The organism is Ectorhizobium quercum (assembly GCF_026552795.1).
Classification (GTDB): Bacteria; Pseudomonadota; Alphaproteobacteria; order Rhizobiales; family Rhizobiaceae; genus Ectorhizobium; species Ectorhizobium quercum.
Window position 1 is genome coordinate 1 of sequence record NZ_JANFPI010000012.1, and the last position, 56,841, is coordinate 56,841.

General features: G+C 65.1%; 51 protein-coding genes (1 of these 51 only partly in view). 20 read left to right on the forward strand and 31 right to left on the reverse strand.

From position 1 onward, the window contains the following. The 7 genes from NOF55_RS22305 to NOF55_RS22335 form a co-directional block, all read right to left on the reverse strand. Window positions 1-1,030: methyl-accepting chemotaxis protein (locus NOF55_RS22305; RefSeq protein ID WP_306413342.1), on the reverse strand; the 1,030-nt coding region annotated here is incomplete at its 3' end. Window positions 1,031-1,438: 408 nt separating this feature from the next. Continuing rightward, window positions 1,439-2,791, reverse strand: coding sequence for an alpha/beta hydrolase family protein (locus NOF55_RS22310; protein ID WP_306413343.1), 1,353 nt, complete (start codon window positions 2,789-2,791; stop codon window positions 1,439-1,441). A gap of 39 nt (window positions 2,792-2,830) precedes the next feature. After that, complete coding sequence (locus tag NOF55_RS22315) at window positions 2,831-4,558, reverse strand: tannase/feruloyl esterase family alpha/beta hydrolase (RefSeq protein WP_306413344.1); 1,728 nt, start codon at window positions 4,556-4,558, stop codon at window positions 2,831-2,833. A gap of 55 nt (window positions 4,559-4,613) precedes the next feature. Next, window positions 4,614-6,047, reverse strand: coding sequence for a multicopper oxidase family protein (locus tag NOF55_RS22320; RefSeq protein WP_306413345.1), 1,434 nt, complete (start codon window positions 6,045-6,047; stop codon window positions 4,614-4,616). 65 nt (window positions 6,048-6,112) lie between these two features. Then, window positions 6,113-7,462, reverse strand: coding sequence for a carboxylesterase family protein (locus NOF55_RS22325; protein WP_306413346.1), 1,350 nt, complete (start codon window positions 7,460-7,462; stop codon window positions 6,113-6,115). Between the two features lie 14 nt (window positions 7,463-7,476). Continuing rightward, window positions 7,477-8,835, reverse strand: a complete 1,359-nt coding sequence (locus tag NOF55_RS22330) for a hypothetical protein (protein WP_306413347.1) — start codon at window positions 8,833-8,835, stop codon at window positions 7,477-7,479. Between the two features lie 80 nt (window positions 8,836-8,915). Next, window positions 8,916-9,260: an RcnB family protein gene (locus NOF55_RS22335; RefSeq protein WP_306413348.1), complete on the reverse strand. Its 345-nt coding sequence runs from the start codon at window positions 9,258-9,260 to the stop codon at window positions 8,916-8,918. A 128-nt stretch (window positions 9,261-9,388) separates the two neighbouring features. On the opposite strand from NOF55_RS22335, the gene NOF55_RS22340 reads away from it, so the two are divergent. Beyond that, a complete protein-coding gene (locus tag NOF55_RS22340) occupies window positions 9,389-10,057 on the forward strand; it encodes a TetR/AcrR family transcriptional regulator (RefSeq protein WP_306413349.1) in 669 nt (222 codons plus the stop codon). A gap of 71 nt (window positions 10,058-10,128) precedes the next feature. On the opposite strand, the gene NOF55_RS22345 is transcribed toward NOF55_RS22340, so the two are convergent. Beyond that, window positions 10,129-10,674 (reverse strand): DUF1269 domain-containing protein, encoded by a 546-nt coding sequence (locus NOF55_RS22345; protein ID WP_306413350.1) that lies wholly within the window; start codon window positions 10,672-10,674, stop codon window positions 10,129-10,131. Between the two features lie 148 nt (window positions 10,675-10,822). Further along, window positions 10,823-11,734, reverse strand: coding sequence for a LysR family transcriptional regulator (locus NOF55_RS22350; RefSeq protein WP_306413351.1), 912 nt, complete (start codon window positions 11,732-11,734; stop codon window positions 10,823-10,825). A gap of 103 nt (window positions 11,735-11,837) precedes the next feature. Between NOF55_RS22350 and NOF55_RS22355 the strand changes: the two genes are divergently transcribed. After that, entirely contained in the window at window positions 11,838-12,491 is a 654-nt protein-coding gene (locus NOF55_RS22355; RefSeq protein ID WP_306413352.1) for a glutathione S-transferase family protein, read from the forward strand. Between the two features lie 22 nt (window positions 12,492-12,513). Here the strand turns inward: NOF55_RS22355 and NOF55_RS22360 are convergent, their stop codons facing one another. From NOF55_RS22360 to NOF55_RS22380, 5 genes are all read right to left on the reverse strand, one after another. Beyond that, window positions 12,514-13,386 (reverse strand): sigma-70 family RNA polymerase sigma factor, encoded by an 873-nt coding sequence (locus tag NOF55_RS22360; protein WP_306413353.1) that lies wholly within the window; start codon window positions 13,384-13,386, stop codon window positions 12,514-12,516. A gap of 7 nt (window positions 13,387-13,393) precedes the next feature. After that, a complete protein-coding gene (locus NOF55_RS22365; RefSeq protein ID WP_306413354.1) occupies window positions 13,394-13,732 on the reverse strand; it encodes an antibiotic biosynthesis monooxygenase family protein in 339 nt (112 codons plus the stop codon). Window positions 13,733-13,819: 87 nt separating this feature from the next. Continuing rightward, window positions 13,820-14,815 (reverse strand): zinc-binding dehydrogenase, encoded by a 996-nt coding sequence (locus NOF55_RS22370; RefSeq protein WP_306413355.1) that lies wholly within the window; start codon window positions 14,813-14,815, stop codon window positions 13,820-13,822. A 41-nt stretch (window positions 14,816-14,856) separates the two neighbouring features. Then, a complete protein-coding gene (locus NOF55_RS22375) occupies window positions 14,857-15,891 on the reverse strand; it encodes an aldo/keto reductase (RefSeq protein WP_306413356.1) in 1,035 nt (344 codons plus the stop codon). A gap of 13 nt (window positions 15,892-15,904) precedes the next feature. Further along, window positions 15,905-17,086 carry an MFS transporter gene (locus NOF55_RS22380; protein WP_306413357.1) on the reverse strand — a complete coding sequence of 394 codons (1,182 nt, stop codon included), beginning with the start codon at window positions 17,084-17,086 and terminating at the stop codon, window positions 15,905-15,907. Window positions 17,087-17,192: 106 nt separating this feature from the next. Here NOF55_RS22380 and NOF55_RS22385 point away from each other — a divergent pair, with 106 nt between their 5' ends. After that, window positions 17,193-18,098: a LysR family transcriptional regulator gene (locus tag NOF55_RS22385; RefSeq protein ID WP_306413358.1), complete on the forward strand. Its 906-nt coding sequence runs from the start codon at window positions 17,193-17,195 to the stop codon at window positions 18,096-18,098. A 71-nt stretch (window positions 18,099-18,169) separates the two neighbouring features. Here NOF55_RS22385 and NOF55_RS22390 read toward each other — a convergent pair whose 3' ends face one another. Continuing rightward, window positions 18,170-19,540, reverse strand: a complete 1,371-nt coding sequence (locus NOF55_RS22390; protein WP_306413359.1) for a virulence factor family protein — start codon at window positions 19,538-19,540, stop codon at window positions 18,170-18,172. Continuing rightward, complete coding sequence (gene mprF / locus NOF55_RS22395; protein WP_306413360.1) at window positions 19,537-22,134, reverse strand: bifunctional lysylphosphatidylglycerol flippase/synthetase MprF; 2,598 nt, start codon at window positions 22,132-22,134, stop codon at window positions 19,537-19,539. The genes NOF55_RS22390 and mprF overlap by 4 nt, the downstream gene beginning before the upstream one ends. 391 nt (window positions 22,135-22,525) lie before the next feature. On the opposite strand from mprF, the gene NOF55_RS22400 reads away from it, so the two are divergent. Next, on the forward strand, window positions 22,526-23,431 hold the full coding sequence (locus NOF55_RS22400; RefSeq protein ID WP_306413361.1) for an ABC transporter permease: 906 nt from the start codon (window positions 22,526-22,528) through the stop codon (window positions 23,429-23,431). Between the two features lie 246 nt (window positions 23,432-23,677). Then, the gene (locus NOF55_RS22405; protein WP_306413362.1) at window positions 23,678-25,573 is read left to right on the forward strand and encodes a methyl-accepting chemotaxis protein; all 1,896 of its coding nucleotides are present in this window, start codon (window positions 23,678-23,680) and stop codon (window positions 25,571-25,573) included. Between the two features lie 74 nt (window positions 25,574-25,647). Here the strand turns inward: NOF55_RS22405 and NOF55_RS22410 are convergent, their stop codons facing one another. Together NOF55_RS22410 and NOF55_RS22415 are read right to left on the reverse strand one after the other, a co-directional pair. Then, complete coding sequence (locus NOF55_RS22410; RefSeq protein WP_306413363.1) at window positions 25,648-26,601, reverse strand: PLP-dependent cysteine synthase family protein; 954 nt, start codon at window positions 26,599-26,601, stop codon at window positions 25,648-25,650. Window positions 26,602-26,859: 258 nt separating this feature from the next. Further along, entirely contained in the window at window positions 26,860-28,224 is a 1,365-nt protein-coding gene (locus NOF55_RS22415) for an LLM class flavin-dependent oxidoreductase (protein WP_306413364.1), read from the reverse strand. Window positions 28,225-28,667: 443 nt separating this feature from the next. On the opposite strand from NOF55_RS22415, the gene ssuD reads away from it, so the two are divergent. The 3 genes from ssuD to NOF55_RS22430 all read left to right on the forward strand — a co-directional run bounded on the left by ssuD (window position 28,668) and on the right by NOF55_RS22430 (window position 32,209). Beyond that, the gene (ssuD, locus tag NOF55_RS22420) at window positions 28,668-29,837 is read left to right on the forward strand and encodes an FMNH2-dependent alkanesulfonate monooxygenase (protein ID WP_306413365.1); all 1,170 of its coding nucleotides are present in this window, start codon (window positions 28,668-28,670) and stop codon (window positions 29,835-29,837) included. Between the two features lie 65 nt (window positions 29,838-29,902). Then, on the forward strand, window positions 29,903-31,453 hold the full coding sequence (locus tag NOF55_RS22425) for an FAD/NAD(P)-binding protein (RefSeq protein WP_306413366.1): 1,551 nt from the start codon (window positions 29,903-29,905) through the stop codon (window positions 31,451-31,453). A 168-nt stretch (window positions 31,454-31,621) separates the two neighbouring features. Continuing rightward, complete coding sequence (locus NOF55_RS22430; RefSeq protein WP_306413367.1) at window positions 31,622-32,209, forward strand: SCO family protein; 588 nt, start codon at window positions 31,622-31,624, stop codon at window positions 32,207-32,209. 112 nt (window positions 32,210-32,321) lie between these two features. Here the strand turns inward: NOF55_RS22430 and NOF55_RS22435 are convergent, their stop codons facing one another. The 4 genes from NOF55_RS22435 to NOF55_RS22450 form a co-directional block, all read right to left on the reverse strand. Then, window positions 32,322-32,777, reverse strand: coding sequence for a tetratricopeptide repeat protein (locus NOF55_RS22435; protein ID WP_306413368.1), 456 nt, complete (start codon window positions 32,775-32,777; stop codon window positions 32,322-32,324). Window positions 32,778-32,779: 2 nt separating this feature from the next. Continuing rightward, window positions 32,780-33,559, reverse strand: a complete 780-nt coding sequence (locus tag NOF55_RS22440; RefSeq protein ID WP_306413369.1) for an ABC transporter ATP-binding protein — start codon at window positions 33,557-33,559, stop codon at window positions 32,780-32,782. A 30-nt stretch (window positions 33,560-33,589) separates the two neighbouring features. Beyond that, window positions 33,590-34,432 (reverse strand): ABC transporter permease, encoded by an 843-nt coding sequence (locus tag NOF55_RS22445; RefSeq protein ID WP_306413370.1) that lies wholly within the window; start codon window positions 34,430-34,432, stop codon window positions 33,590-33,592. 81 nt (window positions 34,433-34,513) lie between these two features. Further along, a complete protein-coding gene (locus NOF55_RS22450) occupies window positions 34,514-35,533 on the reverse strand; it encodes an ABC transporter substrate-binding protein (protein WP_306413413.1) in 1,020 nt (339 codons plus the stop codon). Between the two features lie 352 nt (window positions 35,534-35,885). On the opposite strand from NOF55_RS22450, the gene NOF55_RS22455 reads away from it, so the two are divergent. The 5 genes from NOF55_RS22455 to NOF55_RS22475 all read left to right on the forward strand — a co-directional run bounded on the left by NOF55_RS22455 (window position 35,886) and on the right by NOF55_RS22475 (window position 39,864). Further along, window positions 35,886-36,719, forward strand: coding sequence for a type 2 periplasmic-binding domain-containing protein (locus NOF55_RS22455; protein WP_306413371.1), 834 nt, complete (start codon window positions 35,886-35,888; stop codon window positions 36,717-36,719). Further along, window positions 36,716-37,801, forward strand: coding sequence for a cytochrome-c peroxidase (locus NOF55_RS22460; RefSeq protein WP_306413372.1), 1,086 nt, complete (start codon window positions 36,716-36,718; stop codon window positions 37,799-37,801). The genes NOF55_RS22455 and NOF55_RS22460 overlap by 4 nt, the downstream gene beginning before the upstream one ends. A gap of 71 nt (window positions 37,802-37,872) precedes the next feature. Next, window positions 37,873-38,571, forward strand: coding sequence for a CerR family C-terminal domain-containing protein (locus NOF55_RS22465; RefSeq protein ID WP_306413373.1), 699 nt, complete (start codon window positions 37,873-37,875; stop codon window positions 38,569-38,571). 31 nt (window positions 38,572-38,602) lie between these two features. Then, the gene (locus tag NOF55_RS22470) at window positions 38,603-39,211 is read left to right on the forward strand and encodes a hypothetical protein (protein WP_306413374.1); all 609 of its coding nucleotides are present in this window, start codon (window positions 38,603-38,605) and stop codon (window positions 39,209-39,211) included. A 101-nt stretch (window positions 39,212-39,312) separates the two neighbouring features. Next, a complete protein-coding gene (locus NOF55_RS22475; RefSeq protein ID WP_306413375.1) occupies window positions 39,313-39,864 on the forward strand; it encodes an acyloxyacyl hydrolase in 552 nt (183 codons plus the stop codon). Between the two features lie 93 nt (window positions 39,865-39,957). Here the strand turns inward: NOF55_RS22475 and NOF55_RS22480 are convergent, their stop codons facing one another. Next, complete coding sequence (locus tag NOF55_RS22480; RefSeq protein WP_306413376.1) at window positions 39,958-40,575, reverse strand: TetR/AcrR family transcriptional regulator; 618 nt, start codon at window positions 40,573-40,575, stop codon at window positions 39,958-39,960. Window positions 40,576-40,765: 190 nt separating this feature from the next. Between NOF55_RS22480 and gltS the strand changes: the two genes are divergently transcribed. Then, window positions 40,766-41,962, forward strand: a complete 1,197-nt coding sequence (gltS, locus tag NOF55_RS22485) for a sodium/glutamate symporter (protein WP_306413377.1) — start codon at window positions 40,766-40,768, stop codon at window positions 41,960-41,962. A gap of 224 nt (window positions 41,963-42,186) precedes the next feature. After that, window positions 42,187-43,095, forward strand: coding sequence for a helix-turn-helix domain-containing protein (locus NOF55_RS22490; protein ID WP_306413378.1), 909 nt, complete (start codon window positions 42,187-42,189; stop codon window positions 43,093-43,095). Between the two features lie 58 nt (window positions 43,096-43,153). Here the strand turns inward: NOF55_RS22490 and NOF55_RS22495 are convergent, their stop codons facing one another. Further along, on the reverse strand, window positions 43,154-45,214 hold the full coding sequence (locus NOF55_RS22495) for a TonB-dependent siderophore receptor (RefSeq protein WP_306413379.1): 2,061 nt from the start codon (window positions 45,212-45,214) through the stop codon (window positions 43,154-43,156). 288 nt (window positions 45,215-45,502) lie between these two features. Between NOF55_RS22495 and NOF55_RS22500 the strand changes: the two genes are divergently transcribed. Genes NOF55_RS22500 through NOF55_RS22520 form a run of 5 tightly spaced genes read left to right on the forward strand, consistent with a single transcriptional unit; the run spans window position 45,503 to window position 50,496 of the window. Beyond that, entirely contained in the window at window positions 45,503-46,501 is a 999-nt protein-coding gene (locus tag NOF55_RS22500; protein ID WP_370869043.1) for an iron-siderophore ABC transporter substrate-binding protein, read from the forward strand. A 26-nt stretch (window positions 46,502-46,527) separates the two neighbouring features. Further along, a complete protein-coding gene (locus NOF55_RS22505; protein ID WP_306413414.1) occupies window positions 46,528-47,529 on the forward strand; it encodes a FecCD family ABC transporter permease in 1,002 nt (333 codons plus the stop codon). Then, window positions 47,526-48,566, forward strand: coding sequence for a FecCD family ABC transporter permease (locus NOF55_RS22510; RefSeq protein ID WP_306413381.1), 1,041 nt, complete (start codon window positions 47,526-47,528; stop codon window positions 48,564-48,566). The genes NOF55_RS22505 and NOF55_RS22510 overlap by 4 nt, the downstream gene beginning before the upstream one ends. Continuing rightward, window positions 48,563-49,435: an ABC transporter ATP-binding protein gene (locus NOF55_RS22515; RefSeq protein WP_306413382.1), complete on the forward strand. Its 873-nt coding sequence runs from the start codon at window positions 48,563-48,565 to the stop codon at window positions 49,433-49,435. The genes NOF55_RS22510 and NOF55_RS22515 overlap by 4 nt, the downstream gene beginning before the upstream one ends. Further along, window positions 49,432-50,496 (forward strand): DUF2218 domain-containing protein, encoded by a 1,065-nt coding sequence (locus NOF55_RS22520; protein WP_306413383.1) that lies wholly within the window; start codon window positions 49,432-49,434, stop codon window positions 50,494-50,496. The genes NOF55_RS22515 and NOF55_RS22520 overlap by 4 nt, the downstream gene beginning before the upstream one ends. Window positions 50,497-50,517: 21 nt before the next feature. Here NOF55_RS22520 and NOF55_RS22525 read toward each other — a convergent pair whose 3' ends face one another. The 7 genes from NOF55_RS22525 to urtA form a co-directional block, all read right to left on the reverse strand. Next, on the reverse strand, window positions 50,518-50,859 hold the full coding sequence (locus NOF55_RS22525) for an FmdB family zinc ribbon protein (RefSeq protein WP_306413384.1): 342 nt from the start codon (window positions 50,857-50,859) through the stop codon (window positions 50,518-50,520). Between the two features lie 69 nt (window positions 50,860-50,928). Then, entirely contained in the window at window positions 50,929-52,161 is a 1,233-nt protein-coding gene (fmdA, locus tag NOF55_RS22530) for a formamidase (RefSeq protein ID WP_306413385.1), read from the reverse strand. Window positions 52,162-52,204: 43 nt separating this feature from the next. Beyond that, window positions 52,205-52,894 carry an urea ABC transporter ATP-binding subunit UrtE gene (gene urtE, locus NOF55_RS22535; RefSeq protein ID WP_306413386.1) on the reverse strand — a complete coding sequence of 230 codons (690 nt, stop codon included), beginning with the start codon at window positions 52,892-52,894 and terminating at the stop codon, window positions 52,205-52,207. 9 nt (window positions 52,895-52,903) lie between these two features. Further along, window positions 52,904-53,668, reverse strand: a complete 765-nt coding sequence (urtD, locus tag NOF55_RS22540) for an urea ABC transporter ATP-binding protein UrtD (RefSeq protein WP_306413387.1) — start codon at window positions 53,666-53,668, stop codon at window positions 52,904-52,906. 14 nt (window positions 53,669-53,682) lie between these two features. Next, on the reverse strand, window positions 53,683-54,810 hold the full coding sequence (gene urtC, locus NOF55_RS22545; RefSeq protein WP_306413388.1) for an urea ABC transporter permease subunit UrtC: 1,128 nt from the start codon (window positions 54,808-54,810) through the stop codon (window positions 53,683-53,685). Window positions 54,811-54,827: 17 nt separating this feature from the next. Then, window positions 54,828-55,754 carry an urea ABC transporter permease subunit UrtB gene (urtB, locus tag NOF55_RS22550; protein ID WP_306413389.1) on the reverse strand — a complete coding sequence of 309 codons (927 nt, stop codon included), beginning with the start codon at window positions 55,752-55,754 and terminating at the stop codon, window positions 54,828-54,830. Between the two features lie 77 nt (window positions 55,755-55,831). After that, window positions 55,832-56,841, reverse strand: the 3' portion of a protein-coding gene (urtA, locus tag NOF55_RS22555; RefSeq protein WP_306413390.1) for an urea ABC transporter substrate-binding protein. 250 nt of this gene lie beyond the right edge of the window; the window shows 1,010 of its 1,260 coding nt (coding positions 251-1,260); its start codon lies off the right edge, out of view; the stop codon is at window positions 55,832-55,834.

Genomic DNA, 56,841 nt, shown 5'->3' on the forward strand with positions numbered 1-56,841 from the left:
GCGCGGACTGCAACTTCTCCGCCGAAGCGTTGAAGTCGTTGCGCACGGCGTCGAGCGTAGCCGCAAACGGCTGGGCGATGCGGTAGGACACGTCGCCGTCGGACAGCTTCGAAAGGCCGGCGGCCAGGTTGTCGACGGCGAACCGGACCTCTTCGGCCTCCCGGGCCCTCTGCGCCTCGCGCTCGATGCGCTCCTTCTCCGACAGGCTGCGGTTGGCTTCGGCTTCCCGTTCCAGGCGGATGCGTTCCAGCGCATTGTCGCGGAACACGGAAACTGCCTGCGCCATCTCCCCGACCTCATCCTTGCGACCGAGACCCGCAATCTCGGCCTGCGTCTCGCCACCCGCAAGCGAAAGCATCCGACCACGAAGCCGCTCAATCGGACCCGTGATCCCGCGCGACACCATGAGCAGCGACGCCAGGATGCCGGCAAGGAACACGATTCCCAATGCAATCAGCGACATCAGGATCGTGCGGTCCGTGCGTGCGGTCAGCGTTTCAGATCCGTCGATCACGGCCTGCATGTTCTGCGCGTTCCAGACCCGCGAGCTTTCACGGTAAGTTTCTATGGCCGGTCCCACCTCCTGCACGGCGCGTCTGGCTTCCTCCAGGCGTCCGGCCTTGCCCAGTTCGAAGACGCGGTCGGCGCGCTCGGCGGCAGTCCGGGCGAGAGCGGTCAGCTCATCGACCTTCTGCGACATGGACGGGACAAGTGTCTTGGCCGTTTCCATCCGCCTGAAATAAGTGTCGACGTCGCCCGCGTAGCGCTTTTCGACGGCGCTCGTATCCAGCGACTGCTCGCGCATCTGAACGTATTCGTAGGAGGCCAGCCCAAATCCGATGATCGCGGAGTTGGCGCGGAAGGTTTCCACCGCCGCTGAGGCGTCGATGGCGATATAGTTGGAATAGTCGGTGTCGGCGGCCTTGAAGTTATTCGACATGAATGCGACGCCACCGATGCCGATCAGGCAGACGGGGACGATCACGGAGAGGATCTTGGTGCGAATTCGTGCGTTTTCGAGGAAAGACATGCGTGCCTCATATGAAGATATCGATCCGTGCCTTCTCCCCGTGTCGGAAAGCAACGGAACGTCGGAAGTCGGACATTCACGGTATGCGCCCACTCATTGGACGATGACGAAAGGGACATCCCTTTCTCGCGCTGCTCGTATTGCCTCCGGCCAGACGCTGCCGCCACGCTCCATTCGGCATGAATCCGTAACGTAATGCTGCGGTTTTTCTATCTGAAGGCAAGAAACGACCAGACCGCTTCGGGCGCTGGCAAGAAGACATGAAACGGTTAGCCTCGCGCTTCTTTCCTGCCCCCTTTTTGATCGGGAGTTAATCAAGGCAGCATACCCGGCTATGCTTAAAAGGTTACTAAGCCGCAGAACCTGCCCGGCGGGCGGTTGGCGCCTTCTTCGCAAACGTACCGTCGTTCAGAAGCGCCCGGGCGCGGCGAGCCATCGATCGATGTGGTCGTAGGTCGTCTTCAGCGTGTCGCCGAACGCGCCCTCGGTCTTCTCGCATTCCTTGCAGGTCGTGTAGAGATGGCCGGCGCCCTCGACGAAGGCGATGGACTTGTCGGCGCTTGCCGCGTTCTCGTAGATCATTTCCGCCGCCAGATATTCCCACCCAGCAGTCATGCCCATCGCCAGCAACGGCGCGGAGATCTTCTGCACGCTGCCGATCGGCGTCGTATAGCTCGATTGCCAGTCGACGCCGCGAATGCTGTCGGCATCGTAGGAAAAGTCCGGGCCGACGCGCACCGAATAGGTGCTGAGGAATGTCTTCACGGTCGTCCTCAGCGCGCCCTCCCGGAACGATCGCGTCATCAGCGCGGTATTTTGCGGCACGCGCACGCTGCGGACGATTTCGGTCGTCGAACTGCCGTCCTTGTGCAGCAGGGGCCGGGGCTTGCTCGTATGCGACAGAAGCGAAATGTCCTGCGCATAGAGCTTGTTGTTCGGCGCGCTGTAATTCGCCCCCGGCACGGTGAAGGGCTCGTCGTCGGCGAAGCGTCCATGCCCGGATTCTATAGCGGCAAGGCGTGCAAGGGCGGCGTCGATGAGGCGCGTATTGCGCTGTCCGACCGCTTTCTGGAAGGAGGCGACGAAGTCGCGGCTATAATGCGAGCCTTCGGCGTCGAAACCGTTCTTCGGATCGAACAGGTCGAAATCCGGATTGAAGGCCTGACCGCTCGCCTCGTCCACGACCGCCGGATCGAGGCTGAACAGCACCATGCCACCAAGGCCGTAATTGGCGTCGACCAGCATCAGCCCGTCGGCAGGGGTGAGACCCGCAACGCTGTCCGGGCATTTGAGGATCTTTTCCGGCCCCTGGCAGGCCTTCAGCCCGTTTTCGGCAATGTTCTGGTAGGCCGCCATCAGCGCGCCGCCGCCGCTGTGGCCGAGCAGCACGACCTTGCGCACATCGCCGCGATTGCGCAGGTAATCGACGCCGAGCTTCGCCTCGATCAGCATTTTATCGATACCGATATCGCTGCCGGAGCCGCTCTTGCCAGTCGAATTATTGGCGCACAGCACCCGGTAGCCGCGTTGCGAAAGCTCGGTGCAGGCGGAAAATTGCAGATAATCCCCGCCGGCATGCATGACGAAAACCGCAATCGCACTCTTGTCGCCCGGGTTCGCTGGTTCGTAAAGAACGGCGGGAACGCCGGTGCCCAGCTTCACGAAAGCCGTTTTCGGCGGAGCGGCCTGCGCCTGCGCGATTGCCGGCAGCGTCACGCCGAGGGCAAGGCTGAAAACCGCGGCAATCGTCTTGATCATCATGCAGGCACCCTTCGATGGGAATGGAGGTTCGTCGAGAGATCAGTCGTCGGTCGGCGTGTAGGGACCGAACAGGTCCGCTCCCGGCCAGTCGCGCAGCGGCACGACCCCGGCCGGACCGCCCTTTTCCCAGTTCGCCGCCTCGGTCACGTCGCCCGTGCCCGTGTACCGCGCGACGGCGGGCCAAGGATAGACCGGCCGGGTCATCGCAGGCAACGTCGAGGCGCGCGGCGGCCGGTTTCCACCGTGCTGCGGGGCCTCGCCCTTGCCGTCGAAATCGGGGGCACCGAAGCTGCTCGCCTCCGAAGCCGAGCGGGTGATGATCACGTCGGGCGCGCTGCCGCCTTCGACCCAGGCCATCATCGCCGACAGGAGATCGAGGTTCGCCGGACCTTCGCCATTGCCGCAATGTCCGACGCCCGGTAGCAGGTAGAGGCGTTCGAAACCCGCCACGGTGTCCGCGCCCAGATGGGCCTCCAGAGCCTTGTGATAGGCCAGCGTATTGGCCGGCGCGATATGCGGATCGGCCAGGCCGTGCCAGAGGATCAGCTTGCCGCCCTTTTCGGCGAAGGCGGAAAGATCTGCATTCGTCGCATCGAACAGCGGGTGGCGCGGGCGCAGGGCATCGAGCGTCGCCTCGGTGAATGCCAGGTCGGCCAGCGTGAAGGCATCGCCCTTGGGTTCGGGAAACGCCAGCGTGCGCAGCACCGGCAGCGCGGCCATTTCGCTCATCAGGCGGCCATCGGCGCTGTCGGCGACATAGACGCCCTGCCATTCCAGTTCCGAACCGTAAAGTGGCTGGCCGGCGGTCAGGAAGGCGCCGGTCTGCGGATCGCGCGGGCCTTCGTAGAATTTCCGCGCCACCTCGGCTTCAGCCCGGGTCAGGCAGGCGGAGGTGTCTGCCGCTTCTTCCGCGCAGACGATCTCCGACAGGTCGAAGCGGCAGGCGGCCGGATCGGCGATCAGCCCGTCCTCGGCCCCGTCGAGGGCATCGCAGGCGGAAACGACCGCGCGATGCAGGACCGGCAGTTTGTCCGAGGTCAGGATCACCCTGCCCTCCGCGTCCGTGTTCGAGACCGCCTGCCAGCCGTGATAAAGCGTGTTCTGCACCTGAAACAGCATGGCCGGAGCGCCGGCGATGATGCCGTCGAAATCCTCCGGGAAGCGCTGCGCCTCCATCAGCGCCTCGCGGCCTCCGTCGGAGCAGCCGTTGAAATAGGAATAGCGCTCCGTCTGTCCGTAGAAGGTGTGGATCAGCGCCCGCACGGCGGCGGCGGTCAGATGCTGGGCGCGGAAGGCGAAATCCTGCCGCTTCTGCGCGTCGAGGCCCCAGTCGGCCTCGCGACCATCATGGCCCATGTCGGTTGCGGCCATGACGAAGCCGCCGTCGCTCAGCACCCGGCAGCCGTCCGAGGCGCCGGAGCGCAGCGTGATCGAGCCGCACAGCCCGCCGCAGCCGACCTGAAGATAACGCTGCGTCCAGCTTTCGGTGGGCAGCAGCGCCTGAAAGTGGATGGCCGGCGCAAGCAACCCCTCGACCGAGCAGACGGGAATGCCGTCGCTGGTGGTCTCGCTTGCCGAGGTGACGGCGCTACCCTCCCCGCCGATCGCAGTCAGGTCGACACCGGAAAGCGCGGCGCAGGAGATGACGGGCGCGACCGCAGGCAGATCGGCGGGTCCGGCCGTCTGCGCAAGAAGCTGAACCGGCATGGCGAGCACGAGGGTCAATCCCGCGGCGAACCGTCGAAAGACGGAAATTCCGATGATCATGTGCAATCCTCCTGTGCGCGATCCTCGCCGCCAGATGGTCATGGAAGGCCCGGCCTCAGGCCTCCGAGAAGCAGATCGGCCCGTAAAGCCGCTCCAGCTCGGCCCGTTTGCGGGCTTCGTCCGGGTTCCTCGACACGACGAAATTCATCATCATCCCGTGGTCCTCGTGTTCGAGCTTGTGGCAATGCAACAGGTAGCGCCCTTCATAGACGTCGAAACGCACGAGAACATCCACCGTCTCGTGCGTGCGCACGTTCACCGTATCCTTCCAGCCGCGTTCCCACGGGCGGACGGCACGGACACCGCCGTTCGGCACCGTTCCCTCCAGCACCTGAAAATGCGCGCCGTGGACATGGATGGGGTGCGGCGCTCCGCGCGCGCTGGCGAAGCGCCACCGTTCCACGGCGCCGAAGGGCACGATGAAATCGATCCGGTTCATCTCGTAGACTTCGCCGTTGATCCGTTCGTTTTCCTGAAACACGAACGTCCGGTCGGGCTCGCCGGAATGGACGAGCGTCTCGATCTCCGAAAGATGGCCGGGGATTTCCCAGCCCGTTTCCGGCCCTTCAGTCACCTCGATTTCCAGCATGGGCCAGCCGGCGGCGTTGCAGTTCAGCCCGACCGTCGCACCCGGCTCGAAGCCGCGCAGGTCCATCAGCACGTCGACCCTCTCGCCGGGCGCCATCTCGATTTCGTCCACCGGCTGAGGTGTGTCGATCAGTCCGCCGTCATTGCCGATCACCGTCAGCGCGGCTTGCGAGCGCAACCGGAACACCCGCGCATTGGCGCCGTTGAGGATGCGCAGCCGGGCAAAACCGCGCGCAAGCGTCGTGCGCGGCCAGGCGACGCCGTTAACCATCGGCACCTCGCCCTCCGTCCCGGCGATGTCGGCGACGTAGCCGAACATCCCGCCGGCGGCGGACTGGGCGTCGCGGATGACGAGGAACAGCTCCTGATCGCCCGACGGCAGGCCGAGCGCCGCTTCCTCCTCGTCCTCGATCACGAAGAAACCGGCAAGGCCATACCAGGCCTGCGCCGCCGTCGTGCCGTGCGGATGGGGGTGATACCAGTTGAGCCCGGCGCGCTGCCGGATCGGGAAGGCATAGTCACGCCCTGACCCCGCCGCGATCTCGTCGTGCGGCTGGCCGTCCATGTCCTGAGGGGCGACCAGACCGTGCCAGTGGACCGTGGTGGGCTGGTCCATCAGGTTCTCGACGCGGCGGGCGAAAGCGTCCCCGTTGCGAAGCCGGATGGTCGGCCCCGGAATGCCGCCATTGTAGCCGAAACCCTCCTGCCCGCCGCTGAAGACGGCCCGCCCGGCCCGCAACGGCTCGTCCGCATCCAGAAGCCGCGCGCGCGGCAGCGGCGGCCGGACCTCGGGCGGTCCGGCAGCGGCCAGCGCCCGCGCACCTCCGGTCGCGGCAAGGCCGGCGAGCACCCCGCCGCCGCCCAGAAGGGCAAGCGCACCGCGCCGTGATATCCGAACCATTTCAAACCTCGTCTTTCGTATTTCGTCTGCCGACCCGCACCGCTGCGCACGCCGGCGGGCCGGACTTACCTGCTCTGCCTGAATATCCATTCGCGAATGGGTTCGATGGTGTAGGCGATGCGCCATGTGTTGCGGTGGCCGCTGGCGCCGGCGGCAGATTCGCCCTCGGGAATGACCGTGCCGGGGGCGAAGGTCACATAGTTGATCGGGCTGCCCTCGGCATCGATCTCGTCGAAGGCGGTGCGGAATTCTTCGGGCGTCCACCGCGCATCCCAGGTCGCGCGGCTGATCGTCGCCCCTTCCGCTTCGAGAACCTCGGTGATGGCGTTCTGGCCGGGAAAGGCCTTGGCGTCGTCCTGCGACACCAGAATCCACAGCTTGTTCTTCGCGATGGGCCGGACCAGTTCGGGACCCCATTGCCCGGCGACGAGGAAGGAGGCGGCGAAGAAATCGGGATATTTGATGTTCATGGCAATCGACATCATGCAGCCGCCCGACTGGCCAGTCGTGTAGAGCCGGTTCGTGTCGATGCTGTATTCGCCGGCCAGCGTCTTGATGAGGTTGATCGTGGCGTCGAGCGCGTCCGAAGTATGTGAATCGTCATCGGCGATGATCTCGGCGAATTGCGGCGCCAGCACGAAGGCTGGCCGCGCGGCCTGATCCTCCGGACTCGCCCACACGACCGCGCCGAGGCCCTGGAACAGGGTCGTGCGCGTCTGATCGCTCGTCGCGCCCGCGTCATGCATGAACAGCACCAGCGGATAGGAGGTGCCGGCATCGTAGTTCTTCGGCACGAAGAGATTGTAGCGCAGCAGCTTGCCCGTTTCCGGGTCGTTGAATTCGAGCTGCCGGAAATCGTCGACGATCAGGTTCTCGATCTTTGTCGTTTCGAAGGCGCTGTCGCTCGCCTCGACGACGTGGCCGTCCGCCAGCGTCACCGGGCCGGATTGCACGACGGTCGCGCTGGCGGGCGGATAGGTCGTATCGTAGGTGGGGATATCCCCCGCCTGACCCGGACCGCCACGGCCACCCCCACCGCCGGGACCGCCGCCGTTGCCGCCCTGCCCGCCGATCTTCTCGGCCAGTGCGGCGTTCGCATCCGCCGGCGAAAGGGCGACGATGACGAAGGCGCCCTCGTCCGCCCGGTCCGCCGGATCGGCGGAGGTGCTGGCGAAGACCTGTGTGACGGTCCGCCCCTCGACCGTAAAGCTGTCGGCGGAAAGACCCGTGCCATCGACCGGCGCGTCGTATTCCACCGCCACGGCCGTCAGCTTCGCGCCCTCCCCGAAGACCTCGGTGACGGCAGTGACGGATTTCGCATGGCCGTGCGCGTCATGAGCGAAGGCCGGCACGCCGACGGTCGCAAGCGCGGCGGCGCCCGAACCCATGATCAGAAAATCCCTGCGGGAGTGCATGGCATTGGTCTCCTTCAATTTCCGGCCTCTTTCATTCGGTTGATATGCTCGATGATGCCGGAGGCCGCAGCCTCCGCCGCGCCTTTGGCAAAGGGTGCGCTGCGCGCCTCGTAGGTGAAACGGTCGTAGCCTTGCGCGTCCGGCATGTACTTGGCCGCGCCATCGACCATCGTCGCGACAAGGGTCAGGGCAAACGGCGAGCTTTCCCTGATCCGCGCGCCGATGCTGGCGGAAAGCTCCGGCTGGACGCCGACCAGAACGACGTCACCAAGGCGCATGAGCACGATCGGAACCTCGACCGTGCCGCCCGGCTCGTAATCAAAGGATGTGACCGGCCCCTTGGGCGCATTGCGCGGCGAGAAGACCTGAGCGGCGACCTCAATGCTTTCCCGCCGGATTTCGAGCGCCGGCACCGGACCCGCCTCGATCCCTCCGGCCACCCGCACCGCCTCGCCGCCCAGCCTTTCGCCAAGCAGATCGACCAGCGTGAACCCGGCCTCGTGAATATCGCTCCGCCCGACGCTGCCGTCTTCAGCGACGACATGGCGGCTGGCCTGAAGATAGGGCGCCTGATCACCCGCCGCCCCGACCAGGAACAGCGCCACCGTATCGGCACCGAAATGCGCCTCGACATGACGCGCGGCCGCGCCGGCGAGATCGGCCGTGATCAGTCGGCCGCCCTCTGCGCGCTCGGAACCGTCCATGATCGAGGATTGCACGGCGAAGTTCATCAGGATCGCCAGCGGCCTGCCGTCGAGGCGGTCGATGCGCAGCACGCCGAGGGTAGGGTCGGAATATCCGGCGTCGTTGGCACCGAGCCACCAGCCGGACGGCGTTTCCACATCGCGGTTGACGTTTACCCGGCTGATGCCCTGCCCGAAGCCCAGCGTCGCCGGCTGCAAGACGGAAGCCGCCTGCGTCGCAGCCGTGTGGACCGCCGCATCGAACGCCTGTAGCGCGGCATCGTTGGAGGCGGTGTCGCTGCCGCCCGGCGCCTGCCCGGGCGCAAAGACATGCGGCGCGGAAAAGGTATGGCTGGCGCAGACGATGGCGTTGCCGGCTTCGACGCCCGCGACCTCGCCGAGGATCGCCTTGAAGCGGGCAATCACCGCATCGGAGATCGAGGTCAGGTCCACCACGGCAATCGCCAGACGCGCCGCGCCGCCATCCAGCAACAGGACGCGGACCGCCAGCGGATCGCGCTCCCCGGCGAACCCGTCCAGCGGAAACAGGCTCGCGTCGAAAACGACATCCGCCCGCCCCGCCCCGGCGGAGAAAGCCGGCCCGGCGTCGGCCATCGACAGGGCGGGCCCAAGCGCTACCGCCGCGCCCGCCAGCAACCCCGCGACCAGAAATTCACGCCGTGATTGCACCCTGCTCTCCTCCACCATTCTGCCGGCCCGGTATGCAGTCAAACCGGAAACACGGGCCGGACAGGCCGGATTCCAGACGGTCAGTTGCCCGCGATGGCCGCGATGACGCCCGTTGCCGTGGCGACGAGAAGATACTGGTTGCCTTCCCGAACCCAGCGATGGCCCTTCGGCGGCGTCTTGAGATTATAGCGCCGGTAGTCGGTCACGGCAGCCCCCTTGCCGCTGTACTTGCCGCCCTTCTTCCAGGCGGCAGCCTTCTGCGTGGCGGCCTTCTGTTGCTGCTTCGCCGGCTGCTCGATCTTCTTGACCGGCGTCTGGCCGGCTGCGTGGGCCGCGCCGACGAGCGATCCCGCCCCGGGCGACACCGACATGGCAACCAGCAGGATGGCCGAAAAAAGCCCGGCAGTGGGACGGGAATGCTGCATCGATCTTCCTTTCATGTCATTCGTCACGGTCTTGTTTTCCGGCCTTCATCCTGATGCGAAGGTTGCGGGACCCATGATCATTGGTATATATGGTACTTATGAGTATCAATAATCCTGCGGAAGTTTGAATGTCAACCGGAAAACTCCAGTATTCCGAAGGCGACACCGCAGCGGGGCCTCCCGCGCGGCGCGGGCGGCCCCGCATGGTCAGCGACGAGGAACGCCGCAAGGCCATCCTTCAGGCGGCCTACGCGGCATTCGTCGAACTCGGTTTCGCACGCACCACCACGGCCATCGTGGCGGCGAAGGCCAAAGTATCCAAACGCTCGATCTACGAACTGTTCGAGAACAAGACGCGCCTGTTTGCGGAAGTCGTGCGCGAACACCGCCATGTCATGCTTGACCTGCCGCGGCCGGCCGACGAAGATCTGCCGCCGCTGGAAACGCTGTCGCGGATCTTCCGGCTGGACATTCCCGACGAGGAGGATGTGGAAAGGGAAGCAGTGCTGAGGCTCATCGTCCGGGAATCGCAGCAACTTCCCGAACTGTCCGACTATCTCTACGAAAACGGCATCATTCGCGCCCGCGAGGAGCTGATCGAGTGGCTCGACCGGGAGAACTGTCGCGGAAGGATACGGTCGGAGGACACCCTCGTCTGCGCCGGAATGCTGATGGACATCGTCTTCGGCGCGCTTCTGCCGCGCAGACGGCTGAAAACCGCCGGCGAACGCACCCAGCGCCGCGAGCATATCAGGAAGCGGCTGGAAATTTTCCTGCGCGGCATAGGCGCGATGTGAAGGGCGGATACGTCACGCCCCCGCCCCTTCGATAACAACGGATGGAAGCGGGCGGTGCGCCCGCCCGGATATCAGGACGCGCTCGGAACGACGTGCGCGCCAGCGGTCGCCTGGCCGGAAAGTGCGGTTTGCAGCCGTGCTTCCTGCGCCGGCGAAAGCGACGTCTTCAGGACGCGGCCGCGCAACCCCTCGAATTCGGCCAGCACCTTTTCAGGCTGCGCCTTGCGCACCAGCACGAAAAGAGCCGAGGAATTGTTCGGGATGGTTTCGCCGAGCGACTTGATGAACTTGTCGTCGATGCCGTAATCCGTCAGGGAGCCGGACAGGGCGCCGGCGCCGGCACCGGCCAGACCGCCGATAGCAAGGCCGGCGAGCGGATTGAGGAACAGCAGGCCGACGAGGGCGCCCCAGAGCGAGCCGGAAATCAGGCCGGATGTCGCTCCGAGCGCGGGCAGGTTCACGCTCTGCTTCAGGTGGACCTTGCCTTCCGCATCGCGGATGACCACGACCGCGTCCTCCAGATCGACCAGATATTCCTTCTTGAGGCTGGCGAGCTTCAAAAGCACCCTGTCGGCTTCTTCCGGATGATCGAAACCGACGACAATGAGATCAGACATGCGTGTTCTCCTTATACTTCGTCCGGTAGGTAAACGTTTTTTGTGACAATTCGTTGCGCACCGCCGGGCGCCGGAATGCGTTTTTCTTTCCCATGCGCGACAGCCCTCCGGCGATCGTTATGCGAGCGTAACGGATCGCCCGGACGGGTCAATCGGCCCGGTCATGCTCCGTCAGAACGGGATTTTCCCGCAGGCCGGCCGTCAGCCGGTCGATCACGCGCTGAACGAGCGGATCGTCGCGCAGGGTCCGTCTCCGCAACAGGTGAACCGGCAAGGCGGGCGGCTCGTAATCGGCAAGGACGCGCACCAGCCGGCCGTCGCGCAGTTCGTCGAAGACCTGATAGGACAGGAATTGCCCGAGCCCGCCGCCGTCGAGCACGAAGCGCAGGCGGGTTGCGATATCGTCGACGGCAAGCCGGCCGCGCAATCGCGGCAGAAGCCGGCGTCCCGCTTCCGAGAAACGCAATTGCGATACGTAGCCACCGCGCAGGCCAAGGACGACCTGATGAGCGGCCAGGTCGCGCGGCGCCTGCGGGATGCCGTGCGCGTTCAGATAGCCGGGCGCCGCAACCATGACGCCCTTCAGGCTACCGAGCCGGGTCGCCGGCAATTCCCGCTCGTTCGCAGAACCGATCCGGATGGCGATATCGATCCGCTCGTCAACGAGATCGAGAACGCGGTCCTGCATCATGAACTCGCATTGCAGGTCCGGCTCCTCATCGAGCAGCCGCGCAAGGATCGGGGCGACGTGGCGGCGCCCGAACAGCACCGGCGCCGTGATCCGCAGCCGTCTGATGTTGCGGCCCGCGGGAATGGCTCCGGTCAGCGTGCCGTAGAGAGCGAGAAGATGGCGCGCCTCCTCCGCGAGGGCGGCTCCCCTCGGCGTCGGCTCCATGCGGCGGGAATTGCGGACCAGCAGACGCTCGCCCGTGCGGCCCTCGAGGCTGGCGAGAACCCGGGTGATCGCCGGCGCGGACCGGTTCAGCCGCCTTGCCGCCGCGGCGAGACTGCCGGTGTCGATAATGGCGACCAGAACGGCCAGTTCGTCGAGGCGGTCCATCTTTCATTCCAGTAAATGAAATCATTCATTGCATGAATGGCATATGGATTCCATTTTCTGCAAGCATAGACTCCGGGGCCGGAACGGAAGATCGGAGGTTCCCGTGTATCGTCTTTATCATTCGCCCGGCGCCTGTTCGCTCGCCGTCCATATCGTGCTGGAGGAGATCGGCCTGCCCTACGAGGCGGAGATCCGCTCCGCGAAGAACGGCGAGGGAACCACGACGCCGGACTATCTGGCGCTCAACCCCAAGGGGCGCGTGCCGGCCCTGAGCGGCGTGCCGGGCAGCGCCGGCGGAGCGGCCAACCTGCTGACGGAAGCGCCCGCCATCCTGTTCTTCCTTGCCGCCAGCCATCCAGATTGCCGATTGATGCCGGCCGATCCGGCCGGTCGGGCACGCTGTCTGGAATGGATGAACTGGCTCTCCGGCACCTTGCACGGCATGGGCTACGGCCAGCTCTGGCGCCCGCAGCGCGTCGTGACCGATACCGCCCTTTACGACGCCGTGAAATCCGCAGGGCTGGAGATAATCAACGCCGCGCACGACCACATCGAACACGTCCTGTCGGACGGGCGGGACTGGGCCGTGCCGGGGCAATACACCATCGTCGATGCCTATCTCGTCGTGTTCTGGCTGTGGGGCGGGCGGATCGGCCTCGATATGGAGACGGCGTGGCCGCTCTGGGCCCGGCTGATGCGCACGGTCCTGGCACGCCCTGCCGTTCGAGAGGCGCTGGCGCAGGAAAGGCTTGCATGAGAACCCGGCTATCGTCCAGGGCCTATTGCACGCAAATACCCTCCAGGTGGCGCAGCTTGTCCGGGTTTCTCACGACGTAGATTGCACTCACCTTCCCCTGCTCGATCTGCAAGGCCGTGGTCTGCACGATCCCGCCCTGTTCAACCGTGACAAAGCCGGGAAGCCCGTCGATGACGGCGTAGCGGACGAGAAGCGACGGCGACCGGGCGAATTCCCGCGCCATCCGGGCATGCCGCTCCATCACGTCCGCAATGCCGGTCAACGGCTGCGGCGAGGCCGGCACCTTGCCGCCGCCGTCCGCGCAGGCGGTCACATCCTCGGTCAGCAGGGAGCGCAGCCTGTCCATGTCGCCGTTGCGGGAGGCGGCGAAGAAGGCGGCGGCGATCTCCAGCCCCTGTTCCTTCGTCACCGGAAAACGCGGCCGCGCCGATCGGATATGCTCGCGCGCCCGGCTGGCAAGCTTGCGGCATGCCGCCGGCTGGCGTCCGATTGCGCTGGCGATATCGTCGAAGCCCATGCCGAAAACGTCGTGAAGCAGGAAGGCCGCTCGCTCCAGCGGCGACAGACGTTCCAGCGCGATCATCAGCGGCAGCGTGATGTCGTCGACGGGCTCCGGGCCTCCATCATCGACGACGGGTTCGGGCAGCCACGGCCCGATATAGGTCTCGCGCCTGCGCCGGGCGGATTTCAGCTCGTTCAGGCACAGGCGCGTGACGATGGTGCGCAGCAGGGCCGCCGGCTCGCGGACCGCATCACGCTCCATCGCCAGCCAGCGGAGATAGGCATTCTGAACGACGTCCTCGGCATCCGCCACCGAGCCGAGCATCCGGTACGCCAGCCGGATGAGCCGGGGACGCAGTTCGGAGAATGACGGATCGGGGGGAAGGTCGTTCATCTGCCGACTATTGCGCGTGGACCGCATCGACCCGGTAGAGGCCGGGCGCAACCGACTTCGCAAGCCCGGCGAATGTCTTGAGCTGCTCCTGCGTTTCCGGCTTCTTTATGAAGCCCTCGAAGTGTTCCTTCGACGCCCATTGCGCGTAATTCACCACCTTCTTGCCATCGAGGCTGCTGTGGATGCTGACCGACAGGAAGCCGGGCTGATGCCGGATGGTGCTTTCGGTCGCTTCCGAAAGCGCCGCCACCAGTTCCGCCTGCCTGCCCGACTCGACCTCATAAACGTTGACAAGCGTGAGGTTCTTCGCTTCAGGATCAATCGTCGCTTTATTCCCGCTGACCATCGTCGTCTCCTTTGAACATTGCCGTTACGAAAGACATGACAACGGCGGGGCCCGGAATGTGACACGGCAGGGAACGAGCGCGCACGATCAGACGGTGACGACCACCTTCCCCTTGAGCGACTGCGCTTTGAACAGGCCCAGCTTCTCCGGCAGGCTGTCGAAACCGGCGACATGGATGGGCGGCAGGCGCAGATTGCCGACGGCGACCCGCCGGAAAAGACGGGCGCCCGTTTCCCGCCACTCCCGCCAGTCGCGCTCGGTCGCATGGGCGTGGACGCTGTTCAGGGCCACCTCATGCAGGGAAAGCGCCGTCGTGAACCCCGGCAGCGGTGCGGCTTCGAGGCGATCCTGAATGCAGACGAGATGGCCGTTATAGCCGATCATCGGCGCGAGCGACCGGGCGTGATCGCCGCTCACCGTATCGAAAGCCGCAAACAGGCGGCGCGGCCCGAGCGCGGCCTGAAGCGCCGTCCGCCAGCTTTCGTCCCGATAGTCGAAGGCGCCTGCGATCCCGAGCCCCTTCAGCCCCTCATGATGGGCCTTCGCCGCCGTGACCCATATGCGCCAGCCCTGCCCGACCGCCAGTTGCGCCAGCAACAATCCGACGCTGCCTCCAGCGCCGGTGACAAGCACGTCCCGGTCCGGCTCCGGCGGAATCTTGGCGAATGCCTGCCATGCGGTGAGACCGGGACAGGGCAGGCTCGCCGCCACCGCGTCGGTCATCTCCGCCGGGATCGGCAGAAGGCTTTCGGCGCGCACCAGCGTGTATTCGGCAAAGCTTCCGTCGCGCAGAAGACGTTGATGATAGGCGACGCGAAGCCCTTCCGGCAGATGCACGCCCTCGCCGGCGGCGGCGATGATGCCGGCACCGTCGACACCGGGCACGTGCCCCGGCTTCCAGTCGGCATGCCCCCGCTGGATCACTTTCCAGTCGACCGGATTGAGCCCGATCGCCCGGTTGGCGACGAGAACGTCCCCCGGCCCGGGTTTCGGCAACGCCTTTTCCGCGATGCGCAGGGTTGCCGACTCGCCCTTTTCCGTCCAGGTCCATGCGCGATAGGTGGTCTGTGGGTGGTTCAACATGGGTCGCTCTTACTCTTCGCTGCCTGTGCCTCTATCGTTTCCTAAACCGCCGGCGGGTTCAATCGGGCAAAGCCCTCCTGCCGATGATAGGGGAAATAGGGATAGGGTGCTGTGACGGCGCTGGCCGCGTCAAGCCTCGCCACCTGCTCCGGCGTCAGGTTCCAGCCGACCGCGCCGAGGTTCTGTCGAAGCTGCGCCTCGTTGCGCGCGCCGACGATGACCGAGGAGACGGTCGGGCGCTGGAGCAGCCAGTTGAGCGCGATCTGCGGCACCGTCCTGCCGGTTTCGTCCGCGACGGCGTCGAGCGCATCGACGACGCGATAGAGGTGTTCGTCCTCCACCGGCGGGCCGAAGCTCGCGGTCTCGTGCAGGCGGCTGCCTTCGGGAAGCGGCGCGCCGCGACGGATTTTCCCGGTCAGCCGTCCCCAGCCAAGCGGGCTCCAGACCATCGCGCCGAGGCCCTGGTCCGCGCCTAGCGGCATCAGCTCCCATTCGTAATCGCGCCCGACCAGCGAATAATAGACCTGATGGGCGACGTAGCGCGGCCAGCCATAGCGGTCGGCCACGGCCTGCGATTTCATCACCTGCCAGCCGGAGAAGTTGGAGACGCCGACATAGCGGACCTTGCCGCTGCGAACCAGTGTATCGAGCGTCGACAGCACTTCCTCGACCGGCGTGCCGGCATCGAAGGCGTGAAGCTGGAGGAGATCGATATAGTCGGTTTGTAGCCGGCGCAGCGCATCCTCGACGGCCCGGATCAGCCGGAAGCGTGACGTGCCGGCATCGTTCGGCCCGTCGCCCATCGGCAACCCGGTCTTGGTCGAGACCAGCACCGCATCGCGCCGGCCCTTGATCGCCTCGCCCAGCACCTCCTCGGAAGCACCGCTGGAATAGACGTCGGCCGTGTCGAACAGGTTGACGCCGGCATCGAGGCAGATATCGACGAGGCGGCGGGCTTCCGTGGCGTCGGATGTGCCCCAGTTGCCGAAGAGCGGGCCGGAACCGCCGAATGTGCCTGCGCCGAAGCTGAGGACCGGCACCTTGAGGCCGGATTTGCCGAGCGGTCGATAATCCATTGGAAGACTCTCCTTATGAGATCGGGTTGCAGGAAGGTGCGAGGGCCGCGCGCCGGCTCGCCCGCACGGCGATCAACGCGGTAACGATGGCGAGAAGCGGAAACAGCGCGGCGGTAATCGGCACCAGCGCAAGGCCCGGGCCGTGGTCGATGACCACGCCGCCGGCCCAGGCGCCGATGGCGTTGCCGAGATTGAAGGCGCCGATATTGAAACTGGATGCAAGGCTCTGGCCCGCGCCTTCGGCCTTCGAGAGTACCCACATCTGCAAGGGCGCGACGGTGGCGAAGCCGGCCGCGCCGAGCAGGCCGGTGAAGACAATGGCGCCGATCCGGTTGTCGAAGGCGAAGGTCATCAGCGCGAGCACGAGAGCGAGCGCCGCCAGCGTGCCGAGGATGGCGCGGACGAGATCGCGGTCGGCCAGCCTGCCGCCCAGCAGATTGCCCGCGACCAGCCCGCCGCCGAAGACCAGCAGGACCGGCGAGACGGCGCTGTTGTCAAAACCGCTGATCTGCGTCAGCAATGGCGCGACATAGGTGAAGACGGCGAAGACGCCGGCATAGCCGAACACGGTCGTCAGAAGTCCCAGCAGGACCGGGCGGCGAGAGATGGCGCGCAGGTCGGCCCGCCAGTCGGAGACCTCGGGCCGTGTCCGGTCCTGCGGCACCAGAAGGGCCAGGATGGCGAGAGCGGCCAGCCCCACCAGCGTCACCGCCCAGAAGGTAGCGCGCCATCCATAATGCTGGCCGAGCCAAGTGCCGAACGGCACCCCGAGCACGGTCGCGACCGTCAGGCCGGTGAACATGACGGCGATCGCCGAGGCGCGCTTGTCTTCGGCGACAAGGCCGGTCGCCACCACGGCCCCGACCCCGAAGAAGGTGCCGTGGGTGAGCGCCGTCAGCACCCGCGCGGCCATCAGCCAGCCATAGGTCGGCGCGAGCGCGCAGGCCGCATTGCCGACGACGAAAATGACCATCAGCCCGACCAGCACTTGCTTGCGCGGCCAGCGGGCGGTGAGCACGGTCAGCACTGGCGCGCCGATGGTGACGCCGAGCGCATAGCCGGAAATCAGCAGCCCGGCGGCGGCGATGGTGACGTTCAGCTCGCGACCGACCTCCAGCAGGAGGCCCATGATGACGAATTCGGTGACGCCGATGCCGAAGGCGCCGGCTGTCAGGGCATAGAGTGCCAGAGGCATGGTTCAGTCTCGATCTTCTTGCGGAACACTGTCCCAAGAAGATAGACCGCCGGCATCGGATGAAATAGAATGCGCTTGGGAAAATCACTTGTGAGATGAAGTCAACATGGCACGCATTGAAATCAACCGCTCCGGCGAGATGGACGTGTTCGTGCGCGTGGTCGAACTCGGCGGCTTCTCGCCCGCCGCCCGCGCGGCGCGCATGACGCCTTCCGCCGTGAGCAAGCTGATCGCGCGGCTGGAATCCCGGCTGGGCGCGAGGCTGCTCAACCGCTCGACGCGGCAGCTCCAGCTCACGCCCGAGGGCTGCGCCTTCTACGAGCGGGCGACGCGCCTTCTCGCCGATCTGGAGGATGCCGAGCGCGCGGCGAGTGCCGGCGAGCAACCGGTCGGGCGCGTGCGCGTCAACACCAGCGCTTCCTACGCCAACCACATTCTCGCACCGGTGCTGCCGGCGTTTCTGTCACGCCATCCCGGCGTCACGCTCGACATCGTGCAGACCGATGCGGTGGTCGACCTGCTGGCGGAACGCACCGACGTGGCAATCCGGGCGGGACCGCTGAAAAACTCTAGCCTCGTGGCGCGGAAACTTGGGGAAACGGCACTGATGATCGTCGCCGCCCCGTCCTATCTGGACCGCTGCGGCGAACCGCACAGCATCGCCGACCTCGAGCGGCACAATCGCCTCGGCTTCGGCTATGCCCGCGCCGTCGACGGCTGGCCGCTCAGCGAAAATGGCGCGACCGCCATCGTGCCGGCCACGGGCCGCGTGCAGGCGAGCGACGGCGAGGGATTGCGCCATCTCGCGCTTTCCGGCGTCGGCATCGCTCGCCTCGCCGCCTTCACCGTGCGCGACGACATTGCCGCCGGGCGGCTCGTGCCGGTGCTCGCCCATCTCGACGCGGGCGAGAAGGAAGCTTTTCACGCGATCCATATCGGCCAGGGTGGCCCCCTGCCCTCGCGCATCAGGGCCCTGCTCGACTTCCTGGCGGAAAACGGCAGGGTATGCTGACGTGCCGGCCCCGCACCGGCGACGCATCGCATGTCGAAATCCTCGGCCGGTCCGCGCTGGAAACGCCGATCCTAAGGCGTTCCGAGCCGTGTCCTGAGCCCGTCGACGATGCGTTCCGCAAGGCCTTCGTAATCGCCGTCGAAGTGGTGGCCACCGTCGATGCCGATCGATTCCACCCCGGCCGGCTTGAGCGTCGGGCACGGGTCGTCGTCTTCATTCGTGCCGTAGATACATTGCACCAGACGCGGGTCTATCCGGGCGATATCGTCCACCGGGTCGCCGCCGGCGCCTGCTCCGGCGACCCCGAGCCAGCCCGTCACCGAAATCTCGTAGTCCACCTGATGCGAAAGCGCCATGAGGGTGATCTGGCGCACGCGGCTCTTGTCCTCTAGCGGCAGGAGATTGTACGTGGCCGGCAGGACGTCAGCCCCGAAGGAATAACCGACGAGCAGGACGTTCGCGACGTTCCATTGCTTGCGATAGGCATCGACGATGCGGGTAAGATCGGCGGCCGCCTCCTGCGGCTTGCGCTCGGACCAGAAGTAGCGGAGCGAATCCACTCCCACGACGGGAATGCCGCGCTGTTGCAGCGCCCCGGCCACCTGCTTGTCGATATCGCGCCAGCCGCCGTCGCCGGAATAGACGACCGCCATCGTGTCGAGCGCCGGCGTCGCTTCGAGGATCGTCAGCGGCAGGCCGAGGGGATCGCCATTGTCTCCACCCGCATCCATCCGGTCGGCAAGCGCCTGCGAAAGCACCTCGCCTGCCGCGCCATCGCTATCACGCACGTCCATGTCGGCATGCGCCTGCTTCAGCGCGGCCACGTGGTCGCGCCCGGCCTGCGGCGCGCTGCCCGTGAGGAAGACGGTTACGGGGGCCGGAAGCGGGCCGTCGGTGAGGCCATAGACCGTGCGGCCATCGACCTCGGATTTCGTTGCCGGCGTGCAGAGAACCTTGTCAAGCGGAATGCCCGCTTGCGGATCGACGGCGATGGCCTCCCCGAGCGTGGACACGGGGCTCTGCGCGATCATCGCAAGCGCCAGCGCACCGCCCTCGCCGATGCCGGCGACGACCGGCGGACGATAGGTCGTCGCGCCGCCGGCCCGCTGCACCTGGTGCGCGAGCGATTCGACATCGGAGACCATGTAGACGCAATCCCCCTGATCCGCCGCAAGGGCCTTGATATAGGTAGGGAAGTCGATGCCGATGACGGCGGTTCCTTTCGCGACGAGGTCGGCGGCACGGCTGTCGTCGTCGGGTCCCCAGCCGGCCGCATCGGAAATCAGGAAGACGCTCGCCTGCGGGGCGCCGTCCGGCAGGACGATGTGATCGGCCGGGATCATGCCGGTCGTAAAGTCCTGCCGCTTGTCCTGCGCCGCAACGGCGGCCGGCAGAAGGCATGCGAGCAGCCCGAAGACTGCGAGACGATGCGATACGCTCATTTCGAAATCACTCCTTTGACACCGCCGCCGATGAGGAAGGTCACGTCCATCAGGGCGAGCGCGGCACCGGCGCCGTTCGACACGGCAAGATAGCGCGGTTCCCAGCGCGGCTGGAACTTCGACTTGAAGGCGCGCAGCCCCTTGAAATTATAGAAGCGCTCGCCGTGCTCGAACAGCGTGCCGCCGACGCGGTCCCAGACCGGGGCCGCCTCGCGCCGCGCCATGCCCGAAAGCGGCGCCATGCCGAGATTGAACTGCCGGTAGCCGGCCTCTCGCAGATGTTCGATCATGCTGACGAAGAGGAAATCCATCGCGCCTTTCGGCGCGTCGGGCGCAAACCGCATCAGGTCCACCGTGGCTTCCGCCTTCGTGTCCGTCACCATCAGGGTGGCGAAGGCGACGATACGCCCTTCCAGCCGCACGACGGCGACCGGCTGCGACATGACATAGGCCTCGTCGAACGCCCCGAGGGAGAAGGTCTTCTCCTTGGTGTTGTGATGGGCGAGCCAACGGTCGGAAATCGCTCTCAGGTCGCCGACGATCGCGCCGACATCGGCGGCCGGAACGACGGAAAAGGCAAGGCCGTCCCGCAGGCCGCGGTTATAGGATTGCCGGAGATTGGCGAGACGGCTGCTCTTCAGGTCGAATTGCGACAGGTCGACGAGCGCAAGTTCGCCGAGCTTGAAGGCGCGCAGGCCCACGTCCGTGCAGGCCGAAAGCAGGGCCGGCGAAATCTGGTAGAAGGCCGCGCGGCCGCCGCCGGCGCGGGCGGCGCTGACGAATTGCCAGACCAGTTCGGGAAACTCTTCCTTCGCACCGATGGGGTCTCCCAGCGCGATCCACGAGCGACCGTGAATGCCGTACATGATGTAGGCGTCGCCGGACGGCGAAAACAGCAGCCGCTTGTCGCCCATGCGCACCAGATTGGCGTCGGCCACGTCCTGCCGCATCGTGATGGCGACGGCCCGTTCGATATCTTCCGGCGTGGGGGCCTGCGTGCGGAAATGCGCCGGCCGCAGGAGGCTGAACAGCGCGACCGCCGACGCCGCGATGGCAAGCCCGAGGAGCGCACGCAGGCCGCGCGGCGCTTCCTCCGAAAATTCGAACTGCCACCACAGGCCATGCGCATATTGCGTGTCGCGGTAGACGAAGAGAAGGATGATGAAGGCGGCGATCAGAATGACGGCAATCGTCGCAAGCCACATCGGCCCCAGCGCATGGCGCAACAACGAGCTGTGCCGGTCGAAGGCACGCGCGTTGAACAGCAGGGCGACGATGAAGAGCGCCAGCAACGCCGCCTCGAACACCGCGACCGCCTTCAGGAAGGCGAATGCAAAGGCCACGCAGGCGGCAGCCAGCGCCACCCACCAGGCGCCGTCCAGCCGCTGGCCGAGGCCGCGCGCGGCGACGAGCAGCAGCAGCCCGAGCAGGCTCGACAGGAAATGCGCGGCTTCGACGATCGGCAGAGGCAGATAGGCCGAGAGAAAATCGAGGTCCGTATCCGGCGTCGGCACCACGCTCGAAAAGATCAGCATCGTGCCGATGACCAGGGCAAGCGTCGAGATCAGCGCCGGCGCCAGCCTGCCGGCGAGCTGGGCCGCCTCGGCGAAGCCCGGCCGCATCGTCAGCTGCCGCGTTTCCACGACCAGCAGCAGCACGATGGCCAGCAACAGGGGCAGGACATAGTAGATCAGCCGGTAGAGCACGAGGCTGCCGAGCAACTGATCGATGCCGATGACGTTGGAAAGCCCGGCCATGATGACGGCTTCGAAGACGCCCAGCCCGGCCGGCACATGACTGAGAACACCGAAACCGATCGCCACCGCGTAGATCGCCAGGAATGTCGGCCAGCCCACATGCGTTTCGGGCAGCAGCACGTAGAGAACGGAGGCGGAAGCGGCGATGTCGCAGGCCGAGACAAGGAACTGCCGGGAGGAGGTTCGGCTGTCCGGAAGCCTGAGGCTCAGCCCTCCAAGACCGACGGACCGGCCGCTCCGGCTGACGAAGAGCAGGCCGGCGAGCGCGACCAGCACGAGAAGCGCAATCGCCCGGAGCCAGAAGGCGTCGATTTCCAGAATGCCGGCGACGCGCGGCGCCACGACCAGCGTCGCGAGCGCGCTGACGGACAGAAGGCCCAGACCGAAGGCCAGCGTGACGAAGGCGATGACGCGCGCCACATCGCCTGGCGACAGGCCGAAGCGGGAATAGGCCCTGAACCGGATCGCCCCGCCGCTGAGCGGTCCGAAGCCGACCGTGTTGCCGACCGCATAGGCGACGAAGGCGGTGACGGCGACGGAGGGAAACGGCAGCTTGCGGCCGATGTAATCGAGGGCGTTGGAATCGTAGAAGATCAGGGCCAGAAAGCTCAGGCCCGTGAAAAGCACGGCAAGCGCGATGGAAACCCAGGACGTGTTCGACAGGGCGGCGAGCACATCCTGATAGCGCACCTCGGCGGTCAGGCGGTAAACCCCGAACGCCACGAGCGTGAAAACCACAAGACTGACGGTGCCGAGTATGTAGAGCCTGTACGTCAGGAACAGCCGGGCGACACGCGACGCCCGATATTCCGCAGCCACCTTATGAGCATCCGCCATGTTCCGACCCGCCGAGACAACACCGGCATTCTAGCGCCGGATGCGGCAAATGTCGGGCGTTTTGCAGTTTCAAGCAAAACGCAGTGTTACCGGTCGGAAAGCGCCCTCACAAGGGGCTTTGCGCGGCTGCGATTGCGCGCTCCCTTCCGCGCCGCCGACGACACCGGAGGCCTGCCGAAGCCCGGCCGAGGCTTTTGCCGCATGTGCGTCTTTCAAGCACAACATGTCCTGAATTTACCGGTATGTTGCTCGCCGGTTCTAGGCTAGGCTTTTTGCTGTCAGTCAAGACGCGCCCAGAAACCGGCCGTTTCAAGCGCCCACATTCCCGTTCCGTCGAGTTTCCGAGGTTTCATCATTGTTAGTTCAGCGTGCCCTGACGACGATCGCTTCATTGACCGCCGTAACCGCGGTGTGGTGGCTGGTCGCGTCGCTTGAGATCGTCAACAGGGCGTTTTTCCCCGCGCCTCCGGAAGTGTGGGCCGCAGCCGTCGAAATGGCGCGCAGCGGCGTGCTGTGGAAGGATCTGGTCGTCTCGCTCGGCCGCGCCGCCACGGGCTTCGTCATCGGCACGGTCCTCGGCATCTTTCTCGGCCTCATGACATCGCGGGTCAGGCTCATCAATGCTGCCCTGTCGCCGTTTCTGTCCGTCATCCGGCCGATCCCGTCCATCGCGCTCGTGCCGATCGCGATCGTCTGGTTCGGCATAGGCGAGGCCTCGAAATATTTCGTCATCAGCTACACGGTCTTCCTTGCCGTTTGGCTGAACACGCATCACGGCATGTCGATGATCGCCGAGACGTATATCAAGGCGTCGCGCTCCCTCGGGGCGAGCCGCAGCCGTGAGTTCCTCGAAGTCGTCATTCCGGCCGCATCGCCGCACATCATGGCCGGCATCCGCATTGCCGCGGCCGTCGCCTTTCTCAGTCTGGTGGCCGCCGAGCTGACGGGCGCATCGGCGGGCATCGGCTACCGGCTCCAAGAGGCCAGGCAATATATCCGCGTCGACCGCATGTTCGTCAGCCTCATCGAACTTGGCGTCCTCGGCGCCCTTCTCGATGCCTCAAACGCTGCGACGCAGCCGGAAAAGCCTGACAGCCATTCGGCGAGGGCCGTCATCCGGCAGGGCCCGACATGGCAATTGCGTCTTCAATGGCGGCGGCCCGACGAGAGCGGGCTACGGGTCCGGCGCGCGATCCATTACGCCTCCCGTCGCCATGACGGAACGGAAATACAACCCATAATGGCATTTAACTTATTGGAAAAATTGACATTTTTGGGAGTATTCATTTTCCATTAAGTGAATTCTGGCTTCTTGGCGCCGCAAGACCGCCTCCCCTGGGAAACATGAACGTTTCCGGCGTGTGACCTCCCTTGTCGCTTCGATCCTCCCACGATTCAGCGGCAACGCACGCCTTCCTCCGGCCCCCCGGAATGTCCGCTCGATCCATCCGCTGGATCTCCTCCGACACTGGAAACCTGCACAATCTTCGGCGCGTTTCCGACAATCGCGATACCTCCCGATCGCCCCCCCATCGAGGTAATCATGTCCTTTCTGCAGAATGCTGCAATCAAAACGAAAATCCTGACCCTGATCCTGCCTATATGCCTGATCGGGATGAGCAGCGCCGGCTACATGTCCGTGCGCTACAAGAACGCCGACACCGAATATTCGGACTTTCTCGCCGAGAACAATGTCGCGGCGCTCGGCACGTCCCAGGCGAGCCGCAATCTCATGGGGATCGTCTACAATGCCTATCAGGTTCTGGTGCTCCCGGAGACGTCGCCCGATCGGCAGGCCGCGCACGAGTCCTATGTTCTGAACATCAGCCGGCTGGCGGAGCGGCTCGAGAACGCAAAAACCGACATGCCCTCATGGTCTGCGGATCTGGACGGTTTTCAAGCGACGGTGAACGATATCGTCAAACTGACCGATGCCGCGATCGAGCTGGACAGCGCGGGGCGGATGGGCGATGCGACCGCCGTGCTTGCACAGGCCGATACGCTGCTCACCAAAACCTCCACGGAGTGGCGCGACTGGCTCAACGCCCGCACGGACGACGTTCTGGCGGAAAGTAACCGCCTGACGGCCCAGACCAATGCCACGATCCTGTGGTCGCTCGGCCTGTCGGCGGTGGCGATGGCGCTGGGAGTCGTGCTGTCGCTGGTTATTTCCGCCAAGGGCATCACCGGGCCGATCCGGCTCCTGCGCGAGCGCATGGCCTCGCTGGCCGATGGCAGAACGGAAGAGGACATTCCCGGCAACGAGCGCCGCGACGAAGTCGGCGCGATGGCGAAAGCCGTGGAAGTATTCCGTGCCAACGCCGTCGAACGGGTGAGACTGGAAGAGGAAGCGATCGCCAACCGCAGCCTGTCCGAGCGCGAGCGCATCGCCCGGGAGGAGCAGAAGGCGAAGGAAGCGGCGGAACTGAAACGCGCCGTCGACTCGCTGGCCGAAGGGCTGGAACAATTGGCCGAGGGCAACGTCACCCACCGCATCGACCAGGCATTCGCCGGCGACCTGGACGGACTGCGCGCCAATTTCAACAACTCCGTCACCCGGTTGCACGAGACGCTGAAGATCGTGGGTGCGACCGCCCGCAGCGTCAATGCAGGCTCGGACGAAATCCTCAGCGCAGCCGAAAACCTGTCGCGACGCACGGAGCAGCAGGCGGCTTCCGTGGAAGAAACGGCAGCGGCGCTCGAGCAGATCACCACGACCGTCCGGGATTCCAGCCGGCGCGCCCAGGAGGTGGGTCAACTGGTGAAGCAGGCCCGCGATGGCGCGGAGCGCTCCGGCGAGGTCATGCACGATGCCGTCGAGGCGATGACCGCCATCGAAACCTCGTCGCAGGAGATCAGCAACATCATCGCCGTCATTGACGAGATCGCCTTCCAGACCAATCTTCTCGCGCTGAATGCGGGTGTCGAGGCCGCTCGCGCGGGTGAGGCCGGCAAGGGCTTCGCCGTCGTCGCCCAGGAGGTGCGCGAGCTTGCACAACGCTCGGCCAATGCCGCAAAGGAGATCAAGGCGCTCATCAACACTTCGGGCGAACAGGTGCGCAACGGCGTGACCCTCGTCGGCAATACGGGCACGGCCCTCGAAACCATCGTCAAGGAGGTTCGCGAGATCAGCCAGCACGTCACCGCCATCGTCGAATCCTCCCAGGAACAGGCCGTGGGTCTTCACCAGATCAACACCGCCGTGAACACGATGGACCAGGGCACGCAGCAGAACGCGGCGATGGTGGAACAGACGACGGCTGCCACGCACACGCTTGCACGGGAAGCTGCGTCGCTGGCGCAATTGCTGTCGCAGTTCAACCTCGGCGAACAGGCCGCTGCGACCCGCCCCAGGGCCGCCAGCGCATCCAGCGCGCCCGTCGCCTCGCCGGCGCGCGCACTCGGCCGCAAGATTGCGTCCGCCATCGGCGCACGCTGAGCCGGCGCCGAAACGTCACAGGCTGACGTCATGGCCTGCGTGCCGCCCGGTTTCCGGGCGGCACCTTTTCCCGATCACCGCGCAACCGGGGCCGTCAGGTAACGTTCGCCGGTATCCGGCAACAGCACGACAATCGTTTTACCCTCATTTTCCGGACGTCGGGCGAGCAGGGTTGCGGCATACAGCGTGGCGCCGGAGGAAATGCCGGCGAGAATGCCCTCCTCTGCCGCCAATGCCCGCGCCGTCCGGCGGGCGTCCGGTGTGTTCAGGGCGATCACCTCGTCGACCACGCCAGCATCGAAATTGTCCGGCAGGCGCACCGGCTCCACCTCCGTCACCTTGTGGACGCCGTCGATCTGGTCCGGATAGGGATTTTCCTCCGTCGGGAGCGACTCTTCCGCGGGCTCTGCCACCACCACACGCACCCCGGGCTTCTGCGACTTCAGGAAGCGGCCGACGCCGGAGATCGTTCCGCCCGTGCCGACGGCCGCGACGAAGACATCGACGGCCCCGTCCGTATCGCGCCAGATTTCCGGACCGGTCGTTTCGAAATGGGTGCGCGGATTGGCCGGATTGGCGAGCTGGTCGGTGAAATAGGCGCCCGGATTCTCGTCTTGCACGCGCGCCGTGATCTTTTCGAGCGCAAGCGGATCGAGAAAGAAGGCGTTTTCCACCGGCACGACCTCGGCGCCGTACTGTTGCAGAAGACGGATCTTGTCGGCGCTGATATTGTCGCTCGCGTAGAATTTGGCCTTGTAGCCGCGCGATGCCGCGATGGCCGCAAGCCCGATGCCGGTGTTGCCGCTCGTCACGTCGACGATGGTATCGCCGGGTTTCAGCAGGCCGCGCTCCTCGGCATCGCGGATGATGGACCATGAAATGCGATCCTTCACGCTGCCGGCCGGATTGAAATACTCGATCTTGCCGAGAAGACGGGCGGCGAGATTGCGATTCCGGCAGTAGCGATGGAGTTCGAAAAGCGGCGTGTTGCCGATCAGTTCGAAAAGTTCGTTATAGATCCTGCCCACGGCGGGTTCCTTCAATATCCTGGCGGTTGACTTTCACGCGGGTTTACCGCGCGCCGTGACCGGATGCCGTTCAGGCAGCAATTGCCGCCAGATCGGGTCGTGCGGGAAATGCAGGCTTTCGACCATCGTCCGGTCCTGTTCCGACTTCGCAGGACAGCTTATTGTCTATAATTATCATATACAAAGCAGGTTATTCCATTTGTCCGGGCGCCGGCCGAATTTCTTCTCGGCGCCCACCGGGCGGGATCGTCTGTCGTCTCAGCCGGAATAGCGGAAAGCCTGAACAGGATGGCGGGCCGGAAGCCGGTCGCCCTCGCCGAACAGCTTGTGGCGCAGCGAACCTTCCGTATAGGCCGTCTTGAACCGGCCCCGGTTCTGAAGCTCGGGAACGACGATGTCGATGAAGTCCTCGTAGCTCTCCGGCGTCACGATGCGGGTCAGGTTGAAGCCGTCGATATCGGCCTCGTCGACCCAGGATTCCAGCTCGTCGGCAATCGTCGCCGCGTCACCCGCCAGCGCCGGATAGCGCCCGCCGAGCGCCATTTCGGACAGCAGTTGCCGCCGCGTCAGCCCGCGCTGCTTCGCATGTTCCGTGGCCGACTGGATGGCGTTTGTGGGGCCGTAGGGAATGACCTCGTCGAGACCGTATTTCCCGAAATCGATGCCGGTCGAGGCGGAGAAATGCGTCAGCGCCGCCTCGGGGCTTGCATGGCGCTTGTACTCCGCAAGCTTCTCCTCCGCCGCCTGCCGGCTGCGATCCGGGACGACGGCGATGCCGAGGATGATCTTCACGTCGCCGGGCCGTCGTCCGGCGGCCACGGCCTGCTCACGGATGCTTTGCACGGCCGCACGCGTCGCCTGCTTGTCGCGCCCAAAGATGAAGACGCATTCGGCATGGCGGGCGGCGAACTGCTTGCCGCGCGTCGATGTGCCGGCCTGATAAAGAACCGGCGTGCGCTGGCGCGAGGGTTCGCTGAGGTGATAGCCCTCGACCTGATAGAACTCGCCCTTGTGGGAGATGGGGCGCACTCTGGACGGATCGGCGAAACGGCGGACCTCCCTGTCGCGCAGTACGGCATCGTCCGCCCAGCTTCCTTCCCAGAGCTTGTAGAGCACCTCCAGATACTCGTCGGCCTGATCGTAGCGCCGGTCGTGCAGGTGAAGCCCCGCCTGGCCGGTGGCGCGGGCCGCGCTGTCGAGATAGCCGGTGACGATGTTCCAGCCGATGCGGCCACGCGTCAGGTGATCGAGCGTCGAGAAGCGCCGCGCGAACGTATAGGGCTGCTCGCTGTTGACGTTGACGGTGATGCCGAAGCCGAGGTTCCGCGTCACCGCCGCCATAGCCGAAACGAGCAGGGTCGGGTCGTTGACCGGAAGCTGCACGGATTCGCGCAGCGTCACGTCGACATTGCCCTGATAGACGTCGTAGACCCCGACGATATCGGCGATGAACAGGCCATCGAACAGGCCGCGCTCCAGCGTCGCGGCCAGCGAGGTCCAGTATTCCAGCGTGTTGTAATCGACGGACGTGTCGCGCGGGTGGGTCCACAGGCCATGATTGATGTGGCCGACGCAATTCATGTTGAAGGCGTTGAGGACGATCTTCTTTTTCGGGGTGGACATGGTTTCTCCTCGGCCTCGGGAAGGCGGGACCGGCGAACCCGCAGCGGCTGTTGGCCGGCAGCGGCACAATCGCCGTTCAACCAACCATAAATCCGCTGTCTCTTCGATACATTCCGTTTCGTTTGTCGCAAGCGATGGAGAATTGTTTTTCGTCAACCGGCCCGTGGCCGGGCGCGCCATCCCTGCATCGCAAGCGGACATGCGGGCGGGGTGAAAACGGAAAAGCGCCGGCGGGCCGGCGGGAAGATACGTCCCCGCGCCGAGGTGACGCGTTTTCGCGCTCATGTGCCCCTTCAGAAGTTAAACTTCCGCGAGCGGGACAAAATTAGAATGCGATTCCTTAGTGGTCCGGCCGAATGGGCTATCTTCTGGACAGAGGATGCGCGGGCCGGTGTCGAGGCTGCGGGCGCATCGGCCATCGAATTCGAAAAGGACCCTTTCCCATGCCCGGAACCGACAAACCTCTGGATTTCCTGTGGTTCATTCCCTCATCCGGCGACGGCGCCTATCTCGGAACGGATGATCTGAGCCGTCCTGCCGATCCGGGCTATTTCGCCGAGATCGCGAAGGCCGCCGACCGGCTCGGCTATTCCGGCGTCCTGATTCCGACGGGCGCAGCCTGTGAGGAATCCTTCGTTCTCGCCGCCAATCTCGCCGCACACACCGAGAAGCTCAAATTCCTGGTGGCCATCCGTCCGGGCACCGCCTCCCCGGCCTATTATGCCCGCCTCGCCTCGACGCTCGACCGGGTGTCACACGGGCGCCTGCTGCTGAACATCGTCGTCGGCGGCAGCGCGCAGGAACTGGCCGGCGACGGCATCTTCCTGCCGCATGACGAGCGCTACGACCATGCGGACGAATTCTTCCAGGTCTTCAACCAGTTGATCGAAACGGGAAGCGCCCATCTCGACGGGAAATACATCAAAGCGCACCATGCGACCCTCGGCGTGCCGCCGGTGCAGGAACCGCGCCCGCCGATCTATTTCGGCGGCTCTTCCGACGCGGCAATCGATTTTTCCGCCGGCATCATCGACAAGTACCTGACCTGGGGCGAGCCGCCGGAGCAGGTGGCGGAAAAGATCGGCCGGGTGCGGGCCGCCGCTGCCGCCAAGGGGCGCAGGGTCACGTTCGGCATCCGCCTGCATTTCATCGTCCGCGAGACGGACGAGGAAGCCTGGGAGGCCGCCGACCGCCTCATCTCCCGCCTGTCGGACGACACGATCGACGCCGCGCAGAAAATCTTCCGCGACAACTCCGATTCGGTCGGGCAAGCCCGCATGGTCGCGCTGCATAACGGCCGGCGCGACAAGCTGGAAGTGTCTCCGAACCTGTGGGCCGGCATCGGCCTGGTGCGCTCCGGCGCGGGCACGGCGCTGGTCGGCTCGCCGGCAACGGTCGCCGCCCGCCTCCGGGAATATCAGGCACTCGGCATCGATACGGTGATCGCATCGGGCTATCCGCATCTGGAGGAAGCCTATCGCGTGTCCGAACTCCTGTTCCCGGAACTCGGCCTTGCCGGCCCGCGCAACCCGATCCGTTCGTCCTTCGGCGAAAAGCAGGTGTTCGGCGGCGGCGGCCATGCCGGCAATATCCGCAGCGCAGCCGGATCCTGATCCACCGGTTTCCCATGTCTTGAGTCCGCCGGAGAGACGCTTCCGGCAACAGCAGGAGGCGGTTCATGTCGAGCCGGAACCATTTTCCCACCGTGGCCGTGATCGGCGGCGGCGTCACCGGCGCGACCGTCGCCTTGCATCTGGCGCGCAGGCTCGGGCAGGCAGAGACGGCGCACTTCGCCGAAATGGCTTTGGGCCCGCACGGTTCGCAAGGCCGAGCGGCCGTCGCCGACGTTTCGGCGCCCCCTCTGGCGCGAAACAGTCTCAGGCTGCGGCAGCGCGAAGAGAGAAAAACAGCGCGGATCGTCCTGTTCGAACCACGCGACCGGCTCGGCGCCGGTCTTGCCTACGACACGGCCGAACCGGTTCACCGCATCAACGTCCCGGCCGAGCGGATGTCGCTCTTTCCCGACGATCCCGAAAGCTTTGCCCGGTGGCTTACCGTCACCGGTGCGCTGAAGGACGATCCGGAAGCCGTCGCCGGCGGCGTTCCCTTTCCCCGGCGCGAAACGTTCGGGCGCTACGCCGCGGCCCAGCTTCAGCCCTTCATCGATGCCGGCGCGGTCGAACATCGGCGGGTGCGGGCAACCCGCGCCCGCAAGGAGGACGGAGGATGGCGGATAACGGATCAGGACGGGGAAACGCTCGATGCCGATATCCTCGCTCTCGCCGTCAGCCATCCCGCTCCCGCTCTTCCGTCTTCCCTGCGTCCGCTCGCCGCGCATCCCGGCCTGGTGGCGGACGCCACCCTGCCGGACGCGCTCGGAAGGATCGGCCCCGAGGACCGTGTGCTCGTCGTCGGCAACGGCCTGACGGCGGCGGACGTGATTGCCGCCTTGAAGCGGCGTGGCCACACCGGCAGGATCGTTTCCGTGTCCCGGCGCGGCCTTCGCTCGCGCGGGCACCCCGCCACCGCGCAGGAGCCTTTCGGCGATTTTCTGCATCCACCGGCGCGGCACGCTTCGGAACTTCTTGGCCGGATCAGACGCGCCATTCGTGAGGCGGAGACCCGGGGCCTGAGCTGGCATGCGGTTCTCGATGCCGTTCGCCAGCAGGCGCAGGACATCTGGGCAAGCCTGCCCCTTTCGGAGACACGCAGGCTCGTTCGGCATGTCCGCCCCTTCTGGGACGTACACCGCTTCCGCATCGCCCCGCAGATCGAAGCGGTTCTCGACCGCGCCATCGCGGATGGCAGCCTCACGGTCAAGGCGGCCTCGATCCGCTCGGCGGAGGCTGATGGCGACACCATCCGCGTTCTTCTGAAAGAGCGCCGGCGCGCCGACCCGGAGCCGCTCGAGGTTGAGGCCGTCGTCGTGACGACCGGGCCGGCGCATGGCGGCATCCTCGGCTCGCAGCCGCTGCTGTCGCAGCTTGCCGCGGACGGATACATCGCCCTTTGCCCGACCGGCCTCGGCCTGTGGTGCAACCGCGATTCACAGGCCCTTTCGCCGGACGGGACTGTAGAGGACGGGCTGCTGATCGCCGGGCCGCTGGCGCGCGGCACGTATGGCGAACTGATGGGGCTGCCGCAAGTGACCGAGCACGCCGTCTTCATCGCGGAACAGATCGCAAGCCGTGTCGGGCGGGACATACCGGCACAGGCGAGAATGGCCTGAACGCCTCGAATTGCGAAAAGTCATTCTAACAATTGCCGCCCGTCGGCACGGCCCGGCTTTGAGTGTGGCATAGCCCTCCGCTAAATAACAATAGAGGGGCGTCGCCGCACGGACCGCGGCGGTCGCCTCTGCACCGAACGAGGAACCGCACGAACCGGGATGACCCTGATGCCGCTCACCCGAAGGCAAGCGCTTGCCGCCCTGCCCTTTCTCGCTCTTGCCGGCACCGGCTTTCCTGCCGGCCCGAGGGCGGAGACGTTGCCGCCGCCCCGGCTGGGCGGTCCGTTCCGGATGACCACCCACCGGGGCGAGGTCTTGACCGAGAAGGACCTCGAAGGCGCGCCCTATGTGCTGTTCTTCGGCTTTACCCATTGCCCGGAAATATGCCCCACGACGCTCTGGGAAATCTCCGAGGACCTGGAATTCCTCGGCCCGAAGGCGGCCAGCCTGAACGTCTTCTTCGTCAGCGTCGATCCCGAACGCGACACGCAGGAGACGCTTCAGTCCTATGCCGAGGCGTTCGGAAACCGTGTGGTCGCGCTTTACGGAACGCCGGAAGAGACCGCGCGGATCGCGAGGAACTACAAGGCCGTCTTCCGCAAGGTTCCGACCTCGGACGGCGACTACACGATGGAGCACACCGCGCTTCTCTATCTGGTCGATGCCGGGGGGAACCTCTTCGACACCGTGCGCTATCAGGAAGACCCGGACGTGCGGCGGCGCAAGCTGGAAGAACTGGCGTCCAAGGGCGATTAGAGCATTTCAGCATTTCATGGAAACGCTGAAATGCTCTAACTATGTGTGTCTGCCCAATTCCGGACGGAAAACCGCTTCACACTTTTCCTGGAATTACGCCCTGGCCAGCCGCTCAGGGCTCCGCTTCCGCCAGTGCCTTGCGCAACTGTTCCTCCTCGGCGCAGCCCTTTTCGCCGCACAGAAGCTGAAGGTAGCGCAGATTGGTCCGCGCCCCGTCGAGATTGCCGGTCGTGATGAAAAGCTCGCCCTGATATTCCAGCGCACCGCGATGGGAGGGATCGAGGAAAAGCGCCTCGCGATAATACTTTCCCGCCTCTTCATGGCGCCCGAGGCTGCGGTGGCTGTAGCCGAGAAGGTTGTAGAGTTCCGCGTGCTGGACGGTTTGCGTCAGTTCCAGCAGGGCGGCGATGGCTTTCTCGTGATCGCCACCATAGATCTGCGCCCGGATCGCGGAAATGTCGGGAAGGTCCGAGGACGGCGCGCTGCTGACCGCCAGCGCGGGCGAAGGGCCGAGCGCAAGCAGCAGAAGGCCCGCGACCAGCCTGCCCCGGATCGCCGCACCCGCCATCGTCAGGCCGCCCTGGCGGCGGGCACGTAATCGCCCATCTGGGAGAGGATGTTGCGCTTCAATTCGGCAAACCGCACATCCGTCCGGTCGCGGGGGAAATCCAGATCGATCCTGATTTCATCGACCACGCGGCCCGGATTGGTGTTCATGACGATCACCTTGTTGCTGAGATAGATCGCCTCCTCGACATCGTGGGTGACGAGGATCATGGTCACGCCCTCGACGCGCCAGATACGCTGGATTTCCTCCTGAAGGCGCAGGCGCGTCAGCGCATCCAGCGCGCCCAGCGGCTCGTCGAGCAGCAGGATTTCGGGGCGGCTCACAAGCCCGCGGGCAATCGCCGCGCGTTGCGCCATGCCGCCGGAAAGCTGATAGGGATAGGCATCCTCGAAACCATTGAGACCGACGAGCGCGATATGTTCGCGGACGGTCTTTTCCTTCTCCTCGCGGCTCCAGCCGATATTCTGGAGCGCCAGCCCGATGTTCTGCTTCAGCGTCAGCCAGGGCAGCAGGCGGTGATCCTGGAAGACGATGCCGCGCGACAGGCTCGTGCCGGAAATCCTTTGGCCGTTCAGGAGGATATCGCCGCGGTAATCGTCATCGAGGCCGATGATGAGGCGCAGCAGGGTCGACTTGCCGCAGCCACTCGGCCCGACGAGCGAGACGAAGCTGCCCGGTTCGACCGAGAAGGTGGCGCCGACGAGCGCGTCGAACGTCTTGTTGTCGGCCACCTCGTAGCTTTTCGAGACGCTGCTGATTTCCAGCCTGCCGGATGTGCTCATGGTGATCTCCTTGTCTTGACGTAAAGCCGGCTAGCCGTCGTAGCCCTGTTTCCAGCGCAGCACCCGGCGCTGTATGGCGAACATGCCGCGGTCGATCAGGAAGCCGATCAACCCGATGATGATCATGCAGACGATGAGCTGGTCGGTCAGAAGCAGGCCCTGCGCCCGGAAGATCAGGAAGCCCAGCCCTTCCAGACCGCTCAGGCCTTCCGCCACGACCACCAGCGCCCAGGCGAGACCCGCCGCATAGCGCAGCGAGACGATGATGCTGGGCATGGCGCCGGGCAGGATCACCTGCCGGACCAGCTGCCAGCGGGTCAGCGTCAGCACCTTGGAGAGGTCGATATAGTTTCGGTCGACGTTGCGGATGCCCTGCAAGGTGTTCAGGAACACCGGGAAGAAGACGGACTTGGCGATCACCACCACCTTCGCCGGCGCCCCGATGCCGAGCCACAGCACGATCAGCGGCAGCCAGGCGATGCCGGGAATGTGGCGGATGGTGTCGAAGGTCGGGCCGAAGAACCGTTCCACCCGCTGCGACAGGCCCGCCGCCACGCCGAGCACGATGGCAATGACCGAGCCGTAGATGAAGGCCTGCCCGACGATGCCGATGCTGGTCGAGATGTCCAGCAGCAAATTCTGTTTCAGAAGCATCGTCCAGAATGCCTCGACGACGACGGCGGGCCTCGGCAGGAAGACGGAGTCGACCCAGCCGCGGGACGAAGCCGTCTGCCACAGGACGAAAATGATCAGCGGCAGGATCAGTCCGGTGAGGTTGATCTTGCCGATCCGCCTGCCGAAAAGTCCGCGAATCGACGTTCCGGACGGGCTCGTCGCCGGCGTTTCGCCGGCGACCTCGGTTGTCGTGGTCATGATATGCCTTCCTTATACGGTCTGGATCGGCAATGAGGGCATTTCCGATCCAGACCGCTTCACACTTTTTCTGGAAATGCTTCAGCGATAGATGGAGTATTCGCCGCCGACGAAGAAGCGGGCCTGGACGACCTCATCGACCCGCTCGTCGCTCAGGCGACGCTCGTTGAGAATGTCGTCACCGTTGGCGACGTACCATTCCTGGAAGTTCTTGATCGCCTGACGGGCGCGGTCGACATTCGGCTCTCCCGCCATGAACTCCCACTCGCCGGCATGCGTGATCTGGAACTTAGCCACTTCCAGCGGAACGCGGGTTTCGCGGGCGACGATCTCGGCCGCCTCGTCGACGTTGTCGTAGGTCCACTCCCGCACACGCTCACGCGCGGCCAGGAAGGCCTTGACCACGGCGGGATATTTCTCGACGAAATCGCGGCGGGCGAAATAGGTCACGCGGCCGGCATTGTTGACGTAGATGCCGTCGTCGGGCGAACGGTCCACGACCTTCAGCTTGCCGGACAGCCATGCGCCGGTGAACTGGCCCGCCGCCAGATGGGCGGTCGTCGCATCCGTGGCGCCGGACAGAACGGCCGAAATGGCCACCGCGCCGTTGTCGATCGATTCATAGCGGATGCGGCCCTTTTCCAGGCGGGAATCGAAAGGCAGGCCGGCCTTCGTGGCGATCTCGAATGGCGAAGACCAGTAGCAGCTGATGCGGCTGCTGCCGAACTTCTTGCCGTCAAGATCCGCGACGGACTGGATTTCGTCGTTGTCGGCCCGTGCGAGGATGGGCGCCCGATAGCGGTTGGAAGCCTCCGAAACCCAGACGATCACGCCGTCGAGGCCGTTGGCAACGTGAACCGTGGCGGGATAGATCATCCGCTGGGCGATGGCGATGGCGCCGCCGCCGACGGCCGCGGCCTCGGCCCCCAGAAGATCGGCCGCACCCGAAGCGATGAGGTTGACCTCGGTCGTTCCGATCCGGTCGAACTCTTCCTTGAAGATGCCCTTCTCCCGGGCGATGACCGTCCAGGGAGAGAGTTGCAGATTGATGGACGGCAAGACGTTTTCCTGCGCCGCCGCCGGCGCGGCGTGGCAGAGCACGCTCAAGGAAAGAGTTCCGGCCAGCGCAATGCCGCCAATATAACGCTCAACTCGACTAAGGATATTCTTCCGCATTAAAGCCCCCTGCTTCAACATTGATGGATGATGCTTCGAATAAACTTGCGTTTAAACAAGGTATTCTATAGGATATGTGTAATTCTGACGTGTGAGAATGACATTCGTCAACCGAAGAAATTGCGTTGTCTCGCCCTTCGGCGAAAACCTGTTTCGCAATATCCGGCCTTCGCGCAATGAGCCGGACGCAGGGCGGCTGTGCTGCGCAACGGGAGCCTGCGCACGCAGGACGGGAAAAGATGAGGACGAGGGCTGAATGGACGTGAAAGCTTGCCGCATGATGGGGAACCGAGCCGGCCGCATCGCCGCCGGCCTTCTCCTCGCGATATCCACCGCCTCGGCCGCCTGCGGCGCGCCGGACAGCGATGAGGCAATCCTGAGGGTCGGCGTGGAATTCGTGCCCGTCTGGGGACCGGACACCACCCGCATCTTTACGGAGGAAGGCTTCGAGGCTTCGCTTGCCGCCGAGATCGGCCGGCGACTGGGCCGCCCGGTCGAACTGGAGAAGATTCCGGCGGCGGAGCAGGACGCAGCGCTCGAGGCCGGGCGCGTCGATCTCGTCATCGGCCGCGAAGCCCTTTCCAGCACCCGTTTCGACGCGAACGCGCCGGGTTCCTTCGCACCAGGCCCGTCCTTCAGGGTCTTGCCAACCGGCTATCGGTCCGGGCTCAGCGTCGCCATGCCAACCTTCACGACGGTGCGCGAGTGGGAGGATCTGGCCGGCAAGACGGTCTGCGTCTCCGAAGCCAATATCCGGGGCCGGCAACTGGCGCAGTCGCTCGGCGCATCGCTCAGGGTGCGGCGCGCGCCGGCCGAAGCGCTGATCGACGTGCGCACCGGGGTCTGCGACGCATCCATCCATGACGACAGGTCGCTCAGCCTGCTGCTCGCCAGCGACGAATGGCGGAAATTTTCCGCGACCCTGCCGGAAGCCGCCCTTTCCGCGCTGGTCGTGGCCGTGCCGGCGAAGGATGCCGATCTCGCGGGCGCGGTGGAAGAGGCGCTTGCCGACATCACCCGCGGCGAGGACTGGGCGAAAAAGGAGGCCCAATGGGCGTCCGACGTCGCCTTCGACGTTTACCTCAACCAGGTCGGAAACGATTGCCATTGACGCGGCGGGCGGGACACGGCGGCCGGGCCCTGCTCCTTGCCGCCTGCCTGTCCGCCTTCGGGCCTGCGCAGGCAAATGCGCCGTCGCTTCGCGATCTTTATGCCCGCCCGCCTCAACAATGGCCGGCTGCGTGGATCGATCCGGGCGTGGATTTTGCCGAACTCGGGAGCCCTGCCCACTCTCGGCAGGACCGCTCCGAGGCCGCCCGGGCCGAACTGGGAGAGCGCCTGTTCTTCGACGCGCGCCTTTCAGTGGACGGCAGCGTTTCCTGCGCGTCCTGCCATCGGCCCGACCACGGCTGGAGCGTGCCCGCACCGCTCTCCACCGGCATGGCGGGATCGAAGGGCCGGAGAAACCCGCCCGGCCTGCACACGGTGGCGGCACGCCGCCATCTCGATTGGGACGGGCGGGATATCGCCCTTGCCGCACGTTCGCTCGAACCTTTGACGGCACCCGGCGAGATGGGGAATCTCGACCTCGCCGGCGTCGAGGCGCGGCTTGCGACCATCGATGAATACGGGCAGGCCGCCCGTGCGCTCTACAGCACCGAGCGGTTGACCGCCGCGCTTGCGGGCGATGCCCTTGCAGCGTTCCAGTCCGGCCTTGACCGGCAGACGCGTTTCGACCGCTTCGTGGCGGGCGATGCTGGCCAGCTTGACGACCGGGAAATCCGGGGGCTGCATCTTTTCCGGACGAAGGCGCGGTGCGCCAACTGCCATTTCGGCCCCCTCCTCACGGATGAGCGCTTTCACAACCTGAAGATCTCGTTCTTCGGCGAGAAGACGGAGGATCTCGGCCGCTATCTCGTCACCGACCGGGCGGAGGATGCCGGGGCGATGCGCACGCCGAGCCTGCGCCACGTCGCGCAGACCGCGCCCTACATGCACAACGGCCTGTTTCCGAGCCTGAGAAACGTCATCAATCTCTACGACCGCGGCGGCGGCGAGGTTCGCGCGCGCAACGATGCGGAAGCGGACCATCCGCTTTTTCCGCATGCCGCCCGCGTTTCCCCCCTTATCAAACCGCTGCATCTCACCGAAGACGAGAAATCCGCCCTCGAGGCTTTCCTGAAGACCCTATGATCTCGCTTCGAATGGGTCTTGATAAGTTCGTTCGTTCGAACTAATTCTTGGACAAGAGAGAGAATCCTGTGATGCCAAACGGAAGTGGGACAAGCGGACACGAAAGCCGGAGCGCCAGAACCCGCGCGCAGCTCATCGAAGCTGCGATCGAGGTCATCGGCAGCGTTGGCTATGAGGGCGCCAGCACGCGGGCGCTGGCGAAGGCGGCCAACACCACCCTTTCGGCGATTCCCTATCATTTCGGAGGAAAGAAGGAACTCTATCTCGCCGCGGCCCGGATGATCGCCGACTATGCCAGCGAGCGTTGCGAGGAAGTGACGCGGATCCTGGAGGGAGTGCCGGACGAGGACAAGGCCGGCCGCTTCGAGGAGGCCCTCATATGCCTTCTGCATATCATTCTGGAGGATGCCGAACCGCACTCGTGGACGGCCTTCGTGGCCCGCTGCACCTACGACAACGATGAGGCATTCACCCTGATTTACGATCAGGCGATCGCTCCCTTGCTGGACCGTCTCATCCTCGCCGCAAGCGACTTTTCCCGCCGCCCGCCGGACGACAAGGCGCTGAGGCTCCGCGTCAGCGCGATCGTGACCGCGATCGCCAGCTTCAAGTTCCTGCGCGGCATCATGCTCCGCAGCATGGACTGGGAGACGATTCAGGAAAACTGCATTCGCCAGATCGAGGATATGGTCTGCGATCTCTGCCGCACCGATTTCCTCGAGAACGAGCCGTCCCGGGATCAGCAGGTTCCGTTCGGAACATTCAAGTAGCGCCGTGTTCACACCAGGAAAGGAAGTCACGATGAGCGACCGGTCCAATGCCCATGAGGGCGTCGCATGGGCGAAACAACGCCTCGACGATCTGGATACCCTGATATCGGAGGCCGAAAAATCCATCGGCGGCCTGAAGGAACGCGCCCGCGAGGAAGCGGAAAACGCGCTGGCGCGCCTTCGGCAATCGCGCGACACGCTGGAGAAATATCAGGGCGGCCTGCGCGCCCGGGCCGATGCGGCGAAGCAGACCGTCGAAGAGTTCCCGAACGCGCTCGAAGCGGAGTGGGTCGAGGTCGAAGCCGCTTTCCAGTCGCTCCTGTCCGCCGTGGGAGACCGGACGGATGCCGCGCGCGAGATCGTTGCCGCGCGCGTGAAGGCGCAGCGCCAGTCGTGGGAGGCCTCCGTGAAGGAACTGCGCGATCAGGCTGCCGAAACCGTGGACAAGGCCCGCGGCGAGATGGACGTCGCGATCAGCCGGCTGTCGGAGGAAGCGGAAAAATTCCAGGCCAGGATCGGCGAGGCGAAGGATGCCGGCGACGTGTCCTGGGAAGCGGTGAAGAGCGGGCTTGCCGAAGCCAGGGCCGTCCATGACCGCACGATCCGCAAGATCAGGGATGCGTTTTCCAGACGGACCTGAACCCGCCCTGCCCCTTGAAATGGAAGCGGCGGCATCGTCGTGCAAGTCCTGCGCCAGCCTCGGCCTCCATGATATGACATTCGTGCGATTCGGAGATCGAAATGCGCCGCTTCTGGTCGATCGTTATTGCCGGCTCCGTCTCGAGCGCGGCCGTTCAGGACTGTCTTGCCGGCGACCGGCTGTTCGATGAGCTTCGCTTCGGGGCGTCGGCATCGGTTCAGAGCGGGAATTCCCGGGAAAGCGGCGCTTTTCCGGAGTTGACCGCCTTCTTCGATCCGCTGGGTCTGGACGAAGCGGTCGGCTGGCAGCAGCAACTGGCCCGGCCGCGGATCGGTCTCGGCACCTCTGTCGGCACGTCAGGCGAAGCGACGCAGGTCTTCGGCGGCCTGTCCTGGCAGTTCAGCATCACCGAGCGGATATTTACCGAAGCGGGATTCGGCGTGACATGGCACGACGGCAAACTCGAGCACAACGCGGACGGCCCCGAACTGGGCTGCCGCTTCCTGCTTCGCGAGCATGTCGGCGCCGGCTATCGCTTCAACGCCCACTGGAGCGCCATCGCGCAGGTCGCGCACTCGTCGCATGCCAATCTCTGCGACGGCCCCAACGACGGCGCGACGCGTGCGGGAATCCAGCTCGGCTACAAGTTCTGACCGCATTTTCCGCGCGCCGGCCGGCTGCGGATTCTCATGTGATAAAACGACAGGCCCGGGCTGATTGCCTCGCCCTGAAAAACGGCAGCACGATCACTGCGGTTTCGGTTGTTCCGCAGCGACGCCGGAGGTCGCCTCCCCCTCCGCCGTCTCGACGTCCAGAAGGCCGGCGATCACCTGCGAAATCAGGCGCTCCAGCGTTCCGCCCTCTCCTTCCTGCAAGGATTCCGCACCGATCACGTCCCTCAGAATCCCGACGCCGACGAGAAAGGCCCCGACCAGGGCTGCACGCTGCTGGCCCACGCCCTCGCATTTGGCGACGAGCGGCGCGATGAAGTCATCGCTCATGACCCGGTGCAACACCCGCGAGGCGTCAGGGCTGGAAAAGGAACGAACGAGGATATCGAGCGAGCGGATCTCGTTCGCTCCCCGCCCGGTCAGAATCTCCTGCGCAAGCGCCGCGGGCAGTTCGTCGCGATCGGCGGCGAAAACCCGCGCCGGCTGGAGCGTCGCCTTGACGGCCTCGTAGAACAGCTTCTCCTTCGACCCGAAGCTGCGATGGACATAGGCCATGTCGACCCCGACATCGCCGGCCAGATCGCGCAACCCGGTGTCCTCATAGGAATGCGCCGAAAAGCGCAGCATAGCGGCCTTGAGGATGCGATCCCGGGTCGTGTCGTCGGCCTCCGCACGGATGACGCGGCTCGGCATTTTCTCTTCTCCACCCTATTGACCATGCCGCAGGACTACCGGCATAAGGCGACGTCGTCAACAGGTGATGACAAGGACACGAAGATCGAAACGGGGAGGTTCGGCAACCGGAAAATCAGGGGTCTCACCGCATGAACGTGCAGGGCTTCGTTTCCAGGCCGGTTCTCCGCCGAAGCAGCAACGGGCCAGAATGCAGGTAGACGCATTTTTCTCCTTCACCATCGCAGTCATCCTTCTGCTTACGGGCAAGATCGTGACGATGAACGTCCTGCTCCTGCGAAAATACGCGATCCCCGAGCCGGTCGTCGGCGGGATATTGTGTACGGCGGTGGTCGCGGCCGCCTACGCGTTCACCGGGCAGCAGATCGTCTTCGAGCTGGGGATGCGCGATTTCCTGCTCCTGCTCTTTTTCGCGGGCATTGGCCTGAAGGCCGATGTGCGCAGCCTGCTTGCCGGAGGACGGCCACTGGCGATCCTGCTCACGCTCGCCATCGTCTTCATGCTTCTCCAGAATTTCGCCGGTCTCGGCATGGCATCGATGTTCGGGCTCGACCCCAAGGCCGGCCTCATGGTCGGGTCGATCTCGCTGACCGGCGGGATCGGGACCACGCTCGCATGGGCCCCCATCTTCGTCGAGCGGCTCGGCATCCCGAACGCCGGGGAACTGGGAGTGGCGGCCAACACCGTCGGCCTCATCGCCGCCTGCGTGATCGGCGGGCCGATCGCCGCCTTTCTCATGAAGCGCCATCGGATCGTCGCGACGCACGATACCGAACTCGACATCGGCGCGTCCTTCGAGAAGCCGCAGTCGAGGCTGGACTATTTCTGCGTCCTGTGGGCGATCCTGGCGCTCAATGTCTCGCTGATCATCGGCCTGAGCATCAACAGCCTGATCGAACTGAGCGGCTTCACCATCCCGGCCTTCGTCAGCTGCCTGATGGCCGGGATACTGATCCGCAACCTGATGCCCTACACGGTCGGCGCGACGATCCAGCGGCTGTGGCCCGGTGTCGAGGACGGACTGGCGCTGATTTCCGACCTGGCGCTCGGCCTCTTCCTGACGATGGCGCTGATGGGGCTCCAGCTCTGGCAGCTCGGCGGCATCTTCATCTTCATCGCCTGCACGCTGGCGGTCCAGATCGCGTTGACGGTGCTTTACACGGTCGCCGTCGTCTTCCGCCTGATGGGACGGAACTATGAAGCCGTGGTGATATCCGCGGGTTTCGGCGGCATCACGCTGGGCTCGACGGCAACCGCCATCGCCAACATGACGGCGGTCACGCAGCAGTATGGCGCAGCGCACCGTGCCTTCATCATCGTGCCGCTCGTCTGCGGGTTCTTCATCGACATCGTCAACGCCATCATCATTTCCGCCTTCGTCGGATGATGTGACGCAGGGCAAGCCATGTCGCGGGCAGCCGAGACGCATTCATGTCTTGCCATACGTCAAAAACATGATAATTTTCGTCATCTTAAAAATTCCGGACGGCACCGTCGCGCGCTGGCAAATCCCTGGCCATTGGAGACGCAAACTGCAATGATTTGCTTCATCGCGATGCTCCGTGAGAAAGGCATGCCCGCCTTCCTGCCGAACAAGGACGGTCCCGAACGGTGACGTATCTTCATTCCATGACCTGCTATACGGAAGGCATCAAGGTGCTTGCGCCCGTCAAGTGGCGCGGCCTCGACGGCCTCGTGAGCGTCTTCTGGGATGCGGAAGGCCAGTCCGGCGCCCGGGGATATTACCTCTCCCCCGATCCGCGCATCGTGATCTTCTTCAACGACGTCTCGCCCCATATCCGGATGACCAACCGGGACGGCGGGATTGCCGGGCACTCCCGCCCGATGACGCGGGCGATCTATGTCCCGGCAGGCGTTCCGCTGTGGACGAATTTCACGTCCACGCATCGCTTTTCCCATCTCGACCTGCATCTGCACAAGGATCGGCTGCTGCGGTTCCTGTCGCCCTCTATCGGCTCGTCGGCGGCGCTCGCGGCCCTGCGCCGCCCGGTGGAAATCCAGGATGCCGGTGCGGTGGAGACACTCGCCGGCCTGCTGGTCGAGGAGGTGTCGACCCCCTCGAAGCATGCCGTCTATGCCGAAAGCCTCGTCGGCAGCATCGTCAGCGGCCTGCTCGACATTCCCGATCCGCGCAGCGAACATGCCAATGGCAGGCTCACGCAGGCGCAGATGAACAAGCTGATCTCGCGCGTCGACACCCACGGCGACAGCCGCCTGACCGTCTCCGAAATGGCGGCGATCGTCGGCCTTTCCGAAAGCTGGTTCGCCAATGTCTTCAAGCAGACGACGGGCAAGACGCCCCTGCAATGGCAGCTCGGCAAGCGCATCGGCCTTGCGCAGAAGCTGCTGGTGGAAAGCGACCTGACCATTGCCGACATCGCCGCCCGGCTCGGCTTTTCCGATCAGGCCCACCTGACGAAAGCCTTTCGGCAGGTGGCCGGCGAAACACCCGCCGCCTGGCGGCGCATGCAGACAGGCCGACACGGCCTCTGCGATTGAAACCGCACCGGATCCCCGATCCGGGAACCCGATGCGCGATGCCCGGCGCCTCCGTTCGTCAGAAGCGGTAACGAAGGGATCCGATGACCGTGCGGCCTTCCTCGACATAGCAGTAGGACCCCGAGCAGGTCGTCTCGCGATTGTCGAAAACATTGCTGACGTTCAGGCGGGCCGTAAGCCCTTCCAGCTTCGGGTTCGCAGCGCCGAAGTCGTAGGCGACAGCCGCATCGACAAGGATACGATCGGCGTTCTTGCCGGTATCGTTGCCGTCGTCCTTCCAGGTTTTGGAGTAATATCGCGCGCCCGCGCCAAGGGAGAGGCCCTCAAGCGGCCCCGACGGCATCTGGTAATGAGCCCACAGCGCGAACTGGTTGGCGGGGATGCCGGCCGGAACCTTGCCCGGATTGTCGCCGGCCAGAATTTCCATATCGAGATAGGTATAGGACGCAAGCAGATCGAGGTTGTCGATCAGATTGGCCTTGGCTTCGATCTCGAAGCCGCGTGATCGCACCTTGCCACGCGTGACGGAGGCACCGATGACGACAGGGTCGGACGCCAGCGTGTTGGTCTGCTCGATGTTGAAGACAGCGGCGTTTATCGCAAGGTTCAGATCGGTCGGTGCATATTTTACGCCGACTTCGAACTGCTCGCCCTCGGAAGGATCGAAATATTCCCCCGTGGCGCTCCTGCCCGTATTGGGGGCGAAGGACGTCGAATAGCTGACATAGGGCGCAATGCCGTTGTCAAAGAGATAGGCAAGACCGGCACGTCCGGAGAAATGGCCGAAATTCCCGTACTGGTTGGCATCCAGCCAGTCGTAGCGGCCGCCGAGGGTCAACACGAACCTGTCGTATTCGATCTGGTCCTGGAGATAGACGCCCGTCTGGCGTTGCTTGAGCGTGTAGAGAGTCGACAGAGCCGTCGGGGGCGTGATCGGCTGCTGGCCGTAATTCCGGTCGACGAGATCGAGGTCCGGCGCGGCGACGCTTCCGAAATCATAACCGCTGTCGAGATAGGTGTAGTCGATGCCCGCGAGCAGCGTGTGGGCAAGCGGCCCCGTATCGACCCTCCATTCGAGCTGGTTGTCGATCGCGAAAGTATCGGCCCGGTCTATCAGACGATTTGCGGTTCGCGTTGCCGACAGGCCGTCCGGGGAAATTCCGACGACAGACACGTACTTCATATCCGTATTTATCCGGGCCGCCCTCAGGTTCTGACGAAAGATCAGGTCGTCCGAGAACCGGTGCTGAAACTCGTAACCGATGCGCTTCTGGATAACATCCATGTCCCCGTAGGCCGGATCTCCGTGCTCGATATCCGTCAGGTTTCCGTTGTCGCTTAAAAAGCCCGCGGCCCCGCCGCTGGTGATGTTCGAATACTCACCGAGAATCGTCAGCTGCGTGTCGTGATCGTCCGAGCGCAGGGTCAAGGCCGGTGCGATATAGATGCGGTCGTCCTTCGTTGCGACGAACTGGGTGTCCGCGCCCCGGGCAAGGCCGGTGATCCGGTAGAGGATATTGTCGTTTCCGGCGACGGGTCCGGACGAATCGATATTGATCTGGCGGCGGTCGAAATTGCCGGCCTGCACTTCGATCTCGTTGAACGGCACCTCGGTCGGACGTTTGCTGACGACATTGACGATCCCTCCCGGCGAGCCTCCGCCGTAAAGGACGGAGCTGGGGCCCTTCAGGATGGTGACGCCCTCGATCCCGTAGGGCTCCTTGCGCGCAACCGAAAAGACGCCTCCCAGATCACGCAGGCCGTCCCGATAATAGCCGCTGTCAGTGACATTGAAGCCCCGGATGAAAACCGTGTCGAACCGGGGGTCGAAGCCGAACACGCCCGTTCGCACCCCGGAACTGTAATTGGTCGCCTGGACAAGGCTCTGCACGTTGCGGTCTTCAAGTTCCTTGCGCGATACCGTCGAGACCGACTGAGGCACTTTCGCAAGCTCGACCTGGGTCTTCGTGCCGACCGTGGCTGACTTGCCGACATACCGGTCCGTCTTGACGGGGCCGCTTGAACTGACGCCGGCCTCCTGCGCGTCGGCATCCGATTCCACGACGATCGGAGCGAGCGTGGTATCTTCCTGCGCCAGCGACGGGGCAAGGCCGATCACGCAAAGGCAGTATGCGGAAAGAGAGGTCGTTTGAAGAAGACGCACCGGGGCTGAAACGCGCAAAGTCATGGAGAAAAGCCTCTGTGTTTGACGAATGAGTCATTGGCAGGGAAACATGAGTGCTCATATCAACTATAGAAACCGTCCAGTATTGTAGATTCCTGCGGTTTTGTAGAAACCTACGGAAACTTCGCCGCTTCGTTGCCAAGCCACGGGCATCCGCCTTGACGCCGCCCGATGAACCTGAAACGAAAACTCCACTTTGAAACGTCATGGAGGGTTTCGCCAATGCTGCGGCTCTTTCGTTTTCCCATGAGATTCGTCGCCCTGTGCCTCTGGTTCATCGCAGCCGGCTGCGCTGGGGCTGCGGAGGATACGTCTTATCCCATCGTCATCGAGCATGCGCTGGGCACGACGACGATCGCCAGGAAGCCCGAGCGCGTGGCGACGGTCGCCTGGGCGAACCACGAGGTTCCGCTGGCGCTCGGCATCGTGCCGGTCGGCTTTGCCGCTGCCAATTTCGGCGATGACGACGGCGACGGGCTGCTGCCCTGGGTGGCCGAAAAGCTTACGGAACTCGGCGCCGAAACGCCCGTGCTCTTCGACGAGGGCGACGGCATCGACTTCGAGGCGGTCGCCGCCACGCGGCCGGACGTCATCCTGGCGGCCTATTCGGGGCTCAGCCAGTCCGACTACGACACGCTGAGCCAGATCGCTCCGGTCGTCGCCTATCCCGAATCCGCCTGGGCGACCGACTGGCGCGAGATGATCCGCCTCAACAGCGCCGGGCTCGGCATGGCCGCCGAAGGCGAGGCGCTGATTGCGCGCATCGAGAAGGAGATTGCCGAAACGGTCGCCGGGCATTCGGAACTTCAGGGCAAGACGGCGATGTTCGTCACCCATCTCGACGTCACCAACCTGAGCACCGTCAATTTCTACACCGCCAACGATACGCGGGTGAAGTTCTTCGCCGACCTCGGGCTCACATCGCCGAAAAGCGTGCTGGAGGCGACGAAGCCGGGGCAGTTCGCCGCCAGCGTCAGCGCAGAACGGGTCGATATCTTCAACGATGTCGACATCGTGGTAGCCTATGGCAGCATGCCGCTGCTGGACGCCGTGAAAGCCGACCTGCTGCTGTCGCGGATGCCCGCCGTCGGCAAGGATGCCCTCGTCATGCTCGGCCGCAACCCGCTCGGCACCGCCGCCAACCCGACGCCGCTTTCGATCTCCTGGGTGCTGAAGGACTATGTCGCGCTTCTTGCCGCTGCCGCCGGGAAGTCGCAATGAGGACTGACGTTGCCGCGGCGCGAGGCATGCCGGCGCCGGCCCGCTCGCGGGCGCTGTGGCTGATGCTGACCGCGGCCGCGCTCGTCCTGCTTTCGGCACTCTCCGTGGCGACCGGCACGCGGGACGTCGGCCTCGGCGACATTGCGGCGGCGCTCGGCGGACATGTGGAGACGATCGATCAGGCGGCGGTGGCCATGCGGGTTCCCCGCACGATCCTCGCCCTTCTCGCCGGCGGCGCGCTCGGGCTGGCCGGAGCGATCATGCAGGGGGTAACGCGCAATCCGCTCGCCGATCCCGGCATCCTCGGCGTCAACATGGGCGCATCGCTGGCGGTGGTGGTGGGCGTCGCCTGGTTCAACATCGCCTCCGCCCATGCCTATATCTTCACGGCCATTCTCGGCGCCGGGGTCTCCGCGGTCTTCGTCTATGTCATCGGCTCGCTCGGGCGCGGCGGCGCCACGCCGCTCAAGCTGGCCCTTGCCGGGGCCGCCACCTCCGTCGCCTTTTCCTCGCTGGTCATCGCGGTGGTGCTGCCGCGAAACGATATCGCCGGCGGCATCCGCGCCTGGCAGATCGGCGGCGTCGGCGGGGCGACTTTCGAGCGCATCCTGCCTGTCCTGCCGTTTCTCGCGGCAGGCTTCGTCATCAGCCTGCTGTCGGCGCGCAAGCTGAACTCGCTGGCGCTTGGCGACGAGCTGGCCGCCGGGCTCGGCGAGCGCGTCGCCGTCGCCCGGGCCGTCGCCGCGTTCGGCGCAATCCTGCTGTGCGGGGCGATCACCGCGGTCTGCGGCCCGATCGGCTTCCTCGGCCTGATCGTGCCGCATCTCTGCCGCCTGCTGGTCGGGGTCGATCATCGCTGGCTGTTGCCCTTTTCCGCGCTCGGCGGCGCCGGCCTGCTGCTGGCCGCCGATATCGTCGGGCGCATCATCGCCCGCCCGGGAGAACTCGATGTCGGCATCGTCACCGCCTTCGTCGGCGCGCCGTTCTTCATCTGGATCGTTCGCCGCCAGCGGGTCCGCGACCTATGACGACGCTTTCTCCCATCATCGACACCATCGTCGACAACCGCAGCCGCCGCACGCGCAGGCGCACGCTGGTCATCGCCGTTCTCGCGGCCCTTCTCGCCGCCGCCTTCACCCTGACCCTGCTGCTTGGCCAATCCTTCACGCCGCCGCAGGATATCGTCCGCCTGCTGATGGGCGAGGACGTGCCGGGCGTGGCCTTCACCATCGGGCAACTGCGGTTGCCGCGGGCGATCCTGTCGGTGCTTGCGGGCCTGAGCTTCGGTCTCGGCGGCGTCGCCTTCCAGATCATGCTGCGCAATCCGCTCGCCAGTCCCGACATCATCGGCATCAGCTGGGGCGCAAGCGCGGCGGCGGTGTTCGCCATCGTCGTCCTGTCGCTGAAGGGGGCGATCGTTTCGGTCCTCGCCGTGGGCGCCGGCCTCGGCGTAGCCCTGCTGGTCTATGCGCTCTCCTTCAGGAACGGCGTGGCCGGCACGCGGCTCATCCTCGTCGGCATCGGCGTTTCGGCCATGCTGGAAAGCTTGATCGCCTATATCCTGTCAGGCGCGCCGGCCTGGAGCCTTCAGGAAGCGCTGCGCTGGCTGACCGGCAGCGTCAACGGCGCGCAACCCGGCCAGGCCCTGCCTCTCCTGCTGGCCCTTGTCCTTTTCGGAGGCCTGCTGCTCAGCCGCGCCCGCGATCTCGAGGCGCTGCGGCTGGGCGACGACACCGCCGCCGCCCTCGGCGTCCGGGTCGGCCGGACCCGCGTCGTGATCATCATCGCCGCGGTCGGCATGATCGCCTGCACGACGGCGGTCACGGGACCCATCGCCTTCGTCGCCTTCCTGTCCGGGCCGATCGCCGCCCGCATCGTCGGCAATAACGGCTCGCTTCTGATCCCCTCCGCGCTGGTCGGTGCGGTGCTCGTGCTGGCCGGCGACTATTGCGGCCAGTTCCTCCTGCCGAGCCGCTATCCGGTGGGCGTCGTGACCGGCGCATTGGGCGCGCCCTATCTCATTTACCTGATCATACGCGTCAACCGCTCCGGAGGATCGCTATGACGACCCATTCCCTCACCGTCAGCCAGCTTGCCGCCGGCTATGGCGACAGCGTCGTTCTGGACGGGCTCGACCTTGCCGTGCCGTCCGGCCGAATCACCGTGATCGTCGGCGCCAACGCCTGCGGCAAGTCCACGCTCCTGCGGGCCATGTCGCGGCTGCTTGCACCGCAGCGCGGCCATGTCCTGCTCGACGGCAAGTCAATCCACCGGATCGCGCCGCGGGAACTGGCGCGCACGCTGGGCCTGCTTCCCCAGTCGCCCGTTGCGCCGGAAGGCATCACGGTGGCCGATCTCGTCAGCCGGGGACGGCATCCGCATCAGGGCCTGTTTTCGCGCTGGACGCACAGGGACGACGAGGCCGTGGCGGCGGCGCTCGCAGCTACCAGAACCGTGGAGCTTGCCGAACGGCCGGTGGACGAACTGTCCGGCGGGCAACGCCAGCGGGTCTGGATCGCGATGGCGCTGGCACAGCAGACGGACCTTCTGCTTCTGGACGAGCCGACCACGTTCCTCGACATCAGCCATCAGATCGAGGTACTGGATCTCCTGACCGATCTCAACGAGACGCGCGGAACCACCATCGTCATGGTGCTGCACGACCTCAATCTTGCCGCGCGCTACGCCGATCATCTCGTGGCGATGGCAGACGGGCGCCTGCATGTTTCCGGCAGGCCGGAGGAGGTGCTGACCGAGGAGACGGTACGGCAGGTCTTCGGCCTCGAGAGCCGCATCATCGCCGACCCGACCTCGGGCAGGCCGATCATGCTTCCGATAGGCCGGCACCGGATGCTGGCCGAGCCCTCCATCCACGAGAGCGGACGGGACGAAAGCGCCGGCATGGAGACGTTCCAGAGCGAGGACCGATCATGAGCACCGTTACGGATTTCAAACTCTCCGGCATCGCGCTGCCGAAGGATGCCGGCCATATGCTCGACGAAATCTGCGAACACTTCGTCGAGCATGCCGAGGTTCACCGGACCGGCGATCTCGTGCGGCTGAAGAGCGAGACCGGCACCGCCGACTTCCGCAGGGAGGACGGCCGGCTGCTGATCGAACTCGCCTGCCCGACGGCGGACATGCTCCAGATGAGCCGCACCCTCATCGCCGAGCATCTGTTCTACTTCGCCGGGGACGATCCGCTCGAACTCCGCTGGTCCGGCGCGCCGCCGCTGGCCGTGCTGCCGAACCTCCACGAAGTCACCGTCGTCTCGGCCGAAAACGTCACTCCGCACATGCGGCGGGTGAAATTCGCCTGCGCCGACGTCGCGCCGTTCGTCGGCGGCGACATGCACGTCCGCCTGCTCGTTCCGCCGAAGGGCCGGCCGCCGGTCTGGCCCGGCACGCGCGAGGATGGCCGCGTCGCCTGGCCGGAGGGCGAGGACGAATTGCTGGTCCGAATCTACACGATCCGCGCCGTCGATCTCGAGCGCCGGGAACTGTGGATCGATTTCCTCCAGCACCCTGCCCCCGGCGTCCCGACCCCCGGGGCCGATTTCGCCCGCGATGCGCAACCGGGCGAAACGGTCGCGCTGCTCGGGCCGGCGGGCGGCGGCCCGCCGCAGGCAGGCTCCATCCTTCTGGCCGGAGACGAGAGCGCCCTTCCGGCGATTGCCCGCATAGCCGCCGAGGTGCCGGCAGGCACGCGGATGCAGGCCCTTATCGAGGTCGACGACGCGACGGAAGAACAACCGCTGCCGACCGCGGGCCAGCTCGACGTTCAATGGCTGCACCGCAAGACCTACGCCGCCGGCACCGCCAGCGGTCTCGTCGAAGCGACCCGGAAGGCGATTGCCGCCATCGACGACGAGACCTTCGTCTGGGTGGCCTGCGAAAAACAGGATGTGCGGACGATCCGGACCTTCCTCAAGACGCGCGGGCATGACAGGCGGCGCATGTATGCCGCCTGGTACTGGGAGCGCACCCGGACGTAGCCATCGCGCACGCAATGCGGCTCAATGAGAAATCATCCACGGCCGGGCGGAGGGAAACGTCTTCGCCCCGTCGGCGCGATAGACGGCTCTGGATTTCCCGGCGCCGCCCTTGGAACAGCAGCCGCAGCCCGGCGGATGGAGGCCGTCCTTGCGGGTGCTTTTCGGCTCGTGCGCCGCGCGTTCGTTGATGGCGAAAGCCTGCCGGCGTCCGGCCTCCATCAGCGCGAAAGCCGGTGCGGAAAGGATGACCCGCGCGGCGCTCGCACCGCAATGCGGGCAATCGCCCGGTTCGGCACATTGCGACATCGGGCGCAGTTCGGTGAAGTCTCCGCAGGTGTCGCAGCGATAATCGTAATAGGGCACAGGTCGTCTCCTCGATGCTGGTATTGCAGGGCGGGGAAGGCTTTCCAGCGGCCTCCCCCTTCCCCATTTTCAAAGGTCGGGGGCGATCGGCATGTCGACCGATCCGTCGAGGAATTTCTTCGGTCCGTCCGCGCCGGGCATGATGTCGAAGTCGAAGATTTCGGTCGGCACCCAGAGCGTCGCGCAGGAATTCGGAATGTCGACGACGCCGGAAAAGTGGCCCTGCACCGGCGCGCTGCCGAGGATCGAATAGGCCTGCGCGCCGGAATAGCCGAACTTCTTCAGGTATTCGATGGCGTTGAGGCAGGCCTGCCGGTAGGCGACGTTGGCGTCGAGATAGTGCTGCGTGCCGCTCTCGTCGACCGAAATGCCCTCGAAGATCAGGTAGTCCTTGTAGTTCGGCACCATCGGCGAGGGCTTGAAGATCGGGTTCCTGATCCCGTACCTGGCCATGCCGTCCTTGATGACGTCGACCCGGATGTGCAGCCACGCGCCGAACATCTCGATGGCGCCGCAGAAAGTGATTTCGCCGTCGCCCTGGCTGAAGTGCATGTCGCCCATCGACAGGCCGCCGCCCGGAACGTAGACCGGGAAATAGATCTTCGAGCCGCGCGACAGGTCCTTGATGTCGCAATTGCCGCCGTGCTCGCGCGGCGGCACCGTGCGGGCACCCTCGGCAGCGACCTTGTCGAAGCCCTCGCCCTTCAGCTTGCCGAGATGGGCCGTGCGGGCGTGCGGCGGGTTGGCGAGCGGCGGGACGCGCTCCGGATCGGTGTCGATCAGCGCCTGCTCGCGGGCGTTCCAGGTTTCCAGAAGCGTGCGGTCCGGCAGGGTGCCGATCAGGCCGGGGTGGATGAGGCCCGCGAAGGAGACACCGGGAATGTGGCGCGAGCGGGTGAACATGCCCTCGTAATGCCAGATCGATTTCTGGGCCGAGGGAAAGTGATCGGTCAGGAAACCGCCGCCGTTGGTCCTCGAAAAGAAGCCGTTGAAGCCCCATTCATGGCCCTTCAGCGTGCCGGCGTCGAGAATGTCGACGACGAGCAGGTCGCCCGGTTCCGCGCCCTTCACCCCGATGGGACCGGAGAGATAATGCACCGTGGTCAGGTCGACGTCGCGGATGTCTTCGGCGGAATCGTCGTTCTTGATGGCGCCGCCGGTCCAGTCGACGGTTTCGACGATGAAGTCGTCGCCGCGCTCCACCCAGGCCGCAATCGGAATATCCGGATGCCAGCGGTTGTGCAGGTTCTCGTTTTCCGTCGCCGGGCGCGACAGGTCGACGGAGATCAGTGTTTCGGGCATGTCAAGTCTCCTCTGGTTGGGACGGGTGAAGACGGTGGGGCGCTCAGACCGACAGGAAGGCGGAAACCTTTTCCTCGTCGATGCCTTGCCGCGGACTTTCATGGACAATGGCGCCCTTCTCGATCACCAGCACGCGGTCGGCCATGTCGAGGGCGAAGCTCAGAACCTGTTCGGACACCAGGATCGTCAGGCCGATCTCGTCGCGGATGCGGCAGAGCGTTTTCGCCATGTCCTTGATGATCGAGGGCTGGATGCCCTCGGTCGGCTCGTCGAGCAGAAGCACCCTCGGCTTCGAGGCGAGCGCCCGGGCGATGGCGAGCTGCTGCTGCTGGCCGCCGGAAAGATTGCCGCCACGCCGGCCGCGCATATCCTTCAGAACCGGAAACAGCGTGTAGAGCTGTTCCGGCACGGCGCGCTCGCCGGTGACGGTCAGGCCGGTCTCGATATTCTCCTGCACCGTCATGGCCGGAAAGATCATGCGGCCCTGCGGCACATAGGCCAGACCGGCGGCGACGCGGCGGTAGCTTTCCAGCCCGGCGACCTCGGCGTCGCCGACGCGGATCGACCCTTCCGCCGCCGGCACGATGCCGATCAGCGATTTCATCAGCGTCGTCTTGCCCATGCCGTTGCGGCCCATGACGGCGACGATCTCGGCCGGGCCCAGATCAAGGTCGAGTCCGTGGATGATCTCGCTCTGGCCGTAGAAAACGCGGAGGTTGGAGACGGTTAGCATGCTTCGCTCCTAATGCCCGAGATAGACTTCGATGACTTTCGGGTCGTTCTTGACCCTTTCCATGCTGCCTTCGGACAGAACCCTGCCCTGATGGAGCACGGTGACGCGGGTGGCGATGTCCTCGACGAACTTCATGTCGTGCTCGATGACGATCACCGACTGGTTGCGGATGATGGTGTGCAGAAGCTCCGCAGTCTTGACCCGCTCGGCGACGCTCATGCCGGCCACCGGCTCGTCGAGCATCAGCAGGCGCGGGCTCTGGATGAGCAGCATGCCGATCTCCAGCCATTGCTTCTGGCCGTGGCTGAGGATGCCGGCCTGTACGCCGAGATGGTCCTTCAGGAAGATCATCCCGGCCACCTCCTCGACGCGCGATTTCACCTCGCCGTCGCGCTTGAAGAACAGCGCGCCGAACACGTCGCGGCCGCGCGGGAAGGACAGTTCGAGGTTCTCGAACACGGTCAGGTCCTCGTAGATCGACGGGTTCTGGAACTTGCGGCCCACCCCGGCGCGGACGATCTCGTATTCGCGCCGGGTCGTCAGTTCCTCGCCGGCGAAGCGGATCGAGCCGGAGGTCGGCTTCGTGCGGCCGCAGATCAGGTCGAGCACCGTGGTTTTCCCGGCCCCGTTCGGGCCGATGATGACGCGGATCTCGTTCTCGTCGACATAGAGGGACAGGTCGTTGACGGCCTTGAACCCGTCGAAGGAGACGGTGAGCGCTTCGACCGCGAGGAGGAAATCCTTCGGCACCGCGGCTCCGATTGGCTGGTTCATCGCTTTTCCTCCCTTCAGTTGCCGCCGGCAAGCGATGCCGGGCGCGAGCGCGAGAAGAGACGGTCGAGCAGACGCGTCGCGGCCGGCTCGACGTAATCCCGGAAGAGGCCGGCGAGCCCGAGCGGGAAGGCCATGACCACGGCGATGAACAGGCCACCCATCGCGAACAGCCAGAGTTCCGGGAAGCTTTCGGAAAAGCTGGTCTTGGCGGCGTTGACGAGAAGCGCGCCGTAGACCGCGCCGAACAGCGACAGGCGACCGCCGACCGCGCAGAAGATCACCATTTCGATGGAGGGCACGATGCCGACGAAGGAGGGCGACATGAAGCCGACCTGGAGCGTGAACATCGCCCCGCCGATGGCCGAGAACATGGCGGCCAGGCAGAAGACGAAGATCTTGAAGTCGGCGACGTCGTAGCCGGAGAAGCGGACGCGGTCCTCCCGGTCGCGCATGGCGACCAGCAGCCGGCCGAATTTCGAGACCCGCACGAACTGGGCGAAGACGAGGCAGGCAAGCAGCAGGCCGGCATTGACGAAATAGAGAACGAACTTGGCGCTGTCGGTGCGGATGTCCCAGCCGAGAAGCGTGCGCAGGTCGGTGATGCCGTTGACGCCGCCGGTATAGCCCTGCTGGCCGATGATGAGGATCGTCAGGATGGCGGCAATGGCCTGGGTGATGATGGCGAAATAGACGCCGCCGACCCGGCGCTTGAACATGGCCGCGCCGATGATGAAGGCGAAGAACGCGGGCACGGCGACAACGGCGAACAGGGTGAAGGCGAAGGAGTTGAACGGCTGCCACCAGAACGGCAGGGCCGTCACCTGGTTCCAGTCCATGAAATCCGGAATGCCGGGGGTGGACTGAATGGCGGTCGCCTGAGGCGTCGAGGCTTCCAGCTTCAGGAACATGGCCATGCAATAGCCGCCCAGCCCGAAGAAGATGCCCTGCCCGAGACTGAGAATGCCCCCCGCCCCCCAGCACAGCACGAGGCCGAGGCCGACGAAGGCATAGGTCAGGTACTTGCCGACGAGGTTCAGGCGGAAGACGTCGAGAACGCCGGGGATGACGAGAAGAAGCAATGCGGCGAGCGCGACGAAGGCCAGCCATTCGCGTTTCTGGAACAAGGTGGTGTCGGGAATCATGGCGATCGGCTCCCCTGTTAGCGGCGGATGTTGAGGGTGAAGAGGCCTTGCGGGCGCAGCATCAGGATGCCGACCACGGTCAGCAGGGTCAGGACCTTCGCCATCGACCCGCTCAGGAAGAATTCGAGCGTCGACTGTGCCTGCGAGATGGTGAAGGCCGAGGCGATGGTGCCGAGGAGGCTCGCCGCACCGCCGAAGACGACGACGAGGAAGGTATCGACGATATAGAGCTGGCCGGCGGTCGGGCCGGTCGAGCCGATCATGGTGAAGGCCGAGCCGGCGATGCCGGCGATGCCGCAGCCGAGCGCGAAGGTGATGCGGTCGACCCGGCGGGTGTTGATGCCGACGGCGCCGGCCATGACACGGTTTTGCAGGACGGCGCGGACCTGCCGGCCGAAGGTGGAATGGTACATCAGGGCATAGACGCCGCCGGCGATGAGGAAGGTGAGCGCCATGACGAACAGGCCGTTGATCGGGATCTCGATCAGATCGGTCAGCGCCACCGATCCCATCAGCCAGTCCGGCAGGGTGACGCCCACTTCGCGCGCGCCGAACACCGAACGGTAGAGCTGCTGGAGAATGAGCGACAGGCCCCAGGTGGCGAGCAGCGTGTCGAGCGGCCGGTGGTAGAGAAAGCGGATCATGCTCCACTCGACCAGAAGGCCGAGGGCGAAGCTGGCCACGAAAGCAAGCGCCATCGCGGCGAAGAAGTAGACCGGAAACAGCGCCGGGGCGTAACTCGCCGTCAGCGACGAGCAGATGAAGGTCACATAGGCGCCGAGGATCATGAATTCGCCGTGGGCCATGTTGATGACGCCCATCTGGCCGAAGATGATCGCGAGGCCGAGCGCCATCAGCACGAAGACCGAGAAAAGGCTGAGACCGGCAAAGCCCTGCATTGCCAGGATCGCGCCCAGTTCTCCAAGCGTATAGTCGCCAAACATGGTTGCCTCTGAGATCGTTCGTCGGAAGGGAAAGGGAAAGGCGGCGCCGCGGACGGACCGCGACGCCAAGGGCGGGCTTACTGGTAGCCCTCGGGGAACGGGTTCGGCTCCATCAGGTCGGCCGTCTCGTAGACCACGTCATACTGGCCGTCGGCGCGGGCATGGCCGACGCGGGTCTTGGACCACAGGTGATGGTTCTTGTGGATCTTGACGTAGCCTTCCGGCGCGGTGGTCAGCTCGATGTCGGGCGAGGCTTCCTTGATCCTGTCGATGTCGAAGGAGCCGGCCTTCTCGACCGCCGCCTTCCACAGCCAGGGGCCGAGATAGGCGGCCTGCGTCACGTCGCCGATGACGATGTCGTTGCCCCACATCTTCTTGAAGGCATCGACGAAGGCCACATTGTTCGGATTGTCGAGGCTCTGGAAATATTTCATCGTGGCATAAGCGCCGGCGATGTTCTCGCCGCCGATGCCGAGGATTTCGTCTTCCGTCACCGAGATGGTCAGAAGCAGCGGGCTTTCTTTGGCCAGATCGATGCCGGCGGCCTTGAGCTGCTTGTAGAAGGCGACGTTGGAGCCGCCGACGACGATCGCGTAGATCACGTCCGGCCTGGTCAGCTTGATCTTGTTGATGACCGAGTTGAACTGGGTGTGGCCAAGCGGATAATATTCCTCGCCGACCACCTTGAGGCCCAGTTTCTCGATGTGCTTGCGGGCGATCTTGTTGGAGGTGCGCGGCCAGATATAGTCCGAGCCAAGCAGGTAGAAGGTCTTCGCATCCTTCTCCTTCACCACCCAGTCGATTCCGGCGATGATCTGCTGCGTCGCTTCCTGGCCGGTGTAGATGACGTTCGGGCTTTCTTCCAGGCCCTCATAGAAAGTCGGGTAGTAGAGCATGCCGTTATACTGCTCGAACACCGGCAGGACCGCCTTGCGCGACGCCGAGGTCCAGCAGCCGAAAACGGCGGCGACCTTGTCCTGGACGAGCAGCTTCTTGGCCTTTTCCGCGAAGGTCGGCCAGTCGGAGGCACCATCTTCCTGAACGAACTCGATCTTGCGGCCAAGGATGCCGCCCTCGGCGTTGATCT

Excerpts from the sequence above, each read along its gene's own strand:
- NOF55_RS22385 (WP_306413358.1), top strand. The coding sequence starts at position 17,193 with ATGGCACGCATTGAAATCAACCGCTCCGGCGAGATGGACGTGTTCGTG.
- NOF55_RS22440 (WP_306413369.1), bottom strand. The coding sequence starts at position 33,559 with ATGAGCACATCCGGCAGGCTGGAAATCAGCAGCGTCTCGAAAAGCTAC.
- NOF55_RS22375 (WP_306413356.1), bottom strand. The coding sequence starts at position 15,891 with ATGGATTATCGACCGCTCGGCAAATCCGGCCTCAAGGTGCCGGTCCTC.
- NOF55_RS22350 (WP_306413351.1), bottom strand. The coding sequence starts at position 11,734 with ATGGACCGCCTCGACGAACTGGCCGTTCTGGTCGCCATTATCGACACC.
- NOF55_RS22435 (WP_306413368.1), bottom strand. The coding sequence starts at position 32,777 with ATGGCGGGTGCGGCGATCCGGGGCAGGCTGGTCGCGGGCCTTCTGCTG.
- NOF55_RS22345 (WP_306413350.1), bottom strand. The coding sequence starts at position 10,674 with ATGTCTGATCTCATTGTCGTCGGTTTCGATCATCCGGAAGAAGCCGAC.
- NOF55_RS22520 (WP_306413383.1), top strand. The coding sequence starts at position 49,432 with ATGAGCACCGTTACGGATTTCAAACTCTCCGGCATCGCGCTGCCGAAG.
- NOF55_RS22325 (WP_306413346.1), bottom strand. The coding sequence starts at position 7,462 with ATGCACTCCCGCAGGGATTTTCTGATCATGGGTTCGGGCGCCGCCGCG.
- NOF55_RS22510 (WP_306413381.1), top strand. The coding sequence starts at position 47,526 with ATGACGACGCTTTCTCCCATCATCGACACCATCGTCGACAACCGCAGC.
- NOF55_RS22505 (WP_306413414.1), top strand. The coding sequence starts at position 46,528 with ATGCCGGCGCCGGCCCGCTCGCGGGCGCTGTGGCTGATGCTGACCGCG.
- fmdA (WP_306413385.1), bottom strand. The coding sequence starts at position 52,161 with ATGCCCGAAACACTGATCTCCGTCGACCTGTCGCGCCCGGCGACGGAA.
- NOF55_RS22430 (WP_306413367.1), top strand. The coding sequence starts at position 31,622 with ATGCCGCTCACCCGAAGGCAAGCGCTTGCCGCCCTGCCCTTTCTCGCT.
- NOF55_RS22480 (WP_306413376.1), bottom strand. The coding sequence starts at position 40,575 with ATGCCGAGCCGCGTCATCCGTGCGGAGGCCGACGACACGACCCGGGAT.
- NOF55_RS22370 (WP_306413355.1), bottom strand. The coding sequence starts at position 14,815 with ATGTTGAACCACCCACAGACCACCTATCGCGCATGGACCTGGACGGAA.
- NOF55_RS22380 (WP_306413357.1), bottom strand. The coding sequence starts at position 17,086 with ATGCCTCTGGCACTCTATGCCCTGACAGCCGGCGCCTTCGGCATCGGC.
- NOF55_RS22475 (WP_306413375.1), top strand. The coding sequence starts at position 39,313 with ATGCGCCGCTTCTGGTCGATCGTTATTGCCGGCTCCGTCTCGAGCGCG.
- NOF55_RS22455 (WP_306413371.1), top strand. The coding sequence starts at position 35,886 with ATGATGGGGAACCGAGCCGGCCGCATCGCCGCCGGCCTTCTCCTCGCG.
- urtE (WP_306413386.1), bottom strand. The coding sequence starts at position 52,894 with ATGCTAACCGTCTCCAACCTCCGCGTTTTCTACGGCCAGAGCGAGATC.
- NOF55_RS22465 (WP_306413373.1), top strand. The coding sequence starts at position 37,873 with ATGCCAAACGGAAGTGGGACAAGCGGACACGAAAGCCGGAGCGCCAGA.
- NOF55_RS22310 (WP_306413343.1), bottom strand. The coding sequence starts at position 2,791 with ATGATGATCAAGACGATTGCCGCGGTTTTCAGCCTTGCCCTCGGCGTG.
- mprF (WP_306413360.1), bottom strand. The coding sequence starts at position 22,134 with ATGGCGGATGCTCATAAGGTGGCTGCGGAATATCGGGCGTCGCGTGTC.
- NOF55_RS22445 (WP_306413370.1), bottom strand. The coding sequence starts at position 34,432 with ATGACCACGACAACCGAGGTCGCCGGCGAAACGCCGGCGACGAGCCCG.
- urtD (WP_306413387.1), bottom strand. The coding sequence starts at position 53,668 with ATGAACCAGCCAATCGGAGCCGCGGTGCCGAAGGATTTCCTCCTCGCG.
- NOF55_RS22340 (WP_306413349.1), top strand. The coding sequence starts at position 9,389 with ATGTCAACCGGAAAACTCCAGTATTCCGAAGGCGACACCGCAGCGGGG.
- NOF55_RS22500 (WP_370869043.1), top strand. The coding sequence starts at position 45,503 with ATGCTGCGGCTCTTTCGTTTTCCCATGAGATTCGTCGCCCTGTGCCTC.
- gltS (WP_306413377.1), top strand. The coding sequence starts at position 40,766 with ATGCAGGTAGACGCATTTTTCTCCTTCACCATCGCAGTCATCCTTCTG.
- NOF55_RS22425 (WP_306413366.1), top strand. The coding sequence starts at position 29,903 with ATGTCGAGCCGGAACCATTTTCCCACCGTGGCCGTGATCGGCGGCGGC.
- NOF55_RS22390 (WP_306413359.1), bottom strand. The coding sequence starts at position 19,540 with ATGAGCGTATCGCATCGTCTCGCAGTCTTCGGGCTGCTCGCATGCCTT.
- NOF55_RS22335 (WP_306413348.1), bottom strand. The coding sequence starts at position 9,260 with ATGCAGCATTCCCGTCCCACTGCCGGGCTTTTTTCGGCCATCCTGCTG.
- NOF55_RS22360 (WP_306413353.1), bottom strand. The coding sequence starts at position 13,386 with ATGAACGACCTTCCCCCCGATCCGTCATTCTCCGAACTGCGTCCCCGG.
- NOF55_RS22320 (WP_306413345.1), bottom strand. The coding sequence starts at position 6,047 with ATGGTTCGGATATCACGGCGCGGTGCGCTTGCCCTTCTGGGCGGCGGC.
- NOF55_RS22415 (WP_306413364.1), bottom strand. The coding sequence starts at position 28,224 with ATGTCCACCCCGAAAAAGAAGATCGTCCTCAACGCCTTCAACATGAAT.
- urtC (WP_306413388.1), bottom strand. The coding sequence starts at position 54,810 with ATGATTCCCGACACCACCTTGTTCCAGAAACGCGAATGGCTGGCCTTC.
- NOF55_RS22405 (WP_306413362.1), top strand. The coding sequence starts at position 23,678 with ATGTCCTTTCTGCAGAATGCTGCAATCAAAACGAAAATCCTGACCCTG.
- NOF55_RS22315 (WP_306413344.1), bottom strand. The coding sequence starts at position 4,558 with ATGATCATCGGAATTTCCGTCTTTCGACGGTTCGCCGCGGGATTGACC.
- NOF55_RS22470 (WP_306413374.1), top strand. The coding sequence starts at position 38,603 with ATGAGCGACCGGTCCAATGCCCATGAGGGCGTCGCATGGGCGAAACAA.
- NOF55_RS22515 (WP_306413382.1), top strand. The coding sequence starts at position 48,563 with ATGACGACCCATTCCCTCACCGTCAGCCAGCTTGCCGCCGGCTATGGC.
- urtB (WP_306413389.1), bottom strand. The coding sequence starts at position 55,754 with ATGTTTGGCGACTATACGCTTGGAGAACTGGGCGCGATCCTGGCAATG.
- ssuD (WP_306413365.1), top strand. The coding sequence starts at position 28,668 with ATGCCCGGAACCGACAAACCTCTGGATTTCCTGTGGTTCATTCCCTCA.
- NOF55_RS22365 (WP_306413354.1), bottom strand. The coding sequence starts at position 13,732 with ATGGTCAGCGGGAATAAAGCGACGATTGATCCTGAAGCGAAGAACCTC.